Source organism: Candidatus Edwardsbacteria bacterium, assembly GCA_031082425.1.
GTDB lineage: Bacteria > Edwardsbacteria > AC1 > AC1 > EtOH8 > UBA2226.
On sequence record JAVHLB010000002.1, the window covers coordinates 173015 to 213683 of the forward strand.

The 40669-nt window shown below is 57.5% G+C and carries 32 protein-coding genes and 1 tRNA gene (1 of these 33 only partly in view); 4 read left to right on the top strand and 29 right to left on the bottom strand.

Annotated elements, in window-relative coordinates:
• From RDU76_02575 to recF, 11 genes are all read right to left on the bottom strand, one after another.
• Positions 1–1217, bottom strand: the 5' portion of a protein-coding gene (locus tag RDU76_02575) for a VWA domain-containing protein (protein MDQ7797815.1). Its footprint begins 841 nt before the window's first position; only the first 1217 of its 2058 coding nucleotides appear in the window; its start codon is at positions 1215–1217; its stop codon lies off the left edge, out of view.
• Between the two features lie 118 nt (positions 1218–1335).
• Positions 1336–1752: a hypothetical protein gene (locus RDU76_02580; GenBank protein ID MDQ7797816.1), complete on the bottom strand. Its 417-nt coding sequence runs from the start codon at positions 1750–1752 to the stop codon at positions 1336–1338.
• A gap of 81 nt (positions 1753–1833) precedes the next feature.
• Positions 1834–2172 carry a PAS domain-containing protein gene (locus tag RDU76_02585; protein MDQ7797817.1) on the bottom strand — a complete coding sequence of 113 codons (339 nt, stop codon included), beginning with the start codon at positions 2170–2172 and terminating at the stop codon, positions 1834–1836.
• A 23-nt stretch (positions 2173–2195) separates the two neighbouring features.
• The gene (locus RDU76_02590) at positions 2196–2888 is read right to left on the bottom strand and encodes a GGDEF domain-containing protein (GenBank protein ID MDQ7797818.1); all 693 of its coding nucleotides are present in this window, start codon (positions 2886–2888) and stop codon (positions 2196–2198) included.
• Between the two features lie 54 nt (positions 2889–2942).
• Positions 2943–5411, bottom strand: a complete 2469-nt coding sequence (gyrA, locus tag RDU76_02595) for a DNA gyrase subunit A (GenBank protein MDQ7797819.1) — start codon at positions 5409–5411, stop codon at positions 2943–2945.
• Between the two features lie 16 nt (positions 5412–5427).
• Complete coding sequence (locus RDU76_02600; GenBank protein MDQ7797820.1) at positions 5428–5760, bottom strand: hypothetical protein; 333 nt, start codon at positions 5758–5760, stop codon at positions 5428–5430.
• A gap of 179 nt (positions 5761–5939) precedes the next feature.
• Complete coding sequence (gene gyrB, locus RDU76_02605) at positions 5940–7841, bottom strand: DNA topoisomerase (ATP-hydrolyzing) subunit B (GenBank protein MDQ7797821.1); 1902 nt, start codon at positions 7839–7841, stop codon at positions 5940–5942.
• 41 nt (positions 7842–7882) lie between these two features.
• The gene (locus tag RDU76_02610) at positions 7883–8179 is read right to left on the bottom strand and encodes a DUF721 domain-containing protein (protein MDQ7797822.1); all 297 of its coding nucleotides are present in this window, start codon (positions 8177–8179) and stop codon (positions 7883–7885) included.
• 7 nt (positions 8180–8186) lie between these two features.
• On the bottom strand, positions 8187–8927 hold the full coding sequence (locus RDU76_02615; protein ID MDQ7797823.1) for a hypothetical protein: 741 nt from the start codon (positions 8925–8927) through the stop codon (positions 8187–8189).
• Between the two features lie 5 nt (positions 8928–8932).
• Positions 8933–9391, bottom strand: coding sequence for an 8-oxo-dGTP diphosphatase (locus RDU76_02620; GenBank protein ID MDQ7797824.1), 459 nt, complete (start codon positions 9389–9391; stop codon positions 8933–8935).
• Between the two features lie 135 nt (positions 9392–9526).
• Positions 9527–10627: a DNA replication/repair protein RecF gene (gene recF / locus RDU76_02625; GenBank protein ID MDQ7797825.1), complete on the bottom strand. Its 1101-nt coding sequence runs from the start codon at positions 10625–10627 to the stop codon at positions 9527–9529.
• 264 nt (positions 10628–10891) lie between these two features.
• Here recF and RDU76_02630 point away from each other — a divergent pair.
• Positions 10892–10968, top strand: a tRNA-Val gene (locus RDU76_02630).
• A gap of 200 nt (positions 10969–11168) precedes the next feature.
• Here the strand turns inward: RDU76_02630 and RDU76_02635 are convergent.
• Positions 11169–12335 (bottom strand): HD domain-containing protein, encoded by a 1167-nt coding sequence (locus tag RDU76_02635; protein MDQ7797826.1) that lies wholly within the window; start codon positions 12333–12335, stop codon positions 11169–11171.
• Between the two features lie 220 nt (positions 12336–12555).
• Between RDU76_02635 and RDU76_02640 the strand changes: the two genes are divergently transcribed.
• The 3 genes from RDU76_02640 to RDU76_02650 all read left to right on the top strand — a co-directional run bounded on the left by RDU76_02640 (position 12556) and on the right by RDU76_02650 (position 17849).
• Entirely contained in the window at positions 12556–14727 is a 2172-nt protein-coding gene (locus RDU76_02640; GenBank protein MDQ7797827.1) for a BTAD domain-containing putative transcriptional regulator, read from the top strand.
• Between the two features lie 88 nt (positions 14728–14815).
• Complete coding sequence (locus RDU76_02645) at positions 14816–15190, top strand: hypothetical protein (protein MDQ7797828.1); 375 nt, start codon at positions 14816–14818, stop codon at positions 15188–15190.
• A 19-nt stretch (positions 15191–15209) separates the two neighbouring features.
• On the top strand, positions 15210–17849 hold the full coding sequence (locus RDU76_02650; GenBank protein MDQ7797829.1) for a choice-of-anchor D domain-containing protein: 2640 nt from the start codon (positions 15210–15212) through the stop codon (positions 17847–17849).
• Between the two features lie 62 nt (positions 17850–17911).
• Here the strand turns inward: RDU76_02650 and RDU76_02655 are convergent, their stop codons facing one another.
• The 17 genes from RDU76_02655 to RDU76_02735 form a co-directional block, all read right to left on the bottom strand.
• A complete protein-coding gene (locus RDU76_02655) occupies positions 17912–18616 on the bottom strand; it encodes a CPBP family intramembrane glutamic endopeptidase (GenBank protein MDQ7797830.1) in 705 nt (234 codons plus the stop codon).
• Positions 18609–19607 carry a tRNA dihydrouridine synthase DusB gene (dusB, locus tag RDU76_02660; GenBank protein ID MDQ7797831.1) on the bottom strand — a complete coding sequence of 333 codons (999 nt, stop codon included), beginning with the start codon at positions 19605–19607 and terminating at the stop codon, positions 18609–18611. The genes RDU76_02655 and dusB overlap by 8 nt, the downstream gene beginning before the upstream one ends.
• A 19-nt stretch (positions 19608–19626) precedes the next feature.
• A complete protein-coding gene (locus tag RDU76_02665) occupies positions 19627–20655 on the bottom strand; it encodes an MraY family glycosyltransferase (protein ID MDQ7797832.1) in 1029 nt (342 codons plus the stop codon).
• 58 nt (positions 20656–20713) lie between these two features.
• Positions 20714–22030, bottom strand: a complete 1317-nt coding sequence (gene gcvPA, locus RDU76_02670; protein MDQ7797833.1) for an aminomethyl-transferring glycine dehydrogenase subunit GcvPA — start codon at positions 22028–22030, stop codon at positions 20714–20716.
• Between the two features lie 65 nt (positions 22031–22095).
• Positions 22096–22482, bottom strand: coding sequence for a glycine cleavage system protein GcvH (gene gcvH, locus RDU76_02675; GenBank protein MDQ7797834.1), 387 nt, complete (start codon positions 22480–22482; stop codon positions 22096–22098).
• A 28-nt stretch (positions 22483–22510) separates the two neighbouring features.
• A complete protein-coding gene (locus RDU76_02680) occupies positions 22511–23563 on the bottom strand; it encodes a hypothetical protein (protein ID MDQ7797835.1) in 1053 nt (350 codons plus the stop codon).
• Between the two features lie 45 nt (positions 23564–23608).
• Positions 23609–24709 (bottom strand): glycine cleavage system aminomethyltransferase GcvT, encoded by a 1101-nt coding sequence (gene gcvT, locus RDU76_02685; GenBank protein ID MDQ7797836.1) that lies wholly within the window; start codon positions 24707–24709, stop codon positions 23609–23611.
• 216 nt (positions 24710–24925) lie between these two features.
• Complete coding sequence (locus RDU76_02690) at positions 24926–25309, bottom strand: response regulator (protein MDQ7797837.1); 384 nt, start codon at positions 25307–25309, stop codon at positions 24926–24928.
• A gap of 98 nt (positions 25310–25407) precedes the next feature.
• The gene (locus RDU76_02695; GenBank protein ID MDQ7797838.1) at positions 25408–28320 is read right to left on the bottom strand and encodes a PAS domain S-box protein; all 2913 of its coding nucleotides are present in this window, start codon (positions 28318–28320) and stop codon (positions 25408–25410) included.
• Between the two features lie 82 nt (positions 28321–28402).
• The gene (locus tag RDU76_02700) at positions 28403–29797 is read right to left on the bottom strand and encodes a diguanylate cyclase (GenBank protein ID MDQ7797839.1); all 1395 of its coding nucleotides are present in this window, start codon (positions 29795–29797) and stop codon (positions 28403–28405) included.
• Between the two features lie 35 nt (positions 29798–29832).
• The gene (dacB, locus tag RDU76_02705) at positions 29833–31344 is read right to left on the bottom strand and encodes a D-alanyl-D-alanine carboxypeptidase/D-alanyl-D-alanine-endopeptidase (GenBank protein MDQ7797840.1); all 1512 of its coding nucleotides are present in this window, start codon (positions 31342–31344) and stop codon (positions 29833–29835) included.
• 59 nt (positions 31345–31403) lie between these two features.
• A complete protein-coding gene (locus tag RDU76_02710; GenBank protein MDQ7797841.1) occupies positions 31404–32795 on the bottom strand; it encodes a tetratricopeptide repeat protein in 1392 nt (463 codons plus the stop codon).
• A gap of 67 nt (positions 32796–32862) precedes the next feature.
• Positions 32863–34266, bottom strand: a complete 1404-nt coding sequence (locus tag RDU76_02715) for a glucose-6-phosphate isomerase (GenBank protein MDQ7797842.1) — start codon at positions 34264–34266, stop codon at positions 32863–32865.
• Between the two features lie 23 nt (positions 34267–34289).
• Positions 34290–35366 (bottom strand): hypothetical protein, encoded by a 1077-nt coding sequence (locus RDU76_02720; protein MDQ7797843.1) that lies wholly within the window; start codon positions 35364–35366, stop codon positions 34290–34292.
• A gap of 147 nt (positions 35367–35513) precedes the next feature.
• Positions 35514–36608 (bottom strand): 6-phosphofructokinase, encoded by a 1095-nt coding sequence (locus RDU76_02725; protein ID MDQ7797844.1) that lies wholly within the window; start codon positions 36606–36608, stop codon positions 35514–35516.
• A 1086-nt stretch (positions 36609–37694) separates the two neighbouring features.
• Positions 37695–38840: a glycosyltransferase gene (locus tag RDU76_02730; protein ID MDQ7797845.1), complete on the bottom strand. Its 1146-nt coding sequence runs from the start codon at positions 38838–38840 to the stop codon at positions 37695–37697.
• 539 nt (positions 38841–39379) lie between these two features.
• Positions 39380–40489, bottom strand: coding sequence for a DegT/DnrJ/EryC1/StrS family aminotransferase (locus RDU76_02735; GenBank protein ID MDQ7797846.1), 1110 nt, complete (start codon positions 40487–40489; stop codon positions 39380–39382).
• Positions 40490–40669 lie beyond the last annotated feature (180 nt).

A 40669-nucleotide genomic window follows, 5' to 3' on the forward strand; every position in this document is an offset into this window, starting at 1 on the left:
AAATATTCCGTCAGCGAAACCGTTCCCTCGGCGGTTTCGCTGTGGGACGAAGGCATCAGGGGTGCAATGGCATACAGCTGGCGGCTGCGAAAGGCCCAGAGCCAGTCCAGGCCTATTATCAAAAGACCGCATCCTTCGTCCCGCACCCGGGCGGCGATTTCGCCCTCCAGGCCTCTGTCCAGCAGGCTTTCCCGGACACCCTGCAGAACGATCACATCGGCGGTTTTTATTTTATCCCCCGGATCCTGCCGTTCTCCCTCCTGGCTGCCGATGCCCGACCAGCGGTCATCCTTCCACAGATAGGGGTTAAATTCGATATTTTTGGCATCGGCCGCCGTCTGCTGCATGAACCGCAGATCCCATCCCGGATCGCCTGACAAATAGAGAACATTGATCCGGTCTTTTTTTACGTTGATCACCATATTTTTTCGGTCGACGGTGTCGCCCCCGGACAGCATGTTCACGGTATAACGGTTGAGTCCCATTACGGGGGGGACTGTTTCCAGTGTGATCGTTTTTTTACCGGAAGAGTATTCCGCCTGCTGCAGGGTTCTTCCCCGGTTGTCGCTCAGGACCATCTTGCCCCGGTCACTGACATTTTCCAGCTGCAGCTCGATCACCGCCTTCTGCCCGGGAGAGATGTCCTCCGGTGCATTTATCCGGGAGATCGAGGGGTGTTGATCATCAGCCTCCGGGCCGATGCCAACGGTGTATATCGGAAGATCCCCGCCGGCTGTCCCGGATGCCGGATCTCCCGGCGCGTTATGATTGCCGTCCGACAACAGCACCACCGCTTTCGGCTTTAAGGAGACCGCCGCTTTGATCATCTTTATCAGATCGGTATTGTCGGAATACTCAACCGGCCGGCCGGGCAGGGCCTCCCGCAGGCCGTTCTGGTCATAGATGTATTTTTTTACATCCTGCCGGGAGGGTATTTTGCCCAGCAGCTCCATCGCCCTGTCAAAACGTCCGGTCGGACGGCCGTCACGCTGGGCCATGCTGCGGCTGGCATCCGCCACCAGGGCGATGTTGTTCTCCGGCCTGGCAAAAATATTCAGATCAAGTGGAATTCCCCATAGGGCCAAAGCGAACAGGATGATGGCCAAAAGCCGCATTCCGGCCAACCCCAGCCACAGCTTACGGCCGGTCCTTTCCTTTTCGCTTGCCAGCGACCAGAAGGACAGGGCCGTTATCAGGATTATCAGGATCAACTTCATGAAAGGATTATACTTATTATTCGGTGATAAAGTCAATAAAAGTGGCCGGGAAAATGATAAAGCCGTCATGTCTCAACAACAGGACGGCTATTAACAGAGCTAACTTGGCTGAAAAAATTTATGCCTGGGGAGTGCCCTGGGCCGGGGCCGGAGTGTCCTTGCCCCAGGCCATGATGGCGATGATCACGATATTGGCGATCGGGATCAGCAGCAGCAGGCTCCACCAGCCGGGCTTGCCCAGCCTCTCGGCGATCTTCCACCAGATGTAGATCATGGCCACCATCATGACGATCGCTCCCAGCACCGGAATGATGGCCAGCAGTATCGATAAGGTCCACCACCAGGGCAATTTGGCTATCTGGGTCATCAGGTACACATTGCCGATGGGAATGAAGCCCAGCCAGCCGTTGGGGGTGCCGGTCTTTTTGGCAATGGCCATCAGGGCAAAGGCCGAGAACAGGTAGGCGGCCAGCCCCACGAACATCCAGACCACGCCCATCGCCGCCAGCAGACCGGTGCCGATTTGATCTTCCATTTAACATACCTCCAGTTATGTTTTGGGGAATTGCTTATATCTGAACTATACTACGATGACTTATAAAAAGCAAGCGGAAAATCATTTTCTCTCGAAGTGCGGCATATCGAAGGGTATCTCCAGGGACAATTCCACGAATCCCCGGTATTTGCCATCCCTGAACCAGGGGCTTTGGTGGATCAGCTTCTTGATGCCGTTCTTCTCGATGGTGTAGACGTTGGTCCGCTGTTCATTCATCATAGCCTTGAGCTTGCTCCTGGCCGGTTCGGGATGGCAGTCCAAAAGGTTCCGGCCGATCAGCTCCCGGCCGCCGTATCTGGCAAAGGTGACAACGGCCTTGTCGTTCATGTAAAGGATGACCCCCTCCTTGTCGCAGACCGTCACCGCACCGCCGAATCCGTCCACCCACTCCCCGGCCATATTTGTCGCTCCATTGCTTAGGGTTAAAATTTCACCTGGTTGCGGCCTTGGTTCTTGGCCTGGTACATCTTGGCATCGGCCGCCGCCAGCATCTCCCGGTGGCTGGGAAGCCCGACATCATAACACAATCCCAAACTTATGGTGACCTTCAAACCTTCCTGGATCTCCGCCCAGCGGTATTCCTCGATGCTCTTCCTTATCCTCTCGCAGACCATGATCCCGCCGCTGGAGGGGGTCTCCGGCAGCACCAGCACGAACTCCTCCCCGCCGTAACGGGCGACGATGTCCACCCCCCGGCAGTTATCGGTGAATATCTGGGCCACTTTTTTCAGCACCCGGTCGCCCACCTGATGCGAATAGGCATCGTTGATGTTCTTGAAACGGTCGATGTCGGCCATTATCACCGTCAGGTTGCGGCGGTATCTTTTGGCCCGGGCGAACTCGTTCTCCAGCCGCAGGTCCAGATAACGGCGGTTGTAGAGGCCGGTCAGGCCGTCCTCCTTGGTCTGCTGTTCCAGTTCGGCGGTCTTGGCTCCCAGGTCCTCCAGCAGTTTGGATTTCTGCTGGTTGGCCTCGGCCAGCGAGCGGTTCAAATGCTGCAGCTCCTGATAGGCCTGGGCCAGCTCGTCTATCAGGTCCAGCCGGTCGATGGAACTGAGGTCCTGGTGCCTCAACAGCTCCAGCTTCTGCTCCAGATGCTGGGAAAGGTCCTTCACGGCAGACCGGCTGATATTTTACCGGCCGCTCCTTTAACCGGGCGGCTAAGGTAATTATTCCAAAGCTTCGGGTTCTCCATCCCCGTTCTCCTCGTCATCCTTGGCTGCCAGACGGGCCACGTCCACCACCTTGTCCTTGCCGTCCAGATTTATCAGGCGCACCCCCTGGGTGGCCCGGCCCATCACCCTGACGTTCTTGAGGGCCAGCCTTATCACCTGGCCCTCGGTCGAGATGATCATCAATTCGTCGCTGTCCACCACCTCCTTGACCGCCACCAGTTCGCCGGTCTTGTCGGTGAGCTTCATGCTGATGACCCCCTTGCCGCCCCGCCGGGTCACCCGGTAATCGGCGATGTCGCTGCGCTTGCCGTATCCCCGGTCGCAGATGGTCAGCAGGCTGCCCTCCCGCTTGACCACCACCATCCCGATCACGTAATCCTTCTTCTCCAGGGTGATGCCCCGCACCCCGCCGGCGGTCCGGCCCATGGAGCGGACGTCCGACTCGTGGAAGCGGCAGGCCTGCCCCTGGCGGGTGACCAGGATGACGTCCTCGGTGCCGTCGGTCAGCTTGGCCTCTATCAGATGGTCCTGGTCGTCCACCGTGGCGGCGATGATGCCGGCCTTGCGGGGATTGGCGAAGACCGACAGGGCGGTCTTCTTGACCACCCCGCTGCTGGTGGCCATCACCACGAAATGCTGGTCGTCGAATTCCTTGACCGCGATATAGGCGGCGATCTTCTCGTCGGCCTTCAGCTCCAGGAGGTTGCTGATCTGCCGGCCCTTGGTGGCCCGGCCGCCCTCCGGGATCTCGTAGACCTTCAGCCAGTAACAGCGGCCCTTGTCGGTGAAGAACAGGATGTAATGGTGGGTGGAGGCGATGAACATCCCCTCCACGAAATCCTCGTCCTTGGTCTTCATGCCGGTCACCCCCTTGCCTCCCCGGCCCTGCCGCTTGTAGGCCGTGGCCGAAAGGCGCTTGATATAGCCGGCATGGCTGATGGTGATCACCATCTCCTCGTCGACTATCAGGTCCTCGATGGAGAATTTCTCCTCGGCCGCGGCGTGGATCTCGGTGCGACGCTCGTCGCCGTATTTCTTCTTCAGCTCGGCGATTTCCTCCCGGATGACGCCCATCAGCCGGCGCTTGCTGTCCAGGATCCCCTTCAGTTTGGATATCAGTTTGATCAGCTCCTCGTATTCCTCCTCGATCTTCTTGGTCTCCAGGCTGGTCAGCCGCTTGAGGGTCATGTCCAGTATGGCCTGGGCCTGTTCCTCGGAGAGCTTGAACTTCTTCTTGAGCGATTCCTTGGCCGCCTCGACGTTGGCCGACTTCTTGATGATCCTGACCACCTCGTCGATGTTCTCGATGGCGATCTTCAGGCCCTCCAGGATATGGGCCCGTTTTTCGGCCTGGGCCAGTTCGTACCTGGTGCGCCGGGTGACCACATCCACCCGGAAATCGATGAAATGGTTCAGCACCTGATGCAGGTTCAGCACCTTGGGGACCCCGTCCACCAGGGCCAGCATGATCACCCCGAAACTGTTCTGCAGCTGGGTGTGCTGGTACAGCTGGTTGATGGTGACCCGGGGGTCGGCATCCCGCTTCATGGTGATCACCACCCTCATACCGTCCCGGTCGGATTCGTCGTTGATGTCGGCGATCCCGTCCAGCTTCTTGTCCCGCACCAGCTCGGCCACCTTCCCTATCAGGCTGGCCTTGTTGACCTCGTAGGGCAGCTCGGAGATGATGATGTATTCCTTGCCGCTCTTGGCGGTCTCCACCATCACCTTGCCCCGGATCACCACCTTGCCCCGGCCGGTCAGGTAGGCGTCCCGGATCCCGGAGACCCCCATGATCATGCCGCCGGTGGGAAAATCCGGCCCCTTGACTATCTTCAGCAGTTTCTCCGGCTTCAGCTCCGGCTCGTCGATCAGGGCGGTGACGGCGTCGCACACCTCGCCCAGATTGTGGGGCGGGATGTTGGTGGCCATGCCCACCGCGATCCCCGAGGAGCCGTTGACCAGCAGGCCGGGCAGCAGCGAGGGCAGCACCGAGGGCTCCTGGAGCGATCCGTCGTAGTTGTCCACGAACTTGACGGTGTCCTTGTCTATATCCTTGAGCACCTCGGCCGATATCCGGGACAGCCTGGCCTCGGTATAGCGCTGGGCGGCCGGCGGGTCGCCGTCCACCGAGCCGAAGTTGCCCTGGCCGTCCACCAGCATGTAGCGCAGCGAGAACTCCTGGGCCATCCGCACCATGGAGTCGTAGATGGCCTGGTCGCCGTGGGGATGGAATTTACCCATCACCTCTCCCACGATGCGGGCGCTCTTCTTGTAGGGCTTGTTATGGGCCATGCCCAGCTCGCTCATGGCGTACAGTATCCGGCGGTGCACCGGCTTCAGGCCGTCCCTGACGTCCGGCAGGGCCCGGCCCACGATCACCGACATGGAGTAGTTCAGGTAGGAGGTCTTCATCTCCTCCTCGATCTCGCAGCCGATTATTCTCTCTCTTTCAAGTGCCATCCATATATCCTTTATATTATTTTTTCTTGGCCCTGTCGATAGGCGGAGTCTTTTTATCCTGCGCCTTCAGGTCCTCGATGGTCATTCGTCCCTGGTCCGGGCAGCTTTCGGCCTCCTCTTTTGACATCCGGTACAGTTCGATATCCACCCAATGGCCCTTCTGGCAGGCCTGGTAGAAGGCCAGGTATTCCCTCTTGTCCGTCAGGTCGGCCGCTATGGCGTATTTGCTTCCCTGGACGATGCCCACCAACACCTCGTCGTTCTTCACATAGAACATCTTTTCGGTGGCCGGTCCGATCCTCTGGGCCAGTTCCAGCACCTTTTTAACCGCATAATATTTGGCAGCCATGGCGCCTCCAAATATGATTTATTTATATGCCCGATCATCCAATGCCTGAGACCATCTCTGCGTCTTAGTGTCTCTCCCGCCACCACAGGGTAGTACATATAGCCCGCCACCGCAGGCAAATCCATATAGGCTGGTCTGCCTATGGCATGAGCGGGTCCGCCTGGGGCGGAGCGACCAGATCAGATATCCAAATTCTTGACGTACTTGGCGTTCTGCTCGATGAACAGCCGCCGGGGCTCCACCGCGTCGCCCATCAGCATGGTGAATATATGGTCGGCCTCCACCGCATCGTCGATATTCACCTTCAGCAGGGTCCGCCGTTCGGGGTCCATGGTGGTCTTCCACAGCTGCTCCGGATTCATCTCGCCCAGGCCCTTGTAACGCTGGACGTTGACATTATCCTTGCCCAGCCGGGTGACCACCTTGTCCAGCTCCTCCTCGTTGTAGACATAATGCTCCTCCTTGGCTTTTCCCACCCGGTACAACGGCGGCTGGGCAATGTAGACATATCCCCTCTCTATCAGGGGGCGCATATATCGGAAGAAAAAGGTCAGCAGCAGGGTGCGGATATGGGCCCCGTCCACATCGGCGTCGGTCATGATGATCAGCTTGTGGTAGCGGGACCTCTCCACATCAAAGTCGTCCTGCCCGATGCCGGTGCCCATGGCGGTGATGATGGTGCGGATCTCCTCGTTGGCCAGCATCTTGTCCAGCCGGGTCTTCTCCACGTTGAGGATCTTGCCCCTCAAGGGCAATATCGCCTGGAAGCGCCGGTCCCGGCCCTGTTTGGCCGAGCCTCCGGCCGAGTCGCCCTCCACCAGGTACAGTTCGCACAGCTGGGGGTCGGTCAGGGAGCAGTCGGCCAGTTTCCCCGGCAGCCCGGATGTTTCCAGGGCGTTCTTGCGCCTGACCAGGTCCCGGGCCTTGCGGGCCGCCAGCCGGGAGCGGGCCGACAGTACGCCCTTTTCGCATATTTTATTGGCCACCGAGGAGTTCTCCTCGAAGAAGTTGGACAGCTCCTGGCCCACCAGCGATTCCACGATCCCCTTGACCTCCGAATTCCCCAGCTTGGTCTTGGTCTGCCCCTCGAACTGGGGCTGTTTGACCTTTACCGAGACCACCGCCGTCAGCCCCTCGCGGACGTCGTCCCCGGACAGGGTGAAGTCGTCCTTCTTCAGCAGGTTGTTCTTCTTGATGTAGTCGTTGATGATCCTGGTCAGGGCCGATTTGAAGCCTATCAGGTGGGTGCCGCCCTCGATGGTGTTGATGTTGTTGCAGAAGGAGAATATGTTGTCGTCGTAGGAATCGTTGTACTGCAGGGCCACCTCCACCTGCACCCCGTCGCCCTCCTTGGCCACGTAGATGGGCTTGTGCAGCGGGGTCTTGTTCTCGTCCAGGAATTTGACGAAGGAGACGATCCCCCCGTCGTATTTGAAATTGTGGGACTTGCCGCTTCTTTCGTCGGCCAGGTCTATCGACAGTCCGCGGTTCAGGAAGGCCAGCTCCCTCAGGCGTCCGGCCAGGGTGTCGAAAACGAAAGCGGTGGCCTTGAAGATCTCCTTGTCGGGCAGGAAATTCACGGTGGAGCCGGTCTGGGTGGTTTTCCCGGTCACCTTGAGTTCGCTCTTGGTGATCCCCCGCTCGTATCTTTGATGATGCACCTTGCCGTCGCGCAGCACCTCCACCTCCAGCCATTCCGACAGGGCATTTACCACCGACACCCCCACCCCGTGCAGGCCGCCGGAGATGGCGTACGATTTATTATCAAATTTGCCCCCGGCATGCAGCACCGTCAGGGCCACCTCCACCCCGGGCTTTTTCTCGGTGGGGTGCAGGTCCACCGGGAATCCCCGCCCGTCGTCGATCACGGTTATGGAGCCATCCTTGCGAATGAAGACCTGGATATGGGTGCAGAATCCGGCCAGGGCCTCGTCCACCGAATTATCCACCACCTCATAGACCAGATGGTGAAGCCCCCGGCTGCCGGTGTCGCCGATATACATGGCCGGCCTGCGGCGCACCGCCTCCAGGCCCTTTAAGACCGTTATTTTTTCGCTGGAATAGCTGTCCTTGGCTGTCATACCTCTCCTTATGATATCCGATATTTATGATTTTCTCTTTTTTAGAAGGGACCCACCTTGAAGGTGATCTCCTTGACGGCCTCGGCCCCGATCAGCTGGTTTATTTTTCCCTTGAGCCGGACCTTGAGCAGGGTGCATTCCTGCACCCAGGCCGGGCTCTTGGCCTCCACCATCAGCCGGCCCCGGATCACCGAGACCGCCCGGGTGTTGGCCGCCATCTTGGGGCCGGCCGCCTCCGGCCACAACGCCAGGGCCCGGGTCTCATCCATCCGCTGGTCTATCTCCAGGGATCTCAGGACCCGGCCCAGGATGTCCCCCACTGTTTCCAGTTTTTTCATTCCTGCCTCACAGATCGCATGATAGATGGATCATGGCTCCGGCCAGCTTTGACACGGCCTGTTTGAACTTCGGATCCCCCCAGCCCTGAATCCACCCGCTCTCCTGGAGCTGGTCGGAGATCACAAACACCGCCGCCGCCGGGATGCCGTATTCCCCGGCCACGGCAAAAAGACCGGCCCCCTCCATCTCCACGCAGGCCGCCCCCATTTTGCGGTATTCCCGGACCTTGGCGCTGGTCTCCCGATAGGGGGCGTCAGTGCACCAATGGACCGCCAGCCGGGGCTCCAGCCCCTGTTCCCTTAAGCGGTCATTCAGCTGGCGGGCAAGCCGGCCGTCGGACGGGATCACCGACTGAAAATCGTGCCCGTAACATACCCCGGTGCCGGTCTCGTTGATGGCTCCGGTGGAGACCACCAGATCCCCGATATTCAGTTCCGGGGATATGGAGCCGGCGATGCCGATGTAGACCACCTTTTTCACCCCCAAAGCCAGCAACGTTTCCGCCTGGATGGCCATGGCCGGCGATGCTATCCGGCTCTCGACAAAAAGGGTGTCGTGGTGGATATAGGCGTCCTTCACCACCCGGTGGCTGAACTCCTGAAGACCAGCCTGATGCTTGATCTGGTGCCACAGATATCGGAAAGACAGCACCGCCGGGCATTCCAGCATGATATCCTGGTAGGACAAGCCGTCCCCGGATATGCTCTCCTCTATAAAGGCCCGGGCCGATGTGATGGAATTATTCATTTCTTTCAGTAGAACTTCACCGAATGGTCTTTCAGCCGGCCTTCCCGGTAGTTGAACTTGGCCGAGAAGAATTTTTCATCCTCCAGCCAGGGCAGGAAGATATGATCGCCCTCCCACAGGTCCAGCTTTAATAGTTCCTGGTCTTTGACCCATTTCAAATAGCCCTCGGCCGAATCCAGCAGTTTCCCCCGGAATCTTTGGGCGGTGAAGACGAACACATACCAATCGTCCCATTGGTCGAACGAGGGAAAGGTCAGGAACCCGTTCAGATGGGGGTCTTTTACCAGCAGGCCGCTTTCCTCCTTTACCTCCCGGATGACGCACTCCTCCGGGGTCTCTCCCGGCTGCATCTTACCGCCCAGGCCGTTCCATTTGCCGTAATGCAGGTCGTCCTTGCGTTTGATGCGGTGCATCATCAGGGTCCGGCCATCCTTTTTGATGTAGCACAGAGTGGCTAGCTTCATAATAGCGAATAGATCATGGTTATTGGATGACAGGGGGCATCCTGTCCAATTTACTTATCAAGGGAAAGAGGTGATCCCGTGGTCTTTTGTGTTTCTGTGTTTAAAAAATCCGTGTTTATCCCTGTGCCAAAAACATCATTCCGGTACAATCAGTCCATCATCCACCCGGAACTTTTTAAAACCGTCCTGCCGGGTGATGTCGTTCTCGTGGGCCGAAGCGATGAACACCTGGCATTCCGGATCGAGCTGATGGATCAACGATTCGGAACGGCCGCTGTCCAGTTCGGCAAATATTTCGTCCATCAGGATCACCGGTTTTTCCTTAAGCTGGGCGGCCATGATCTCGGCCATGGCCAATTTCAAGGCGATGGCCGCCGTTCGCTGCTGGCCCTGCGAGCCGAACTGGCGGATGCGCATGCCGGCCAGCGATATCTCCAGGTCGTCGCGGTGCGGCCCGAACATGGTGATGCCCCGCCGGCGCTCGAATTCGAATCCGGTGGCCAGGGCCTTGGCAAAGGCCTGCTCGATCGGCTGGCCCGGCTCGAATTTGTATGACAAATGGTAGCGCAGGCCCAGCCGCTCCCGCCCGCCGGAGATGCCCACATACCGGCTGCCCGCCATCTCCTTCAGATCGTCGATGACCTCCATCCGTTTCCGGACCAGCTTCATTCCGCAATCCACCAGCTGCTGGTTCCAGGCCTCCAGCGAGGCGGCGTTGCTGCGCCCTTCCTTGATGGCGTACAGCAGCTGGTTGCGCTGCTTAAGTATCCGGTTGTAATCCTGCAGATCGGCCAGGTAGGTTCTGGAGAACTGGGAGATGGCCAGATCCATAAAACGGCGGCGCACTCCGGGGCCGGACTTGCATAGATCGTCGTCCTCCGGGGACAGGCTGATCACCGGCATCCGGCCTATCAGCTCCGATAGTTTTTGCTGCAGCTCGCCGTTGATCTTCAGCCGCTTCTCTTCCTTATTATAAGCCGCCTCGACATTGATGTCGCCCTCGGCCGTTTGGGCCCGGCCCTCCAGCCGGAACCAGTCCCTGGTAAATCCTATCATCTGTTCATCCTCGGCCACGCTCCTCATGGAACGACCGATGCACAGGTAATGGATGGCCTCCAGCAGATTGGTCTTGCCCGATCCGTTGATACCTAAAAAAAGATTCTTTCCCGGCGAAAACTCCAGATCAAAAACAGATAGATTCCTGAAATTGCTTCCCTTGGCCGTCTTAATAAACATTCTACTTCCCTGTTTTCAAATACCCAAAGTGATGTGTTTGACAATTAATTATACCACAACATATAGATAAAATGCAAAGGTTTTTTATTAATTTTTAGCACCATAATGGATTATATTTCAATAACTTAGACGCTAATCGATCTGATTATTTTCACAGAATGATGAGATATTTATTAAAATCAAAGAAATATGCCAAAAAATAAAATAATCTTGAAAAAAAAGTCATTTACTGATATACTTAACCTTTAATTGTGAAAGATCGTTGGGCGGTTAGCTCAGCTGGTTAGAGCGCTGGTCTCACATACCAGAGGTCACAAGTTCGAATCTTGTACCGCCCACCATAATTACAAAACACAAAAAGAGGCATCACTTGATGTCTCTTTTTTATTTTAAGACAGATTCTGCGACGGCACATCCGCCGCAGCCCGGCTTCGCTGTTTGGCAGCCGGCGGAGAATCCCGTATTATCCCCCATAAAACCCAAAAAGCTTCCCGGTTTTGGGAAGCTTTTTAGTTAGGCCCGGTGATAAATGCCGGCCGGATCAATTGTCTATGTTATTCGCACCGTTTGCCGTTTGGGGCGCTACGAATTTATAAACCCCCCGCTTGAACCCGGGCTGGCATACATCCACGAACCGGTCCCCGATGGCCATTATTGCCTCCTTGCTGGCCATAAAGGCATCCACCACGGCAGGATCAAAGGCACGACCGCGGTCGTCCTGGACCATTTTCATCGCCTGTTCGACCGGAACCGCCTCCCGGTAAGGGCGATGGAAACAGAGGGCGTCGAAGACATCCACTACGGCGGTGATCCGCCCGACCAGGGGGATGGCCTCTTTATGCAGCCCCCGGGGATAGCCGCTGCCGTCCCATCTTTCGTGATGGGTGAGCGAAACGTCCTCCGCAATCCGCAATACTTGCGAATCAGACCCGGACAGGATGGCGGCCCCGATCATCGGGTGTTCCCGCATTTTCTGGACCTCCTCCTCGTTGAGTTTGCCCGGCTTTTGCAGGATATGGTCCGGGATGCCGATCTTCCCAATATCGTGCATGGGCACGGCATAGAGGCACATGTCGGCGAAGCTCTGGGGCTGTCCCATCCGCCGGGCGATGGCCGCCGCGTAATGGCTTACCCGTACGATATGGGCCCCGGTATCCTGGTCCTTGAACTCGGCCGCCTTGGCCAGCCGGTGGATGGTATCCAGTGTGGTCTGTTCGATCCTCTGCAGGGCGTTTTGCAGGGCGCTGGCCTTCTTGGCGATCTCTGATTCCAGTTCTATGCCGTGGCGCTGCAATACCCTCTCAGCCCATCTGCGGTCGGTTATGTCTTCGATGGCCAGGAGGATGATCTGCTCAACCCCTGACGGCCGGCGGATCAGCCGGGCATTCAAAAGCATTACCCGCCGGCCAATGGCAGCAAAATCGTGCTCGACCTCATAATCATCAAATGTTGTCTGCTGGGCCAGGATGGTTTCCAGCATTTCCCTGAGCCTGGGGATATCCCACTGGCGGTCGCCCAGATCATACACCAGCTGTCCCAAGGTTTCCTCGGGTTTTACCTTGAAGACTTCGTAGAAAGAACTATTGGCAGTGACCACCCGTAGGTCGTGATCCAGGGCAAGCAACGGCTCACGAACGGTATTAATGATACCCTCGGCATATTCGGGAGCCATATCTTCATGCCGTTGCTGCGACTCTTTCTGCGGCATCGAATTTAATCCTTCGAATTTTCTGTGAGGTTCATGACAGATACTGAACATTTAGTTTAATATATTTCACCGCATCCGTCAAGTCAAAATTCACCTGTCTGTCAAAACAAGGCATTCCAGCCATCAAAAAGCCGTTCACTGGATGGCTTTTCTTTTTTTATCGTCTGATGGACGTAAAATTTTCTTGACATCAAGAGGTCATTAAAGTTACCATTAAACCATGCCCTTAAAAGCCACCGACATAACATCTTCGATAACAGAATATCTGTCTGGGAAGCGTTACGACTCCGGCGCCAGATCGCTTATCGAACACAGCCGGGACCTGCTTCAGCCGGGCAGGCTTGGGGAACTGAAGAAGCTTTTGGCAATGATCCCCCGGGAGCATTTCCTGCGCCACCCCAAGCTTATCCTGATAGCGGCCAATGCCGATTACCAGAGCGGCGAACTAAAATCAGCCCTGCGTTATCTTACCACCGCCATTCCCGTTTTAAAAAAAGCCCGGGACCGTTCCTCGCTTTCCGCCGCCTACCGTTACCTTTCTTACATCCATCAGGACATGGGACAGAACCAAAAAGCCATAGCTGACAGCAGGCAGGGCCTGAAATACCTGGACCAGAATGACTACCGGGGACGGGCCGGACTGCTGGCGGCCATGGCCGGGAGTTACTGGAGGCTGCTGGACTACAAAAAGGCCTCCAAAGTCTACGCCCAGGTGATGGACATCTATATCCGGGCCGGCGACAAGGAGGGACAGATCCGCACCCTGGCCAATTCATCGGCCATCACCAAGGCTTTGGGCCAGCTGGAAAAAGCCCGGAAGGAAAAAGAGGAGGTCCTGCGTTTTTACCGGAATTCAGACAACCGGCGCAGTTACTGCCTGGCGGCGGTGAACCTTTCGTCCCTTTACCTGGAGATGTTCGAACTGGAGAAGGCCGAATTTCTGCTGACCGCGGCCATACCGGAGATCGAGAAGATCGGCCTGGGAATGGCTCTGGGCCCGGCCAGGGTCTACCTGGGAGAAGTCCAGATGCACCAGGGACGGTTCCCCGAGGCGGAAAAGACCCTTAAATTTGCATTAGATAAAACCGACAGCGCTGAAGAAGCGTCATATCATTTTTCCTGCCTGATAGCCTTAAGCATCCTCTATCGCCTGCAGGGCAACCTTTCCCTTTCCCTGAGATACGCCTTAGGATCCTTGGAAAAGATATCCCCGGAGCGTCCGCTGGACACCGCCCAGGCCCATCATAATGTATCCCGGGTGTATTTTGCGGCCAAGGATTTTGCCAAAGCCCTGCATTACGCCAAAAGATCATCCGCGGTGTATGCCCGGACCGGAATGGCATACCAGCAGTCCCGGGCCCTGCTTAATCTGGCGCAGATCTATCTGGGGCAAAAAAAACTGCCGGCCTTCGGACAGGCCTTCTCACAGGGACTGAATATCTGCCGGGAACGCAATTATGATTTCTTTTTCAATGGCCGGTATCCCGAAAGTTTTTGGCCCCTGATCCCGGCCTATTTAAAAACAAACGGCTCCTCTAAATACCTGAACCAGCTGGCTGAAATATTCGATCCGTCCAAGACAGCTTCGAACCGTTCCCCGGCCGACCGCAGGCCGGCGATCACCACCCTGGGTTCCCTGGGGATTCTGATGGACGGGCAACCGGTAGAGCGCTGGAAAAGGACCGCCTCCCGGCAGGTACTGGGTATTTTATTGTCACGCCATGTTTCCCGGGAGGCGGATCCCCGCAATGATTCTGAGCAGTTCATCCCTTCCCAGGTGCTGAGCCTGATGTTGTGGCCCAAAAAAAGCCTGGCTTCGGCGTCGATAAACCTTCAGGTGGCGGTGGCCGAGCTGCGCAGGCTCTTTGAGCCCGGTCTCAAGGACGGAAAAAATTCGCAGTATGTAGAATTTCGGAACGGCTGTTACCGGATAGATATTGACAATATCTCTCTGGATTTTATGGATTTCGTTGCGGCGGTCCGCAAGGGCCAGCAGGCGGAGATCACCGGACAGCCTCCGGCCGCCCTGGAATTCTACCGCCAGGCGGTGGAGGTCTACCGCGGCGATTTTCTGCCGGATATCAAGCTGATCGAAATGGAAGGGACCCGGGAGCGGTTGCGTCAATTATATTTTCAGGCGCTGCTTTCCCTGGCAGGTTTATATCTCAAACAAGACCGGTTGGACGATGCGGTCAAATATGCCGCCCTGGCCGTTTCCCGGGAGCGCTGTCTGGAGGAGGCTCACCGCATACTTATGACGGCTTATCACCTCATGGGGCGGAAAGAACTTATTTCCAAGCAGTTCCAAATCTGCCAAACGGCCCTGCGCAGGGATCTGGGACTGGATGTCAGCCCCGAGACCATTGCCTTGTATAAGGAGTGTTCAAAGTAGTCAAACAGCGGTTATTTTGTAAGCGATTTGTAAGCGGCTTTTGTTAAAATCAGTTTGACCAACAGCCGTTTTTTAATTTATACTGGACATGAAAAGCATCAAAATAATAAGGGTCAACGCCTTTAAAAATGGCGACCCCGACAAATTGACCATCCAGGGGGTTTGGGGCGGGCAACTGGATGTTGATTTCGGGAGAACCAACGGAAAGACGGTCCCGGCGGGCAGCCAAAGACCGGAGGTGATCCTGGCTTACCTTCCGCCCTTCGTCCGGAACGTAATATTGGAGCCGGACGGCTTTCTAATCAATTCCGCTTCGGAAATGCCCTTTAAGGTCTATTTGCTTGACCATCAAAATACCATACTGAACACCATAAAACCCGGACGCATCGGGGAAAGCGGCCTTTGGCAGTGCAAGGTGTCGCGGAATATTTTCAAGGCTGTCCGTAAAATATTAATAAACTGATTCAAGGAGGTTAGATCTCATGAAACTTAATTGGTTAGTCTCTCTGGCTGTCCTGTTGTTCGCCGAATACCCGGCCCAAGCGGCAACCAGCATAAGCTTTGGCAGCAAACCGGTCTTCGATGGGGTGATATCTCCGGGGGAATGGCAGGATGCCACGCTTAAAACCTTCACTACTTCCGGTGGGACCGATTCGGTATGGTTGAAATATTTTCAGGACACCATATTCATGGCGATCAAGAACCCCAATACCGTCGCCACCAGCCTGAACTGGATCCTTTTGGACATCAATTACGATCGTCTGACCGCCCCCCAACCCGACGACCATTTGTTATCGGGCATAATTGACGGCGGCAGATATGAGAAGGTCGGAAACGGCACGGCCTGGGAAGCGGTGCCGATCCAGCCTGTCGGCTGGACGGACTCGGTCAGCGCCGGGACCGGATATTGGGCGGCGGAATGGAAAATATTCTACTCCAAACTGGGGCTGACTCCGGGGACAGCCGATACCTTCGGCTTTGCCGCTTCGAACTATGTCGATGGCACCGGGTATTGGTGGCCGGCCGGCGTGAATTACAACATCCCGTCAAGCTGGGAAGCGGTCACTTCGGCTGCAAACTGGGGAATGCCCGCAGGCTCGATAACCGACACCCTCTTTGATTTCGGCCCGGTCTATGCCGGGGATTCCGCCGTCTGCAGCTCGATCTATTTGAAAAATACCGGCAGCTATGCCCTCACCGTCAGCGGTCTTGATGTTACTTCCGGGCCTTTCACCCTGCTGACTTCGGCGCCCTTCAATGTGGCTGCCAATGACAGCCAGGCCATCCTGGTCAGCTTCGAACCGGTGATCTCCGGCTCTTACAGCGACACCCTGACAGTGACCACCGACGACCCGGCAAGCCCGGTCGTGACCTGCGTCATATCCGGCAGCAGCATCGAGAACACCGTGGTCGATGTGCCTTTGGGAGAGATACCTGTTTTCGACGGCGTGCTTTCGCCCGGCGAGTGGTCGGATGCCGCCTTCATCACCCCGCACACTACCACTCTAAATGATACCGTCTGGTTCAAATACAATCGGGATACCCTTTATGCCGGATTCAAGGGAGCCGACAGCTTCGCCGGCAATCAGCAGCAATTGTATTTCGACAACAATTATGACCGGGCCACTCTTCCGATAGAAGACGACCACCGGCTTCGCATTCATATAGACGGGTATAAAGAGGAAGGTGTCGGGGCAGGTTTTGGGTGGGTGACCGCCACGATATCTGGCTGGGATGCCATTGGCGGGGCCTCGCCTGGAAGGTGGTGCTCCGAATGGAAGATAGCCCTATCCAAGCTGGACATAGTGCCTGGCACGGCGGATAGTATTGGAATGTCTGCCGTTGTCTATTCATTCGCACCCGGAGCCGGCGGCAATTATTGGCCTTCTACTTTCAACTGGGAAAATCCCAGCACCTGGGGTCTGATGAAATCCAGCTCGAAGTGGGGCCTGGCAGCCATTTCGGCCAATGAGAACCAGCACGATTTTGGTTATATCAAGCCGGATGACTCGCTATCCTGGACATCTCTTTATATAAAAAACACCGGCAGCCTGGACCTGGATCTCGACAGCCTGCGATCCGGAACCGGTTATTTCAGGATTGATCCCCTGACCGATTCATTGCTGGCCCCCGGCGACAGCCTGGCGGTCGCCGTTTGGTTCAAACCGGACTCCTCCGGGGCCTATCTGGACACCCTGCGCATTTACTCCAATGATCCGGTCAACAACCCCGGCAGAATATCTCTGGCCGGAAACGGGGCATATATTATTGACGTGCCCTGGGGCACAATGCCTATATTTGAAGGGACTATCGAGCCGGCGGAGTGGGCTGATGCCCACTGCGACAGCTTCTTGCTTGAGGACCAGACCAAAAAGTACCACAATGTGGACACTTTCTGGGTCAAGTATAATTCCGATACCCTTTATCTGGCTTTGATAACTCCCAATTATGCTGACTACAAGATAACCAGCCATTCCCTGATCTTCGATCTGAAGTTTGACCGTACTTCGACAGTGCAGGCCGATGACCACAGATTTTTGGTCGTATCTGACGGGGAACCGGTGGAATTTGTCGGCCTGGCCGGGGTTTGGGATAAGGTCACACCGGCGGGATGGCGATCTGATTTTTCAGCCAAGGATAATCTGGTGACCTTCTATGCCGTTCCCTTCGACCGGCTCGATCTCAGTATCGGCGCCAATGACACCATCGGCTTCGCGGTGCTGGCCGAAGGCGATGGCGGGATCTACGGCCGGTGGCCGGTGGCCTCCGATTCGGTCGGGCCGGCCAGCTGGGGTATTCTGACCTCCAGCGCCGGGTGGACCGGGGTGATGGGCAAGCCGGATGACCAGCCGAAGATCAGGTCTTTCTCCCTGGCCAATGCCTATCCCAATCCGGCCAACCGGCAGGTCAACCTGAATTATCAACTGCCCGCCCCGGCCAATGTCAGACTGAACATCTACAATATTGCCGGACAGCTGGTGAAGTGTTTTGATCAGGGATGCCAATCAGCCGGGTCATACTCCATCAGATACAACATCGCGGCTTTGCCCAACGGCATCTATTTTTATCAGATTGACGCCGGAGCATTCAAGGCTACCAAAAGAATGATGGTCATCCGGTAAAACCATCCGGCAAACAATAAAAAAAGGGAGAGCTGCGGCTCTCCCTTTTTGCATCTTCAGTTTCATTTTAGAAATTTCCAGATAAGATAGATGGTGGCCCCCCAGGCCCCCGGTCCGTGGCACAGCACCGCCGCCCAGATGTTCCCGGTATGCTCGGTCAGCCAGGCCAGGGTCAGCCCCCCGGCAAATACAATCGCCACCAGTGGCAGCCCGGTCCATCCCGGCATCAAAAAGCTTATGGTCACCAGATGATATACGGTGAACAGCAGGGCCGATATCAGAATATGCCGCTTGAAACCGGCCCGCCGGGCCAAGAGGCCCTGAAGTCCGGCCCGCCAGTAAAGTTCCTCACCCACCGGCAGTATCACCGCCACGAAAATGAAGAACTGGAGGAGTCCGGCCGGAAAAGCATTGCTTTGATAGAGTTTTTGGGAACACAATTTAAGCATATTGTCCGGGATCGCTTTACCGAAATAGAAGTTCCCTGCCCAAATGCTGAGCACCGCCACCGTCCCGGCCGAGATCAGCCCCAGCCCCAGGCTTTTGATCATCTTGCCTGCCGGCAGTTTTGCCCTTTCCTCCAGCCCGTAGGCTTTGACCTGCCAGAAGGCCCCGCCGTAAAACACCACCGAGGAGAGGATGATGGCCAGCCAGGCGTCGTTCAGCAGCCACAGGGCCAGCCAGTTCACCAGGGCCGGGGTCAGGGTGAGGACCGCCAGCAAAAGGGACAGGTCCTTTTTGTTTTTAACCGTTAGGGCCTTATTCATCGGTCGCCTTTTCAGGGACGATATTCTCCAAAAGCTTCAGCACCTCGGCCTCGGTCCCGGCATGCATCAATTCCTGCCGCAGGGCCGCCGCCCCGGGGATCCCTTTGATATACCAACCCAGATGCTTTCGCATCTCCCGGATGCCGCGGAGCTCCCCCTTGTCGGCCACCGACATTTTTATATGTTCTTGGACCACCCGCATCCTCTCCTGCCAGTTTGCAATTTGTAATTTTGAATTTGGGATTTGGAATTCCGAATTCAAAGCGGCATTGATCTCGGCAAACAAAAAGGGGTTCCCCAGCGCCGCCCGGCCCACCATCACCAGGTCGCATCCGGTCTGTTCGATCATCCTCCGGGCGTCGGCTCCCGAGGTTATATCGCCGTTGCCGATCACCGGTATCTTTGCCTGCTGTTTTATTTTTGTGATGATGGTCCAGTCGGCCTGGCCGGAGAACATCTGGCTCCTGGTCCGGCCGTGGACGGCAATGGCAGCGATACCGCATTGTTCCAGAAGTTTGGCCACCTCCAAAGCGTTCTCCGATCCCACCTCCCAGCCGCTGCGGATCTTGGCCAGCACCGGTCGTTGGGCGACACTGATCACCGCCCTGGCTATCTGGGCTATCTTTTCCGGAAATTTAAGCAGGGCCGACCCGCCGCCGTTCTTGACTATCTTGGGGGCCGGGCAGCCGAAGTTGAGATCGTAGTAATCCGGCTGAATGTCCCTTTCCAGCCGCTCCACCGATTCGGCAAAGGCCAAAGGGCGGGTGCCGAAAAGCTGGACGGCGATGGGCCGCTCCTCCTCCCGGAATGATAACATCCTGATGGTCTTGGAATGCCCGCGGGACAGGGCCTCGGCCGAGATCATCTCGGAATACACCAGGGCGGCGCCGTGGCGGCGGCAGATAAGACGAAAGGCCGAATCGGTAATGCCCGCCATGGGGGCCAACACCGCCCGGCCCTTTAGAATATTTGGATCGAATGTTTTGGCCAATTATATTTACCGCTAAAAATTAATCCCTGCCCTTTTGCCATTTATTGAAGAATATCCAGGCCAGTATCAAAAACAGCCCGACCAATATCGATACCAGCCGCCGGTCGGCCAGCGACAGCAGCATGGCCAGGATAGCCAGAAAAACCGTTATGCCGTACAGGAACATCACCGCCCCCTGGTGGCTGAAGCCGATGGTCAGCAATGTGTGGTGGACGTGTTCCTTGTCGGCCCGGTAGAACATCTGGCCCCGCCAGGTGCGGCGCAAAACGGCGCTGAAGGTGTCCACGATGGGCACCCCCAGGGCGGCTATGGGTATCAGCAGGGCCACCGTGGCTATGCTTTTCATGGTCCCCAGGGTGGTCATGGCCGCCAGGATGAATCCGATGAAGGTGGCCCCCGAATCCCCCAGGAAGATGCGGGCCGGATGGAAATTGAACGGCAGGAAGCCCAGCAGGGCGCCGACGGTGACTATCGCCAGCAGGCCGATCAGCCCCTCCCCGGAGGCCTCGGCCGAGACAAAGATGGTGGCGGCCACGATTATAGCGATGCCGGCCGCCAGCCCGTCCAGCCCGTCGATGAAATTGATGGCGTTGATCATGAACACGATCCATAGGGCCGTGAACGGTATGCTGAAAAGGCCCAGCTCGAAGACGCCCCCCAGCGGGCTGGGCAGGAGGGTCACGCAGAAGCCCCCGGCTATAAGAATGCCGGCGGCGGCAAACTGAAAGACCAGCCGCAGGCCCACCGAGGCGTTTTTCAGGTCATCATATAACCCCACCCCCAGGATCAGCAGGCCCCCGAGGGTTATGGTGGCGAACTTCCCGGCCCATCCGTGGAAGATGCCGGGCCAAAGTGATTTTATCAGCCAGATGGTGATCAGCACCGCGGCTGCCACGGCCGCCCCCCCCAGGCAGGGCATGGCCTTTTGGTGTATCTTTCTCAGGCCGGGCCGGTCGAACACCTTGCCTTTGACCGAAACGTACAGGGCCAGCGGCGTCAGCAGCAGGCTCAATACGGCGGCTATGAAAAATGCTGTCAGATAATGCAATGCGGTCCCTTTAGATTTAGAAGCCGCCCTCATTCGATGACGGCGGCCGGATTTATTTTTATTTCGAGAGCTCCCGGATCAGAAGGTCCAGTTCGTCCTTGGTCCTCTTCTCGGTGACCGAGATCAGAAGATGGCCCTCCAGTTGTTTAAAGAACCGTCCCAGATCCAGCCCGGCCAGGATGCCCTTCTGCCTAAGTTCTGCCAGAACCTGAGGAGCCGGCCGGTTGGTCTTGTATACGAATTCCTTGAAGAACGGCGCCTTAAAAGCCGGCCCCAGCTGCTCCGCCAGGTAATGGCTTTTCTGAAGGCAGAGTTCGGCCGCCTGTTTGATGCCGTCGCGCCCCATCAGTGACAGGTAGACGGTGGCCGCCAGGGCGCACAGGGCCTGGTTGGAGCAGATATTGGAGGAAGCTTTTTCCCGGCGGATATGCTGTTCCCTGGCCTGCATGGTCAGCACCAGCCCTTCCCGGCCCTGGCTGTCGTTGGTCAGGCCCACGATCCTTCCCGGCATCAGTCTCAGCAGGGAATTCTTGGCGGCCAGCAGCCCCAGGTAGGGGCCGCCCAGCCCCATGGGAATCCCCAACGGCTGCCCCTCGCCGGTGACGATATCGGCGCCATAGCTGCCGGGGGCTTTTAAAATTCCCAGCGATATCGGGTCGGCCGAGACCACCAATAGCGCGCCTTTCTTATGGGCAATGTCCGATATTTCCTCGACCGGTTCCAGTGCGCCCAGGAAATTGGGATGCTGGATCAGGACGGCCGCGGTTTTATCGTCGATGGTTCTTTCCAATTCCTCCAGGCTGGTGACCCCGTCCTTCCAGGGGATCTCGGCTATTTCTATGTTCAATCCCCGGCAGTAGGTTTTCAGCACTTCGCGGTAATCCGGGTGGACGGTGCTGGAAATGATCAGTTTTTTGCGTTTGGTGTGGCTGCAGGCCATCAGCCCGGCCTCGGTCAGGGCGGTGGCCCCGTCGTACATCGAGGCGTTGGCCACATCCATACCCGTCAGGGCCGCTATCAGGCTTTGGAACTCCCATATCACCTGGAGGGTGCCCTGGCTGACCTCGGCCTGATAGGGGGTATAGGCGGTATAGAACTCCGGCCGGGACAGGATGTGGTCCACCGCGGCCGGAATATAATGATCGTAAGCCCCCCCGCCCAGGAAGGATATCATCTCCCCGGCCGGCCTGTTGATCTTGGAGATCCCGGTGATCTCACGGACCGCCTCCATCTCGGACAGCGGGGCCGGCAGATCCAGTTTGGATTTTAAAAGAATGTCCCGCGGGATGTCCGCTATCAATTCATTGAAATCCTTGACCCCGATCCGGGCCAGCATATCCTGAATGTTTTCCGGGGTATTGGCAATATACGGCATAATTCTCTTTCAAACTTTTTGAACTTCTTTTACCTCTTGAACCCTACCGGGCCCCTTGCTCATGATTAATGTCCGTGCTTCTCCATCTTTTCGTAAGCCTCGGCATCCATCAGTTTCCCGGCCTGGGAGATATCGGATAATTTGATCTTGACCATCCAGCCCCGGCCGTAGGCATCCTTGTTGACCAGGTCGGGGGTGCCTTCCAGGTCGCCGTTGATCGCGGCCACCTCGCCGGACAACGGGGCGTTCAGGTCGGACACCGCCTTGACCGCCTCCACCGTGCCGAAGGGCTTGGCCATCTCCACCTTGGAGCCGACGGCCGGCATCTCCACGAAGACGATATCCCCCAGCTCGCCCTGGGCGAAATCGGTGATGCCGACGGTGGCGGTGTCGCCCTCGATCCGGGCCCACTCGTGGCTGGCGGTGTACTTGAGGTCCTTGGGAAAGTTCATGGTTCCTCCAATTTATTTATATTTTAAATTAAAAATAATATTCCCACAATTTGTTTTTACCATCGCCCAATAATAATCTGCCTTCATTTACATTAATGCCTTCGGTTGTTCCCAATACTTCTTGATATACCAATTTCCAATCAGAAAGATCATAAATACTTAGTAATGCTTTCCCGGTTGCGGTCGAGGATCGTGTTACAACGGCCAACAATTTTTCCTTATTATTCTTAGAATCAATAATAATGCCTCGTGGCCCGTGATAACCCAATCCAACAGGCAGTTCGTCTTCAAATAGTTTAGTGCCGGTTAAATTAAATATTTTTAGCTTGTCATCATAGACGCGTATTAAGTATGTTTTCCCGGCATTATCAATAACATCAAATTCTAATATCCATGCATTAACACGAATTTTTTGAATTTGATTGCCATTTATATCCCATATTTTAAATGTATCTTTTGATGAAGTAATGACAAGTCGTTTGTCATTTAATGTTATTGGGTGAATATCCGAATAGCGACCAGGTTTTTTCCAAACAACTTTACCCCTCTCGTTTAAACAATATAAATAACCGTCATCGGCAACATAAAATTCATACACCTTATCATTATTTAAATCTTCGACTGCCATTTTATATGGGTGCACAAGTAAATTGGGTTTGAACTCCCAAATCCTTTTCCCATTATTGTCCAACAGACCGATAACACCATATCCGCCACCTCTTTGAACAATTTCAAATTCACCATCATTATTTAGATCAATTAAATAAGGTGATAAACCAAACCATATGGTTTCCCCCTTAGCGTCTGTATATTCGATTTTTCTTATAACTTGATAATCTTTTGGTGTTAGAAACCAAATCCCGGTTTGCCCTATTACAGCAAAATATTTATTACCTCTCCATTCAATTTTTTGGATATTCTTTATTGTCCCCCTAACACAATCGTTGAATATTAATTTTTTCTTCAAACCGACTGTATTGACTTTGATTTCATTCGGAATTTTGGGACTCGGTTGTCTCGGTTTGGAGTTACAACTTACTAATATTAAGCAAGATAAAACAATAAGCTTAAAACTACTCATACAACCATACTCTCCCACATAAATTGCGGGCACTGTTTTATCAGGTTATTTCTTTATCGAGCTGTGCTTCCAGAACGGGGTCTCGGCCACCTTGGCCGGGATCATTTTCCCGCGGATCTCCACCTGCAGCTCGGTGCCGGTCTTGGCGAATTCGCTCTGGACGTAAGCGGTGCCGATGCCCTTGGATACCGACGGCGAGAACACCCCGCTGACCACCTCGCCCACCTGGGAGCCGTCCCTGAATACCTTGTAATGCTGGCGGGGAAAGGCGTTGCCCTCCACCTCGAAACCCACCAATTTTCGCTTGACGCCCTCGGCCTTCTGTTTTAACAGGACATCCTTGCCGATAAAATCGCCTTCCTTTTTCAGCTTGGTGATCCAGCCCAGGCCCGCCTCCAGCGGAGAGGTGGTCTGGTCGATATCGTTGCCGTACAGACAGTATTTCATTTCCAATCTTAATGAATCCCTGGCCCCCAGGCCGCTGGGCTTGAGGTCGAATTCTTTACCGGCCTTGAATAAAGCCTCCCATATCTGCCCGGCGTATTTTTTGCCGAAATACAGTTCAAACCCGTCCTCGCCGGTATAGCCGGTGCGGGAGACGATCATCTCCACCCCGTCAACTTTGCCCACCTTGAACCAGTAGAATTTCATGTCCGACAGCTTCAGGTCGCAGATCTTTTGCAGCAAAGGTTCGGCTTGCGGCCCCTGCAGGGCCAGCTGGGCGATATCGTCGCTGGTGTTCTTCAGACTGACGTTGAATTTCTTGGCCTGCTCCTGCAGCCAGGCGAAATCCTTGTCCAGGTTGGAGGCGTTGACCACCAGAAAATAATGGTCGGGAAAACGGTAGACCAGCAGATCGTCCACAATGCCGCCATCCGGATAGCACATGGCCGAGTACTGCACCTGGTCAATTTCCAGGGCCGCCGGGTCGTTGACCGTAACGTAGGAGACGAACTTCAGGGCCTCCGGCCCCCGTACTTCGATCTCCCCCATGTGGGAGACATCGAACAGACCGACCTTGGACCGGACATGGCGGTGTTCCTCCATTATCCCCACATACTGCACCGGCATCAAAAAGCCGGCAAAGGGGACCATCTTGCCGCCGGCAGCCACATGTTGATCGTAGAAGGGCGTTCTCTTTTCCATTTTTCTCCTGTTAAGAAATATATTGCGGATTTAATGAACGAATACCAACCCATTTGACAATTTGGCTTTACTACTCTGCTTGGGAGGCCAGCCCAAGCTGGCCTTGATGAATATCCGGCGATACCATTAATGATATCGCTGGTAAACCATCAATGGCCATGGATGACCATACCGTTATGCCAATACAATTAATGCGTTTTTGTCAAATAAAACCTGTTATCCCAGCAGCTCTTTTATCTTTCCCGAAAGCTCGGCAATTTTAAAAGGCTTGGTCATGTAATGATCGGCCCCGGCGGCCAGGCCGGCCTCCAGGTCCCTGCCGCTGGTCTTGGCGGTAAGCATTATCACTTTGATGTCGCGGGTCTCCGGGTCGGCCTTCACCCTGCGGCACACCTCGATCCCGTCTATCACCGGCATCATTATATCCAGCACCATCAGGTCGGGAAGAAGGGACCGGGCGTCCTTGAGGGCCTGGTCGCCGTTGACCGCCTGAAAGACCTCATAGCCCTGCCGGGCCAATATCTCGGAGACCATGAACAGCATATTGCTGTCATCGTCGGCCACCAGTATCTTATGCCCGCTTTCGGGCCTACAGTCCATGGTTCATCGCCCCTTCCAATAAAACACTGTAATTATAACCGATTTCATATTAAAAGTTAAGCATTTTTTAGCCAAATAAATTCTTTCGGCGAAGCTGGTTATTCGGCCCTAAAGATCATACTGAACCAGGCCCCATCCTCATTTTTTATCTCCAGCTTCCCGTCCAATTGCTGGACCAGGGTGGCCACCAGCTGAAGCCCCAGCGATCCCACCTTTTCGATGTCAAAGCCCTGCGGCAGGCCGATCCCGTTGTCTCTTACGCTCAGAATCAGGTTGCCGTCGTCCTCGCCCACCAGGGCGATCTTGATCAGGCCCTGCCGCCCTATCTGTTGGTAACTGGGGAAGGCGTATTTCAGGCTGTTGGAGACCAGTTCATTGACTATCAGCCCGCAGGGGATGGCGGTATCTATCTTCATCGGCCTATCGATGATATCCAGGGAATAGGACACCTTCTCCCGGTCAAGGCCGTAGCTGTGGAACAGGTCCTCCACCAGGGCCCGGGCGTAGCCGGAGAAGCTCAGGCGGGACAGGGACTCCGCCTGATATAGCCTTTCGTGGATCAGGGACATGGAGCGCACCCGGGTCTGGCACTCCTTGAAAAGCTCCCGCGACCGCTGGTCGGTTATGTATCCCGACTGCAGGTTCAGCAGGCTGGATATCACCTGCAGGTTGTTCTTGACCCGGTGGTGCACCTCCCGCAGCAGCACCTCCTTCTCCTTGAGCGCCGCGGTCATGTTTTCCTGGGATTTTTTATGCTCGGTGATGTCGATGTTGAACTCGGCCGCCAGCCAGGCCCCCGAAGCGTCCTGGAAGGGGATGGTGTGGACCTCCACCCATCGGTTCTCCAGTTTCAGGAACTCCTGGGTCACCACCACCTGTTTCAGTTCCAGGGCGGTTTTGATCCCGCAGCTGGAGCAGACCGAGTTCTGGTTCATGAAATAGCGGTGACACTTCTTTCCGGCCGCCTCTCCGTAGGCCTTTTTCCAGGAGGGGTCGACATAGATCACGTTGTAATCCTTGTCGATGATGTCAAAACCGGTCCTGGTGGCGCCCAGCACGTACTCAAAGCGCTGGTTCAGCTCCCGCAGGCTCTGCTCCGCCTTGCGCCGTTCGGTGATGTCCAGGGTGAACCCGGCCAGCATCCGGGGCTTTCCCTCCTGCAGGATGGGGAATTTGATGGTCCGGTAATGCCGGCCGTTGAACTCCTCATCCACCTCGATCACCTGGCCCTCCCGCAGGATCCTCTGGTCGTCCTCCACCATGCTTCGGGCCAGTTCCGAGGGGAACAGCTCGTCCATGGTCCGGCCCAGCAGTTCCTCCAGCGGCCGGCCCAGCAGCTGCTGGTAGTTCCTGCTCAGCCTGAGGGGCCTTGCGTTTTCGTCCTTGAAGAACACGTAGACCGGGCTGTAATTGAGGAACTGGTCGAACATCTCCTCCATCTGTTTCAGCGAGGCCTGGCTTCTCTCCAGGGCGTCCCGGCTCTCCTGGACCGCCGCCAGCTGGTTCCGTAGATCCTCGTCGGCCTGCCGGAGCTCCTGCTCGGAGGATAGCAGCTTCCGGTTGGCCAGCAGCAGTTCCTGGTTGGCCGCCTCCAGCTCCTCCTTCTGGGACTGCAGCACCTTCTGGTCGCGCTTCCTCTCGGTGATGTCCCGGGCGATGGTCTGGAAATATTTCTTCCCCTCCACCTCGATCATTCTGGCGCTGACCTCCGCCGGGAAGGCGGAGCCGTCACTGCGCTGGTGGACGGTCTCGAACAGCAGGCCGTTCTCGTCCACCGCCTTGCGGTACTGGTCGTCCACCGAGGGCTGGGAGTCCGATTTTCTCAGGCGGTGGATGTCCAGGGCCAGCATCTGCTCCCGGGAATAGCCGTAGACGGCCACCGCCTTGTCGTTGGCCTCCCGGATGTTCAGGTCCTCGTCCAGCAGCAGGATGATGTCATTGGCGTATTTGGTGAGATATTCGTAATGCTTGGACAGGGCCTGCCGCTCCCGCTCCTGCTCCAGCTGTTTTTCAAAATAGCCCCTCTGCTGGCGGTTCCACAGGAATCCTATTATCCCCCCGGCGGCGATGATCAATGCTATCACGATGAATACGATGAACCAGATATGGACATGAGCGATGGCCTCGGCCTCACGCCGGTCGGTCTTGGCGATGATATACCAGGGGGTGGACGGCATATTGTGAAGATAGGCGTATACTTTTTTGCCGCGGTAATCCACCGCCGTAACATTACCGGTGCTGCCGGCGATGGCCATCACCTCGGGAAGCTCCTTCCGGCTCAAAGGTTGCCTTAATTTGGCGGACGAGCCCTTTTGGAACCTCAGCTCGGTGAGGTACAGCACCTCTCCGTTGTCCCTTCTGACCAGGTAGGTCTCGGCGCTTTGGCTGGGCACCGGCCACTGCTGGATCAGGGGGTACAGCAGGTTCTGGGGTTCGATCCGCAGGATGATCACCCCCACCACCGAATCCCGTTGGCGGTTGTAATGGATCACCGGGGCAAAAACGTCCAGGTGCACCGTCCGGCATTCGGCACAGTAATAAAAATCGCTGAAACTGGCCTGGCCGGTGGCCGCCACATTACTGACCAAGACGCCGGTTTTCGAACCTATCTCATGCACCGTTTTCCCGGTCTGCATTCTCAGTCGACCCCTGACATCCAGCAGCAGAACGTTCTGGTACTGCTTAAGATCCTGCAGGGAGCGCATCCATTTGAGCCGGTCCAGCCCGATATTTTCGGAGTAGGGCTCCCGGAAAAGCTGCCCCACCCTTTGGCCTATGTAGGGGTTGTCTATTATGTTCTGGGCGTCGGACATCCGTTCGGTCAGCCAGCTGTCGATCTGTTTCTCCTTGAGGCTGGCCACCGACTCCAGGTCCCGCTCTATTTCCTTCCGGTGGTCCCGGAGATGATAGGAAGAATACAGCCAGCCGGCCGCCATTATGCTCAGTGACAGCAGTAAGAATATCAGCAGGGGCTGCCAGGCCGATCTGATGGTGTCCTTAAGTCTTTCCATAAATCGCTCCGCCATTCTTATAAGGTTCGCCCGGGGCACCGCCGGGCCGCCCCGGTACCGGGACTTTTGGCCGGGATTGGCTTCAGCCCCGGCCCTTTTCCGACGACTCCAGCTTGAGGAACAATTTTATCAGCCGGGGATCGAACTGTCTGCCGGCGGCCTCGCCGATCTCCCTCAGGGCCTGGGTCCTGGTCTTGGCCGTTTTATAGGGGCGGATGTTCCGCTTGACATCGTAGGCGTCGGCTATGCTCAGCAGCCGCGAGGCCAGGGGGATCTTCTCGCCCCTGAGCCCCCGGGGGTAGCCGGTGCCGTCCCACCATTCGTGGTGGTGCAGGATCTGGTCGGCCACCGCCGTTATCTCCGGGGTGGCCAGGGCGATCCGGTAGCCGATCTCGGAATGCTTTTTGGCCGCCTCCCATTCCTTGGGATTCAGCTTGCCGGGCTTGGAGAGGATGGCGTTGGATATGGCGATCTTCCCCACGTCATGAAAGGAGGCCAGCAGCATCAGGTCGTCTATCTCGGAGTCCGGCAGCTTCAGTTCCAGGGCCATCTTCAGCAGGTATTTCTGCAGGTGCTTGGTGTGCTCCTCGGTCTCGTAGGCCGACTCCCACAGGGTCTTCTCCAGGGAGCTCAGGATCCGGCTGCGGACGGTCTTGCCCTCCATCATCTTGTACTGGTACATCCAGTCCTCGGCTTTTTTCAGCACCCGGTCGATGTCCTGGTTCTTGTCCTGCTTGGTGGCGGTGCCCAGGGCCACGCTCAGCTGGATGGGTTTCTTGGGGCTCCGGCTGCAGGACTGCCTTATCTTTTCGCATATCCGGATGGCGGTCTCGGCCCCGGTCTTGGGCAGCAGCACCGCGAACTCGTCGCCCCCCCAGCGGGCCACCACGTCGCTCTTGCGGCACTGTTTTTTGATGATCTCGGCGGTCCGGACCAGGAACTTGTCACCCTGCTGGTGCCCGAAGGCGTCGTTGATCAGCTTCAGCCCGTTGACGTCCCCGATGATCAGGCTGATGGGCAAAAACCTCTCGTCGTCCAGCCGGGCCAGCTCCTCCTCGAAGAAGGCCCGGTTGTACAGCCCGGTCAGCTTGTCGTGAAAGCTCAGGTAGTTGATCCTCTCGTCGTTCCGGCTCCGGTCCTCCAGCTCGTCCTTGAGCTTTTGATTCACCTCCTGCAGCTGACCGGTCCGCTGCGAAATTGTTTGCTCCAGTTCCCGGTTGGTCTGCTCCAGCAGGCATTCGGCCTTCCTCCGCTGGTTCAAAAGCCGCTGGCCCAGTATCCCGAATATGACGAACAGCGCCCCGATGGCCCCCCGAAAATATATCTCCATCGGCTCGGGGTGCAGCACCTGCTGGATCAGGTCTCCCTCCCGGAACAGGTAGGTGTCGATGAAGGTGTCCGCTATCCAGAAAACCGCCGTCCCGATCAGGCCGTATAATATCATACTGAAGGCGCTGTATCTTTTATCGCAGTCCATGAGGCCTCCTTTTATTTCATTGTAAAATCACCGATTCAGGGCGCCGCCCTGGCCAGCCGGGCCACGATGGAATCCTGCAGGGCCCGGACCTGGTTGGCCCGGGAGGTGTAATTGTTGAACATGATGGCAAAACAGTATGTTTGGCCGCCGGGGCCGGTCACGAATCCCGCCAGCGAGGATACTCCCGTCAGGGTCCCGGTCTTGGCCCGGATGATCCCCTTATGCTGGTCCTCCATCAGCCGCCGGGCCAGGGTGCCGTCGGCCCCGGCGATGGGCAGCGAGGACAGCAGCTCCGGCCGGAGGGCCGGGTCGTGGTAGGCTTCCGATAGCACCGCCACCAGCTGCTCGGCGGTGCACAGGTTGTAGCGCGACAGCCCCGAGCCGTCGGCCATCCGGAAGCTTTCCTGGTCGAAGCCCATTTCTTTCAGCATCTCCGTCAACCGGTTGTTCTTTGCCGGGTCAGGGGTGATCGAATCCTGGCCGTTGCCCAGCCAGCGAAAGATCATCTCGGCGGTGAAGTTGTCGCTCTCCTTGTTCATGTGGCGGATTATCTGGTACAGGGGCGGCGAGGCATGCCAGCTCAGCTCCGGCTTTTCCGGAGGGGTGGCGCCGACCCTGACCGTCCCGGCTATCCTGATGCCGTTGGCGGCCAATGCCTCCCGGAAGACCGTGCCGCAGTAAAGGGCGGGATTGGTGACCGTCCGGACCAGGTAGCTGATGCCCTGGTCGGCCGCCATGGTCCCGGTGATGCTGACCAGATCGCCGGCTCCGGTGAAAGAACGGTCGGCCCTGATCCTGGCCTGGCTGCCGGCCTTTACGGTGGTGGCCCTGTTTTCAATGGACAGGTAGGCCGTTCGGGGATTGAGCTCGGCCCGCGGCCTCCGGCCCGGCCGGCCCCCGGGACGCAGCCCTATCTCGAAGGTGTTGCGGTTCAGGGACAGGGCCGATACCGGGGCATTGTAGGCATAGGGACCCTCGTCCCACATCCAGCCGTAGCCGAAGCTGGTGGTGTCGAAATAGCCGGCATCGGCCACAAGGTCACCGCCCACCTGTTTCAGCCCCATGGCCCTCAGGCGGTAGGCCAGGGCCTCCAGGTCGGCGACCTTCAGCTCCGGGTCGCCCAAGCCCTTCAGATACAGGTCGCCCCTTATCCTTCCCAGAGCGTCGATGCTGTCGCCGTGGACCGCGGTGCGGAAGCGGTGGTTGATGCCCAGCTGGCGGTAGGCCGCCGCGGTGACGAACAGCTTGTTGACCGAGGCCGGCACCATCAGGCTGGAACGGTTGAGGGAATATATCTCCCGGTTCGAATCCAATGATATTATATAGACCGCCCGGTTGGCCTGGAACAGCAGGCTGTCGGACAGAATGGAATCGATGGCCCGGCCCAGGGCCTCCCTTTTGATCTGGAAGCTGTCGGCCGCGATGGTAAGGGGCGGCGGCGGCGGGACCAGGGCCCGCCCGCCTCCGCAGCCCGCCCCAGAGGCCAGCGATAGGACCAAAAATATTGTCCGGCAGTGCGTTTTGAAACGGCTTCTTTTGATGTTCATCTTCAGGCCACTGTTGTTTTTATTTCTCCCAAGCAGGACATGATTGTTCGCAGATCTGGTCATTGTTTATCGCCGGCCTTCCTCAGCCAGCCCCGGGCCCCCATCTCGCGGAATATCTCCCTGGCCCGGTCCGAGTACTCCCCGGCCTGTTCCGGCCGGCCCTGGGATTCGAGCGCTTTCCCGTAATAATGACAGGCCTTGGCAACCTCAAACGGTTGCTTCAAGTCCTGATAATTGTTTATGGCTTCACGGAAGCCATTACCGGCGGCATCATGTCTTCCCAGGGCGCTGTCGATCCTGGCCTGCAGCAGGACCGTCTGGATATGCCCCTGCTTCGATCCCATTTTTGCGGACAGCTCAACTGCCCGCGACAAATGCTCCTCGGCCCTGCTTGTAAGCTGTTCGACCAGGGCCATGTCCGCCAGGTTGATGGCCACCCGGAACAGGATCTCATTCTCTTCTATGGCTGCGGCCGTTTCTGCCGCGGCCTCCAGCAGTTTCCGGGCCCGCTCCCTGTCGCCGGTTTCCATCAGGATGCGGGCCAGCGCCACCTGGCTGTATGCCTGCCCGGAGCGGTCGCCCAGCTGTCGCCGGATATCCAGGGCCTGTTCGGTCTGGGCCTGGGCCAGCCGGTGGTCGCCGAGCTGGGCCTGCAGTATGGCCGAGTTCTGCAGGATCAGGGCGTAGCCCAGCTGGTCGCCGGTCTCCTGGCGGATCTTCAGGGACCTCTCGTAGCATTCCAGGGTGCGCCGGTAGTCGCCGAACAGCGAATGGACGTAGCCGATGTTGTTCAGGCAGGTGGCCTGGCCGGTGCGGTCGCCTATTTCCAGCCGGATCGCCAGCGACTGGTTGAAGTGGTCCAGCGCCGATCCCTTGTCCCCCAGCCGGAAAAGGGAGGCCCCGATATTGTCCAGGGTGGTGGCTTCGCCCCTGCGATCGCCCAACCGGCGCCGCAGTTCCAGCGCCTGCCTATGGTGGTCCAGCGCCTGCCGGTTCTCGCCGATCAGCCCTTTTACAAAGCCAATGTTTCCCAGGGTGTAGGACAGGCCGTTGGGGTCGTCGATGTTGCGGTGCAGCTCCATGGCTTGGAATAGAGACTCCAGGGCCGCCAGGTGCTGACCGCGGTAGGCCATCGACATGGCGATATTGTTCAGGCAGGCCGCCATCCCGCTTTGGTTGCCGCTGTTCCGCTCGAGCTCCAGGGACATTCTGGCATAGCTTTCCATTTCCTGGTAGCGGTTGAGCACTGCCTGGGACTGGCTGAGCTGCAGCAGGCATTCGGCCTGGGCTTTCAGGTCATGAAATTCCCGGGCCAGGGCCAGGCCGCGCTCCAGGTCCTGCAGGGCCTGCTGGTTCCGGCCGATCAGCCCCAGGACCTGGGCCCGGTTATGCAGGATATGGACCGCCCTCAGGGGTTCGATCCTATGTTCCTTTCTGGCCGTTCCTTTCATGTCCTTCCGATGGCGGCGGTCTCCGTTCAGGGTGATTGTTTTTCCGGCCGGGGGGGATCGCCGGCCATTATACGATGTATTTATTCTGGCTTCCCGCCTGGAACTTCTCCGCCTCGGCCTTGCGGTTGGCGAACCCCGCCTTGCCCATCAGGCCGTAGGCGTAGCGCTTGCCCTCCTCCACCCCCGGCTGGTCCATGGGGTTTATTCCGAACAGTCCGCCGGCGTAGGCGGTGGCGGTCTCCAGCAGGAACACCAGCTGGCCCACCGTCCGGGGGCCTGTCTCCGGGATGATGAAGCTGCAGTTGGGCCGGCCGTTCTTGGACAGGGCCAGGGCGGTGGCCAGGGCCTCGGCATTCAGCAGCTGCCCGAAGCTCTTGCCGCCCAGGTAGGAGATGTCGCCGATCCCGGGATAGGCCCGGGGGATGGTTATGTCGCTGCGGAATTTCTCCACCCTCATAAATGTGATCACCTTGTCCCGGGGCCCTTCGATGTACAGCTGCAGCTGGGAGTGCTGGTCGGTGGCCCCCAGGGCCTTGATGGGGGTGGGCCCGGTCTCCACCACCCGGTTCTGGTCGTCCACCCTCTTGCCCAGGCTCTCGGCCCACAGCTGGCGGAACCAGTCGGCCAGGGGGTACAGGCTGTCGCAATAGGGCATCATCACATTGATCCGGTATCCTTTTTGGTAAAGCAGATACTGGCTTAGGGCGTACAGCCGGGCCGGGTTCTTCCAGGGGTTCTCATCCAGGGTCATCTTCCGCATCTGTTCGGCCCCCGCCAGCAGGGACTTTATGTCCGCCCCGACCATTGCCAGGGGGAACAGCCCCACCGCCGTCAGCACCGAGAACCGCCCGCCCACCCCCGGGGGCACCTCCAGGCTGGACAGCTTCTCCCGGTCCACGATCTGCCGCATGATCCCGCCGGCCGGGTCGGTGGTGACCACCAGGTTCTTAGACCAGCTCTTCCCCAGGCCTTTGATCAGCCATTGCCTGATCCACAGGAACTGGGCGCTGGTCTCGGCGGTGGTGCCGGACTTGCTGATCAGGTTGACCAGGGTCCTTTTGGCCTTCAGCAGGGCCAGCACCGCCTTCAGCTTCTCCGGGTCCACGTTGTCCAGCACCCACAGCCGGGGCCGCCCCCGGCGGTCCTTTTTGTCCTGCAGGTTATGGGTGGCGGGATTGAGGGCCGCATGGATGGCGCTGGTGCCCAGGGCCGAGCCTCCTATCCCCAGCACCACCAGGTCGTCATGCTTTCCCTTATATTTTGCCGCCAGCTTCAGGCTGGCTTTTAGATGCCGGTCGGTGGCCGGCAGGTCGAAGAAATCCATCTTCCCGGCCTGGCGCTTGGCGTAGAACCATTGGCTGGCTTGGGCCGCAATTCTTCCGGCCGCCTCCAGTTCGGCCGGGCTGAGGCCGTAATTGCCCAGCCGGTCGGCCATCAGATTGTTGAAATCGAACCTTATGCGGTGGTTCATGGCGATCCTCCTGTTCATTTATATCACGGCTGGGCCTGATATTCAAGCCCGGCCGATATGATATTTTGGTTCAGGCCCTGGCCGGAAAGCGGCCGGCTGGAGGCCCCGGAACAGACCAGCCTCAAGGGGCCGTGGCGGAAGGCCAGCCCTCCGCTTAAGAAATACAGGTCCTGGAGGTGGGGGTCGTAGCGCCGCAGGAAAGGGTCCAGGGGATGCCGCAGGCTGTAGCTTCCGGCCAGGACATCCAGCCGGCCCCCGATCAGTTCGATCCGGCAGCCCAGGTGATAATCCGCCTGCTCCAGGTATCCCGACGACACCAGGTGCCAGCCGGTCAGCTCCATCCCGGCCTGGGTCTCAAAGCCCGGCTCCGGGGCGTAGGCGATGCTCAGCCAGCCGACAGGGGGAATGGCCCCGGCCAGCTTCAGCCGATCCTCCGTAGAATCCCCGTAGAAGGTGGTATAGCAGGATAATTGCGACTTGCTCCTGAAGCCGGCCGAGAAGCAGAGGTCCTGGCCCAGGTCGGCCGAGATCCCGGCCGTAAAGCCGGGAGCCGTGCCCCGCCCCTCGGCCAGCGGCCCGGCCGGGCCGTCCCATTTGAAATCAAAACTGGCCAGGCTGAGGGAGATCCCCAGGGTAAAATGTTTGATGGCCGACAGCGACCAGCCGGCGGCGTATTGATCCAGTGACAATCCGGCCCGGTCGATTATCTCCGGATCCAGCATATCGGGGAAGCTCAGCTCCGCATCCATGGCCCGCCGCCAGCCCAGGACCAGATCGTTGGCCCTCCATTTTAACCTGACGGCGGCGGACGAAGGCAGGGCCGGGGAGTTTTCGGTGGATACCGACAATGAGCTGCGCCCTCCGGAGAGATCGGAGGCCGACAGCATCAGCTGATACCGGCCCGGCCCCGTGATCCGGGCCGGATTGCCGAACAGGGCCGCCGCCCCCCGGGCAAAATCCAGGCCCTTGCCCCGCCCCAATCCTTCAGCCTCTATCGGCTGGTAGTAATTATGCTGGAAGGGCAGGACCAGGAGGTGATCGTATGATCCCCCGCTGTCGGCCGCCCGGGCCGGACCGGCAAAAACGATTGCCAATGCCATAATAATTTTTACCGATCGGGCCATAGGACACTCGTTTTAAATTATCATAATTTTTTTTACGCCAACGATCGCCGGCCATGAATACATTACTATCATCAAACCATCCCTCTCCCGCCGGGGGAGGGAATACCGGGAGGGGTCGGTCCCTCAGTTCCCGAAGCTGACCCCCACCGAGCGGGCGGCCTTGATGACCTCGGAGTCCGGACTGACCAGCCTTAAACTGCCCACCGCCTCCTGCAGCGGCACCGATTCCACATTGAGCCCCTTGAGGGCCACCATCCGTCCGAACTGCCCGGCCGCCGCCAGCTCCACCGCCTTGACTCCGAAGCGGGTGCCCAGTATCCGGTCGAAGGCCGAGGGGCTGCCGCCCCGCTGCAGGTGCCCCAGCACCGTCACCCGGCACTCGATGCCGGTCCGGTCCTCTATCTGCTCCGCCAGCTGCTGGCCGATGCCGCCCAGCCTCAGCTGGTCGGTGGACTCCTTGATGATCCTCTGGACCACCATCTGGCCGCCCTCCGGCTTGGCCCCCTCGGCCGCCACGATGATGGAGAAGCGCTTGCCCTTGCTGCCCCGCTCCTGCACGGCGCGGCAGATGCTGTCCAGCTTGAACGGTATCTCCGGGATCAGGATGATGTCGCCGCCCCCGGCCACCCCGGAGTACAGGGCGATCCACCCGGCGTAGCGCCCCATGGTCTCCATGATCATCACCCGGTGGTGGGACATGGCGGTGGTGTGCAGCTTGTCCAGGGCCTCGGTGGCGGTGACCAGGGCGGTGTCGAAGCCGAAGGTGACGTCGGTGGCGGCCAGGTCGTTGTCGATGGTCTTGGGCACCCCCACCACCTTGATGCCCCGCTCCATCATCTGGGAGGTGATGGCCATGGTGCCGTCCCCGCCCACCGCGATGACGGCCTCTATGTGGAGCTTGTTGATGTTTCCGGCCACCCGGTCGAAAACGTCTATGAACTCCAGATCGCCGTTCGGCTTATGCACCGGATATTTGAAGGGATTGTCCCGGTTGGAGGTGCCCAGAATGGTCCCGCCGGTGTGCAGGATGCCGGAGACGTCGTTCCATTTGAGCTGGTGGAACCGCCCCTCGATCAGCCCGGCATAGCCGTCCTCGATCCCGATCACCTCCATGTTATAATCGTTGACCGCGGCCTTGGTGACCGCCCGGATCACCGCATTTAAACCGGGGCAGTCGCCCCCGGCGGTCAGCAGCCCGATGCGTTTGATCTTGTTCATGATATTTTTCCAATCGTTTGATTGACAGTTAACCACAAAGACACCAAGGCACACCAAGACAATTTAGTTAATAGTTATTGGTTGTTAGTTGATCGGAAAAGATCCGTGTGCATCCCCGCCATTAGCAAGTGGTCCATATAGGCGGGCAAGCGTATAGATCCGTTGAATCTGTGTTCCTTTGGTCCCCCGGGAACCTTTCCCCACGAAACACACAAAAATACACGAAATCTTTATTACTTTACTACTGGTTTAACCACAGAATACACAGAAAACACAAAGACAATTTAGTTAATAGTTATTGGTTGTTAGTTGTTCGGAAAAATCCGTGTGCATCCCCGCCATTAGCAAGTGGTCCATATAGGCGGGCAAGCGTATAGATCCGTTAAATCCGTGTTCCATTGGTCCCCCGTCCTTTTGCCACAAAGACACCAAGGCACAAAGATTTCTTTTGCTAGCTATCGGATAAAGAAAATCATATTCCCTCTCCGCTTCGGGGAGGGTAGGGAGGGGTCCGTCCCCTGTAAGCTGTAGACTCTCAACTGACGTATGCTCACACATTCAACTTGCCAGGCAAGCCAGCCTTCTCAGTGTGACAGGCTTGGAACTGCGTCCCGGTCCCTTGTCGCATCAGCTCTGCTGCCGGGCGAAGGCGGCCGTATATAATTTGGCGCTGTCTGAGCGCAGCGAGTTCGTCAAATTTAGGCCGCCGGTCTGTGGCCACCGGGCAGAGGTGCAGCGACGGGTTCTCTTTGCCACTTTCTCTTCAAAGAGAAAGTGGGGCTATCACCGGGATCCCGTTCTCCCGTGAACGACATTCACCCCCGGCTTTTCAGGGGTAGGTGGCAGGCCAGCCTTCTCAGTGTGACAGGCTTTTAACTTTAGTTGTTCAGTAAAGATCTGTGTGCATCCGTACCGATCCGTGTTAATCTGTGTGCTATTGGTCCCCACTCACACATTCAACCCGCCAGGCAAGCCAGCCTTCTCAGTGTGACAGACCTTTACTCTTTCAACTTTTAACTTTGAACTTTAAGCTTAATGCTGTCCACCTGCGGTCTGCTTACCTTTTTAGCTTTGAGGGTCCGCCCCCTAAAAGTTCTGCTCCCGGGCCAGCCGGGCGATGAAATCCGCCGTCATATGCCCGGCCCTGGGCTGGGCCAGCTTTTTGGCCGCCCGCTTCATCTGCTGCAGGCGCCCCGGGGTGCCCAGCACCATCTCCAGCTTGTAGCTGACATCCACCGGATGCATGGCCTTGACCCCCGCCCCGCCCTCCAGCAGCATGTCGCTGTTCATGTCCTCCTGCCCCGGTATGGGGTTGATCACTATCATCGGCAGTCCCTGGGACATGGCCTCGGCGGTGGTCAGTCCGCCGGGCTTGCTGATCACCAGGTCGCAGGCCGCCATGTACTGGTCCATCCGGTCGGTGTACCCCACCGGCAGGAGGGGAAAAGGCAGGGTCGGGGCCAGGGCCTGGAGCTTCTGCAGCATCTTGCGGTTGTGCCCGGTGATGGCCAGCAGCTGGAATTTTCTCCGTACCCGGACCAGGTCGGCCACGATATGCTCGATGGGGCCCACCCCGAAGCCTCCCGACAGCAGCAAAACGGCCGGCAGGGCCGGCGCCAGGCCCAGCCCCTTTTTCAGTTCCGCCAGGCTTTTTTTCTGGGAGAAGACCGGCAGCACCGGAATGCCGAAATCATGGATCCGCTCCGGCCTGATGCCCATGGCCCCCAGGTGGTGCTGGCTGGCCGAATTGGCCACAATGTAATAGTCGCATTCCTGGTTGATCCAGTAGGAGTGAAGCCCGTAATCGGTGACCACCGTCACCAGGGGGCAGAAGATCTTCTTCTTCCGCTTCAGCTCGGCCAGCAGCTGGGAGGATAAAAAGTGGGTGGTGACGATCACGTCCCAGGGCGTATCCTGGATGAAGCTGTTGAATTTGAGGGCGTTGATGTTGTCCATGAAGCGGCGCAGAAAGTCCGGCTTCTTCTCCCGCTTCAGCCGGTCGGAGGTGGTGAAGATATAGCCGTACAGCAGGGGCTGCTTGCTGGCCAGGTACAGATAGACGTCCCGGTAGACCTTCTTGTAGAGCATGGTGGAGAACTGCAGGATGTCTATGTGGCTCACCTGGAACTCATCGGGATAGCGCTGGACCGTCTCCAGCCACTGTTGGATGGCCCGGGCGGCGGTGGTGTGGCCGGAGCCGGCCGAGGCCGAGATTATCAGTATCCGTTTCATTGTCTGCCGCTGTTGGTTGATGATTGTTGTTTTTTAGGGACCCTGACCACTAAGACACCAAGACAATTTAGTTAATAGTTATTGGTTGTTAGTTGTTCGGAAAAGATCCGTGTGCATCCCCGCCATTAGCAAGTGGTCCATATAGGCGGGCAAGCGTATAGATCCGTTAAATCCGTGTTCTATTGGTCCCCGGGGTACCTTTCACCACAAAGTGCACAAAGAACACCAAGACAATTTAGTTATTGGTTATTGGTTGTTAGTTGTTCGGAAAAGATCTGTGTGCATCCGTATATATCCGTTGAATCTGTGTTCCATTGGTCCCCGGGGTACCTTTCACCACAAAGGGCACAAAGAACACAAAGAAAACCATATTCCCTCTCCGCTGCGGGGAGGGCAGGGTGGGGTCCGTCCCCTATCCCCCGGGGCTTTTGAACCACAAAGTACACAAAGCACACAAAGACAATTTAGTTATTGGTTATTGGTTGTTAGTTATTCAGTAAAGATCCGTGTGAATCTGCGTAAATCAGCGTCCCATTTGGTCAGATGATCCGTCTGATGGCCTCCACCACCCTCTCCTGGTCCCGCCGGGTGAGCTTGTGATGGAACGGTATGGCGAAACTGCGGTCGGCTATGTCCTCGGTTACCGGGAAATCGCCCCTTTTGTGCTTCAGCTCTTTTTTCAGATAGGGCTGGAGGTGCAGGGCCGGGAAATAGTGGGCGCACTGGATGCCGGCCGCCTGCAGGCCCTGGATCAAAAGATCGCGCCTCCCCCCCTTCAGGGCCGGCGGCACCAGCACCGCGAACACGAACCAGCTGCGGGTCATTCCCGGAAAATCTTTCAGCACCGTGAACTCCGGCAGGCGCTGGGCAAATAACTTCTGGTAATTTTGGGCCGCCTTTTTCCGCCGGGCCAGGATGCCGCCGATACGGGACAGCTGGACCCGGCCCAATGCGGCGTTGATGTCCGCCATCCGGTAGTTGTAGCCCAGGTCGTGATGGGCCAGCCAGCCGCCCATGGAATGGCGGCCCTGGTTGCGGAGGCTGCGCATGGCCTCGGCCAGCCGATCATCGTCGGTCAGCACCATCCCGCCCTCGCCGGTGGTGATCTGCTTGTTGGGATAGAACCCGAAGACCGCGGCCAGCCCGAAACTGCCGGCCCTCTTTCCCTGACACACCGCCCCCAGGGCCTCGCAGGAATCCTCGATCAATGCCAGCCGGTGCTTTTTACAGAGGGCCTGGATCCTTTTATAATCGGCCGGCAGGCCGAAGACGTCCACCGCCAGGACGGCTTTGGTGCGCCGGGTGATGGCCGGTTCGATCTTTTGGGGGTCGAGGTTCAGGGTCCGGGGATCGATGTCGACAAACACCGGCCGGGCCCCCTGGTACAGGATGCAGTTGACCGAGGCGGCGAAGGAGTAGGGCGGGGTGATCACCTCGTCCCCCGGCTTAAGGCCCATGGCCCGGGTGATCAGGTGCAGCCCGGCCGTGCCGGAGGATACCGCCAGGGCGTGCCGGCGGCCGATGTATTGGGCGAAGGCCCGCTCGAATTTCAGGACCTCCGGGCCCAGGCTCAGGGTGCCGGACCGGAGCACCCTGGCCACGGCGGCGATCTCTCTTGAACCGATGTCGGGATGGGCCAGCTTGATCATATGTTTTCCATTCAATATTGTTTTTGGTCCGCAGTGGGCCAGTGACTTATTTTAACCACAGAGACACGGAGACCAGCCCACCAAATACACTAAACCACACGAAACATCTTTTTAGATAATTTAGTGTTTTTTAGTGGGCAGTCCCCGGGGTTCTTGAACCGCAAAGCGCACAAAGCTCAC

What these genes read in the sequence shown, in the direction of transcription:
- RDU76_02610 (MDQ7797822.1), bottom strand. Translation starts at nt 8,179, where the DNA reads ATGAAAAAACTGGAAACAGTGGGGGACATCCTGGGCCGGGTCCTGAGA.
- gyrA (MDQ7797819.1), bottom strand. Translation starts at nt 5,411, where the DNA reads ATGGCACTTGAAAGAGAGAGAATAATCGGCTGCGAGATCGAGGAGGAG.
- recF (MDQ7797825.1), bottom strand. Translation starts at nt 10,627, where the DNA reads ATGTTTATTAAGACGGCCAAGGGAAGCAATTTCAGGAATCTATCTGTT.
- RDU76_02715 (MDQ7797842.1), bottom strand. Translation starts at nt 34,266, where the DNA reads ATGAACCACCGCATAAGGTTCGATTTCAACAATCTGATGGCCGACCGG.
- RDU76_02600 (MDQ7797820.1), bottom strand. Translation starts at nt 5,760, where the DNA reads ATGGCTGCCAAATATTATGCGGTTAAAAAGGTGCTGGAACTGGCCCAG.
- gcvPA (MDQ7797833.1), bottom strand. Translation starts at nt 22,030, where the DNA reads ATGCCGTATATTGCCAATACCCCGGAAAACATTCAGGATATGCTGGCC.
- RDU76_02720 (MDQ7797843.1), bottom strand. Translation starts at nt 35,366, where the DNA reads ATGGCATTGGCAATCGTTTTTGCCGGTCCGGCCCGGGCGGCCGACAGC.
- RDU76_02725 (MDQ7797844.1), bottom strand. Translation starts at nt 36,608, where the DNA reads ATGAACAAGATCAAACGCATCGGGCTGCTGACCGCCGGGGGCGACTGC.
- RDU76_02710 (MDQ7797841.1), bottom strand. Translation starts at nt 32,795, where the DNA reads ATGAAAGGAACGGCCAGAAAGGAACATAGGATCGAACCCCTGAGGGCG.
- RDU76_02580 (MDQ7797816.1), bottom strand. Translation starts at nt 1,752, where the DNA reads ATGGAAGATCAAATCGGCACCGGTCTGCTGGCGGCGATGGGCGTGGTC.
- RDU76_02730 (MDQ7797845.1), bottom strand. Translation starts at nt 38,840, where the DNA reads ATGAAACGGATACTGATAATCTCGGCCTCGGCCGGCTCCGGCCACACC.
- RDU76_02640 (MDQ7797827.1), top strand. Translation starts at nt 12,556, where the DNA reads ATGCCCTTAAAAGCCACCGACATAACATCTTCGATAACAGAATATCTG.
- RDU76_02655 (MDQ7797830.1), bottom strand. Translation starts at nt 18,616, where the DNA reads ATGAATAAGGCCCTAACGGTTAAAAACAAAAAGGACCTGTCCCTTTTG.
- gcvT (MDQ7797836.1), bottom strand. Translation starts at nt 24,709, where the DNA reads ATGGAAAAGAGAACGCCCTTCTACGATCAACATGTGGCTGCCGGCGGC.
- RDU76_02700 (MDQ7797839.1), bottom strand. Translation starts at nt 29,797, where the DNA reads ATGGACTGCGATAAAAGATACAGCGCCTTCAGTATGATATTATACGGC.
- gcvH (MDQ7797834.1), bottom strand. Translation starts at nt 22,482, where the DNA reads ATGAACTTTCCCAAGGACCTCAAGTACACCGCCAGCCACGAGTGGGCC.
- RDU76_02635 (MDQ7797826.1), bottom strand. Translation starts at nt 12,335, where the DNA reads ATGCCGCAGAAAGAGTCGCAGCAACGGCATGAAGATATGGCTCCCGAA.
- RDU76_02690 (MDQ7797837.1), bottom strand. Translation starts at nt 25,309, where the DNA reads ATGGACTGTAGGCCCGAAAGCGGGCATAAGATACTGGTGGCCGACGAT.
- RDU76_02615 (MDQ7797823.1), bottom strand. Translation starts at nt 8,927, where the DNA reads ATGAATAATTCCATCACATCGGCCCGGGCCTTTATAGAGGAGAGCATA.
- RDU76_02695 (MDQ7797838.1), bottom strand. Translation starts at nt 28,320, where the DNA reads ATGGAAAGACTTAAGGACACCATCAGATCGGCCTGGCAGCCCCTGCTG.
- RDU76_02620 (MDQ7797824.1), bottom strand. Translation starts at nt 9,391, where the DNA reads ATGAAGCTAGCCACTCTGTGCTACATCAAAAAGGATGGCCGGACCCTG.
- RDU76_02680 (MDQ7797835.1), bottom strand. Translation starts at nt 23,563, where the DNA reads ATGAGTAGTTTTAAGCTTATTGTTTTATCTTGCTTAATATTAGTAAGT.
- gyrB (MDQ7797821.1), bottom strand. Translation starts at nt 7,841, where the DNA reads ATGACAGCCAAGGACAGCTATTCCAGCGAAAAAATAACGGTCTTAAAG.
- RDU76_02735 (MDQ7797846.1), bottom strand. Translation starts at nt 40,489, where the DNA reads ATGATCAAGCTGGCCCATCCCGACATCGGTTCAAGAGAGATCGCCGCC.
- dacB (MDQ7797840.1), bottom strand. Translation starts at nt 31,344, where the DNA reads ATGAACATCAAAAGAAGCCGTTTCAAAACGCACTGCCGGACAATATTT.
- RDU76_02585 (MDQ7797817.1), bottom strand. Translation starts at nt 2,172, where the DNA reads ATGGCCGGGGAGTGGGTGGACGGATTCGGCGGTGCGGTGACGGTCTGC.
- RDU76_02650 (MDQ7797829.1), top strand. Translation starts at nt 15,210, where the DNA reads ATGAAACTTAATTGGTTAGTCTCTCTGGCTGTCCTGTTGTTCGCCGAA.
- RDU76_02645 (MDQ7797828.1), top strand. Translation starts at nt 14,816, where the DNA reads ATGAAAAGCATCAAAATAATAAGGGTCAACGCCTTTAAAAATGGCGAC.